The 49,364-nt window shown below is 67.5% G+C and carries 52 protein-coding genes; 23 read left to right on the forward strand and 29 right to left on the reverse strand.

Annotated features, from left to right (window positions below; genetic code table 11):
• Positions 1-167 precede the first annotated feature (167 nt).
• Positions 168-1,685 carry a neutral zinc metallopeptidase gene (locus A3ES_RS53605; protein WP_085955604.1) on the forward strand — a complete coding sequence of 506 codons (1,518 nt, stop codon included), beginning with the start codon at positions 168-170 and terminating at the stop codon, positions 1,683-1,685.
• Positions 1,686-1,742: 57 nt separating this feature from the next.
• On the opposite strand, the gene A3ES_RS0138535 is transcribed toward A3ES_RS53605, so the two are convergent.
• Entirely contained in the window at positions 1,743-3,428 is a 1,686-nt protein-coding gene (locus A3ES_RS0138535) for a DUF2207 domain-containing protein (RefSeq protein WP_020392184.1), read from the reverse strand.
• Between the two features lie 17 nt (positions 3,429-3,445).
• Here A3ES_RS0138535 and A3ES_RS0138540 point away from each other — a divergent pair, with 17 nt between their 5' ends.
• The 4 genes from A3ES_RS0138540 (at position 3,446) to A3ES_RS0138555 (ending at position 11,249) form a co-directional block, all read left to right on the forward strand.
• Positions 3,446-4,645 (forward strand): neutral zinc metallopeptidase, encoded by a 1,200-nt coding sequence (locus tag A3ES_RS0138540; protein ID WP_237745174.1) that lies wholly within the window; start codon positions 3,446-3,448, stop codon positions 4,643-4,645.
• Between the two features lie 347 nt (positions 4,646-4,992).
• Complete coding sequence (locus A3ES_RS0138545) at positions 4,993-5,667, forward strand: PIN domain-containing protein (RefSeq protein ID WP_020392186.1); 675 nt, start codon at positions 4,993-4,995, stop codon at positions 5,665-5,667.
• Between the two features lie 291 nt (positions 5,668-5,958).
• Positions 5,959-9,876 carry a Pls/PosA family non-ribosomal peptide synthetase gene (locus A3ES_RS0138550; protein WP_020392187.1) on the forward strand — a complete coding sequence of 1,306 codons (3,918 nt, stop codon included), beginning with the start codon at positions 5,959-5,961 and terminating at the stop codon, positions 9,874-9,876.
• 47 nt (positions 9,877-9,923) lie between these two features.
• Positions 9,924-11,249: a M1 family metallopeptidase gene (locus A3ES_RS0138555; protein ID WP_169501843.1), complete on the forward strand. Its 1,326-nt coding sequence runs from the start codon at positions 9,924-9,926 to the stop codon at positions 11,247-11,249.
• Here the strand turns inward: A3ES_RS0138555 and A3ES_RS0138560 are convergent.
• Positions 11,246-12,112, reverse strand: a complete 867-nt coding sequence (locus tag A3ES_RS0138560; protein WP_020392189.1) for a LysR family transcriptional regulator — start codon at positions 12,110-12,112, stop codon at positions 11,246-11,248. The genes A3ES_RS0138555 and A3ES_RS0138560 overlap by 4 nt on opposite strands.
• A gap of 62 nt (positions 12,113-12,174) precedes the next feature.
• Between A3ES_RS0138560 and A3ES_RS49955 the strand changes: the two genes are divergently transcribed.
• On the forward strand, positions 12,175-13,203 hold the full coding sequence (locus A3ES_RS49955; RefSeq protein ID WP_020392190.1) for a nitrilase family protein: 1,029 nt from the start codon (positions 12,175-12,177) through the stop codon (positions 13,201-13,203).
• An 18-nt stretch (positions 13,204-13,221) separates the two neighbouring features.
• Here the strand turns inward: A3ES_RS49955 and ispF are convergent, their stop codons facing one another.
• The 3 genes from ispF to A3ES_RS0138580 are packed head-to-tail and all read right to left on the reverse strand — an operon-like array spanning position 13,222 to position 14,929.
• Positions 13,222-13,692: a 2-C-methyl-D-erythritol 2,4-cyclodiphosphate synthase gene (gene ispF / locus A3ES_RS0138570; RefSeq protein ID WP_026163595.1), complete on the reverse strand. Its 471-nt coding sequence runs from the start codon at positions 13,690-13,692 to the stop codon at positions 13,222-13,224.
• Positions 13,689-14,384 (reverse strand): 2-C-methyl-D-erythritol 4-phosphate cytidylyltransferase, encoded by a 696-nt coding sequence (gene ispD, locus A3ES_RS0138575; RefSeq protein ID WP_020392192.1) that lies wholly within the window; start codon positions 14,382-14,384, stop codon positions 13,689-13,691. Before ispD ends, ispF begins: the two co-directional genes overlap by 4 nt.
• 59 nt (positions 14,385-14,443) lie before the next feature.
• Positions 14,444-14,929, reverse strand: a complete 486-nt coding sequence (locus A3ES_RS0138580) for a CarD family transcriptional regulator (RefSeq protein WP_012918679.1) — start codon at positions 14,927-14,929, stop codon at positions 14,444-14,446.
• Between the two features lie 242 nt (positions 14,930-15,171).
• Between A3ES_RS0138580 and A3ES_RS0138585 the strand changes: the two genes are divergently transcribed.
• The gene (locus A3ES_RS0138585; RefSeq protein WP_020392193.1) at positions 15,172-15,720 is read left to right on the forward strand and encodes a copper chaperone PCu(A)C domain-containing protein; all 549 of its coding nucleotides are present in this window, start codon (positions 15,172-15,174) and stop codon (positions 15,718-15,720) included.
• Between the two features lie 71 nt (positions 15,721-15,791).
• Here A3ES_RS0138585 and A3ES_RS0138590 read toward each other — a convergent pair whose 3' ends face one another.
• Positions 15,792-16,799: an iron-siderophore ABC transporter substrate-binding protein gene (locus A3ES_RS0138590; protein ID WP_020392194.1), complete on the reverse strand. Its 1,008-nt coding sequence runs from the start codon at positions 16,797-16,799 to the stop codon at positions 15,792-15,794.
• A gap of 218 nt (positions 16,800-17,017) precedes the next feature.
• Between A3ES_RS0138590 and A3ES_RS0138595 the strand changes: the two genes are divergently transcribed.
• The 3 genes from A3ES_RS0138595 to A3ES_RS0138605 all read left to right on the forward strand — a co-directional run bounded on the left by A3ES_RS0138595 (position 17,018) and on the right by A3ES_RS0138605 (position 19,062).
• Positions 17,018-17,752 (forward strand): hypothetical protein, encoded by a 735-nt coding sequence (locus tag A3ES_RS0138595; RefSeq protein WP_020392195.1) that lies wholly within the window; start codon positions 17,018-17,020, stop codon positions 17,750-17,752.
• A gap of 191 nt (positions 17,753-17,943) precedes the next feature.
• Complete coding sequence (locus A3ES_RS0138600) at positions 17,944-18,474, forward strand: helix-turn-helix domain-containing protein (RefSeq protein ID WP_020392196.1); 531 nt, start codon at positions 17,944-17,946, stop codon at positions 18,472-18,474.
• Between the two features lie 12 nt (positions 18,475-18,486).
• Positions 18,487-19,062 (forward strand): PIN domain-containing protein, encoded by a 576-nt coding sequence (locus A3ES_RS0138605; protein ID WP_020392197.1) that lies wholly within the window; start codon positions 18,487-18,489, stop codon positions 19,060-19,062.
• A 222-nt stretch (positions 19,063-19,284) separates the two neighbouring features.
• Here the strand turns inward: A3ES_RS0138605 and A3ES_RS0138610 are convergent, their stop codons facing one another.
• A complete protein-coding gene (locus tag A3ES_RS0138610; protein ID WP_020392198.1) occupies positions 19,285-19,962 on the reverse strand; it encodes a response regulator transcription factor in 678 nt (225 codons plus the stop codon).
• 105 nt (positions 19,963-20,067) lie between these two features.
• Positions 20,068-21,345, reverse strand: a complete 1,278-nt coding sequence (locus A3ES_RS0138615; protein WP_020392199.1) for a sensor histidine kinase — start codon at positions 21,343-21,345, stop codon at positions 20,068-20,070.
• A 208-nt stretch (positions 21,346-21,553) separates the two neighbouring features.
• On the opposite strand from A3ES_RS0138615, the gene phoU reads away from it, so the two are divergent.
• Positions 21,554-22,270 carry a phosphate signaling complex protein PhoU gene (phoU, locus tag A3ES_RS0138620; RefSeq protein ID WP_020392200.1) on the forward strand — a complete coding sequence of 239 codons (717 nt, stop codon included), beginning with the start codon at positions 21,554-21,556 and terminating at the stop codon, positions 22,268-22,270.
• A 126-nt stretch (positions 22,271-22,396) separates the two neighbouring features.
• Here the strand turns inward: phoU and A3ES_RS0138625 are convergent, their stop codons facing one another.
• The 5 genes from A3ES_RS0138625 to A3ES_RS54625 are packed head-to-tail and all read right to left on the reverse strand — an operon-like array spanning position 22,397 to position 25,706.
• Complete coding sequence (locus A3ES_RS0138625) at positions 22,397-22,924, reverse strand: hypothetical protein (RefSeq protein WP_020392201.1); 528 nt, start codon at positions 22,922-22,924, stop codon at positions 22,397-22,399.
• A gap of 19 nt (positions 22,925-22,943) precedes the next feature.
• Positions 22,944-23,690: a phosphoglyceromutase gene (locus tag A3ES_RS0138630; protein ID WP_020392202.1), complete on the reverse strand. Its 747-nt coding sequence runs from the start codon at positions 23,688-23,690 to the stop codon at positions 22,944-22,946.
• 32 nt (positions 23,691-23,722) lie between these two features.
• Complete coding sequence (locus A3ES_RS0138635) at positions 23,723-24,211, reverse strand: type III secretion system chaperone family protein (protein ID WP_020392203.1); 489 nt, start codon at positions 24,209-24,211, stop codon at positions 23,723-23,725.
• Complete coding sequence (mshA, locus tag A3ES_RS0138640; RefSeq protein WP_020392204.1) at positions 24,208-25,500, reverse strand: D-inositol-3-phosphate glycosyltransferase; 1,293 nt, start codon at positions 25,498-25,500, stop codon at positions 24,208-24,210. Before mshA ends, A3ES_RS0138635 begins: the two co-directional genes overlap by 4 nt.
• A 47-nt stretch (positions 25,501-25,547) precedes the next feature.
• Positions 25,548-25,706, reverse strand: coding sequence for a hypothetical protein (locus A3ES_RS54625; protein ID WP_020392205.1), 159 nt, complete (start codon positions 25,704-25,706; stop codon positions 25,548-25,550).
• A gap of 56 nt (positions 25,707-25,762) precedes the next feature.
• Between A3ES_RS54625 and A3ES_RS0138650 the strand changes: the two genes are divergently transcribed.
• Complete coding sequence (locus A3ES_RS0138650) at positions 25,763-26,512, forward strand: SDR family NAD(P)-dependent oxidoreductase (RefSeq protein WP_026163596.1); 750 nt, start codon at positions 25,763-25,765, stop codon at positions 26,510-26,512.
• A 468-nt stretch (positions 26,513-26,980) separates the two neighbouring features.
• On the opposite strand, the gene A3ES_RS0138660 is transcribed toward A3ES_RS0138650, so the two are convergent.
• Positions 26,981-27,571: a type IV toxin-antitoxin system AbiEi family antitoxin domain-containing protein gene (locus A3ES_RS0138660; protein WP_020392208.1), complete on the reverse strand. Its 591-nt coding sequence runs from the start codon at positions 27,569-27,571 to the stop codon at positions 26,981-26,983.
• Between the two features lie 41 nt (positions 27,572-27,612).
• A complete protein-coding gene (locus tag A3ES_RS0138665; protein WP_020392209.1) occupies positions 27,613-28,278 on the reverse strand; it encodes a TetR/AcrR family transcriptional regulator in 666 nt (221 codons plus the stop codon).
• A gap of 269 nt (positions 28,279-28,547) precedes the next feature.
• Between A3ES_RS0138665 and typA the strand changes: the two genes are divergently transcribed.
• Together typA and A3ES_RS0138675 are read left to right on the forward strand one after the other, a co-directional pair.
• Positions 28,548-30,410 carry a translational GTPase TypA gene (gene typA, locus A3ES_RS0138670; protein WP_026163597.1) on the forward strand — a complete coding sequence of 621 codons (1,863 nt, stop codon included), beginning with the start codon at positions 28,548-28,550 and terminating at the stop codon, positions 30,408-30,410.
• A 126-nt stretch (positions 30,411-30,536) separates the two neighbouring features.
• The gene (locus A3ES_RS0138675; protein WP_020392211.1) at positions 30,537-31,124 is read left to right on the forward strand and encodes a L,D-transpeptidase; all 588 of its coding nucleotides are present in this window, start codon (positions 30,537-30,539) and stop codon (positions 31,122-31,124) included.
• Between the two features lie 58 nt (positions 31,125-31,182).
• On the opposite strand, the gene A3ES_RS0138680 is transcribed toward A3ES_RS0138675, so the two are convergent.
• On the reverse strand, positions 31,183-31,677 hold the full coding sequence (locus A3ES_RS0138680) for an O-acetyl-ADP-ribose deacetylase (RefSeq protein ID WP_020392212.1): 495 nt from the start codon (positions 31,675-31,677) through the stop codon (positions 31,183-31,185).
• A gap of 125 nt (positions 31,678-31,802) precedes the next feature.
• On the opposite strand from A3ES_RS0138680, the gene A3ES_RS0138685 reads away from it, so the two are divergent.
• Positions 31,803-32,612 carry a L,D-transpeptidase family protein gene (locus tag A3ES_RS0138685; RefSeq protein ID WP_020392213.1) on the forward strand — a complete coding sequence of 270 codons (810 nt, stop codon included), beginning with the start codon at positions 31,803-31,805 and terminating at the stop codon, positions 32,610-32,612.
• Positions 32,613-32,627: 15 nt separating this feature from the next.
• Here the strand turns inward: A3ES_RS0138685 and A3ES_RS0138690 are convergent, their stop codons facing one another.
• From A3ES_RS0138690 to A3ES_RS0138720, 7 genes are all read right to left on the reverse strand, one after another.
• Positions 32,628-32,978, reverse strand: a complete 351-nt coding sequence (locus tag A3ES_RS0138690; RefSeq protein ID WP_020392214.1) for a DUF2516 family protein — start codon at positions 32,976-32,978, stop codon at positions 32,628-32,630.
• Positions 32,979-33,068: 90 nt separating this feature from the next.
• Entirely contained in the window at positions 33,069-33,602 is a 534-nt protein-coding gene (locus A3ES_RS0138695; protein ID WP_020392215.1) for a hypothetical protein, read from the reverse strand.
• 38 nt (positions 33,603-33,640) lie between these two features.
• The gene (locus A3ES_RS0138700) at positions 33,641-34,108 is read right to left on the reverse strand and encodes a helix-turn-helix domain-containing protein (protein WP_026163598.1); all 468 of its coding nucleotides are present in this window, start codon (positions 34,106-34,108) and stop codon (positions 33,641-33,643) included.
• A 93-nt stretch (positions 34,109-34,201) separates the two neighbouring features.
• Positions 34,202-35,326 (reverse strand): methyltransferase domain-containing protein, encoded by a 1,125-nt coding sequence (locus A3ES_RS49960; RefSeq protein ID WP_020392217.1) that lies wholly within the window; start codon positions 35,324-35,326, stop codon positions 34,202-34,204.
• On the reverse strand, positions 35,323-36,285 hold the full coding sequence (tgmB, locus tag A3ES_RS0138710; RefSeq protein WP_020392218.1) for an ATP-grasp ribosomal peptide maturase: 963 nt from the start codon (positions 36,283-36,285) through the stop codon (positions 35,323-35,325). The genes A3ES_RS49960 and tgmB overlap by 4 nt, the downstream gene beginning before the upstream one ends.
• A 1-nt stretch (position 36,286) precedes the next feature.
• Entirely contained in the window at positions 36,287-36,508 is a 222-nt protein-coding gene (locus A3ES_RS0138715; protein WP_020392219.1) for a hypothetical protein, read from the reverse strand.
• A 93-nt stretch (positions 36,509-36,601) separates the two neighbouring features.
• Positions 36,602-36,934 carry a hypothetical protein gene (locus A3ES_RS0138720; protein ID WP_020392220.1) on the reverse strand — a complete coding sequence of 111 codons (333 nt, stop codon included), beginning with the start codon at positions 36,932-36,934 and terminating at the stop codon, positions 36,602-36,604.
• 165 nt (positions 36,935-37,099) lie between these two features.
• Between A3ES_RS0138720 and A3ES_RS0138725 the strand changes: the two genes are divergently transcribed.
• The 3 genes from A3ES_RS0138725 to A3ES_RS0138735 are packed head-to-tail and all read left to right on the forward strand — an operon-like array spanning position 37,100 to position 38,744.
• The gene (locus tag A3ES_RS0138725; RefSeq protein ID WP_020392221.1) at positions 37,100-37,321 is read left to right on the forward strand and encodes a hypothetical protein; all 222 of its coding nucleotides are present in this window, start codon (positions 37,100-37,102) and stop codon (positions 37,319-37,321) included.
• A complete protein-coding gene (locus A3ES_RS49965) occupies positions 37,318-37,872 on the forward strand; it encodes a DUF6879 family protein (protein ID WP_020392222.1) in 555 nt (184 codons plus the stop codon). The genes A3ES_RS0138725 and A3ES_RS49965 overlap by 4 nt, the downstream gene beginning before the upstream one ends.
• Positions 37,869-38,744, forward strand: coding sequence for a helix-turn-helix domain-containing protein (locus A3ES_RS0138735; protein ID WP_026163599.1), 876 nt, complete (start codon positions 37,869-37,871; stop codon positions 38,742-38,744). Before A3ES_RS49965 ends, A3ES_RS0138735 begins: the two co-directional genes overlap by 4 nt.
• 16 nt (positions 38,745-38,760) lie before the next feature.
• Here A3ES_RS0138735 and A3ES_RS0138740 read toward each other — a convergent pair whose 3' ends face one another.
• Entirely contained in the window at positions 38,761-39,762 is a 1,002-nt protein-coding gene (locus A3ES_RS0138740; RefSeq protein ID WP_020392224.1) for an asparaginase, read from the reverse strand.
• A 58-nt stretch (positions 39,763-39,820) separates the two neighbouring features.
• The gene (gene ygfZ / locus A3ES_RS0138745; RefSeq protein WP_020392225.1) at positions 39,821-40,816 is read right to left on the reverse strand and encodes a CAF17-like 4Fe-4S cluster assembly/insertion protein YgfZ; all 996 of its coding nucleotides are present in this window, start codon (positions 40,814-40,816) and stop codon (positions 39,821-39,823) included.
• 109 nt (positions 40,817-40,925) lie between these two features.
• Between ygfZ and A3ES_RS49970 the strand changes: the two genes are divergently transcribed.
• Together A3ES_RS49970 and A3ES_RS55760 are read left to right on the forward strand one after the other, a co-directional pair.
• Positions 40,926-41,516 (forward strand): LLM class flavin-dependent oxidoreductase, encoded by a 591-nt coding sequence (locus A3ES_RS49970; RefSeq protein WP_202806683.1) that lies wholly within the window; start codon positions 40,926-40,928, stop codon positions 41,514-41,516.
• Positions 41,513-41,749, forward strand: coding sequence for a hypothetical protein (locus A3ES_RS55760; RefSeq protein WP_202806684.1), 237 nt, complete (start codon positions 41,513-41,515; stop codon positions 41,747-41,749). The genes A3ES_RS49970 and A3ES_RS55760 overlap by 4 nt, the downstream gene beginning before the upstream one ends.
• A gap of 70 nt (positions 41,750-41,819) precedes the next feature.
• On the opposite strand, the gene A3ES_RS0138755 is transcribed toward A3ES_RS55760, so the two are convergent.
• Positions 41,820-43,196, reverse strand: a complete 1,377-nt coding sequence (locus A3ES_RS0138755) for a C4-dicarboxylate transporter DctA (protein WP_020392226.1) — start codon at positions 43,194-43,196, stop codon at positions 41,820-41,822.
• Positions 43,197-43,350: 154 nt separating this feature from the next.
• Here A3ES_RS0138755 and A3ES_RS0138760 point away from each other — a divergent pair, with 154 nt between their 5' ends.
• A complete protein-coding gene (locus A3ES_RS0138760; protein ID WP_237745175.1) occupies positions 43,351-44,610 on the forward strand; it encodes a sensor histidine kinase in 1,260 nt (419 codons plus the stop codon).
• Positions 44,603-45,280, forward strand: a complete 678-nt coding sequence (locus A3ES_RS0138765) for a response regulator (protein ID WP_020392228.1) — start codon at positions 44,603-44,605, stop codon at positions 45,278-45,280. Before A3ES_RS0138760 ends, A3ES_RS0138765 begins: the two co-directional genes overlap by 8 nt.
• Here A3ES_RS0138765 and A3ES_RS0138770 read toward each other — a convergent pair.
• Positions 45,277-45,771, reverse strand: a complete 495-nt coding sequence (locus A3ES_RS0138770) for a heme-binding beta-barrel domain-containing protein (RefSeq protein WP_020392229.1) — start codon at positions 45,769-45,771, stop codon at positions 45,277-45,279. The genes A3ES_RS0138765 and A3ES_RS0138770 overlap by 4 nt on opposite strands.
• A 166-nt stretch (positions 45,772-45,937) precedes the next feature.
• Here A3ES_RS0138770 and A3ES_RS0138780 point away from each other — a divergent pair, with 166 nt between their 5' ends.
• Positions 45,938-46,300, forward strand: a complete 363-nt coding sequence (locus tag A3ES_RS0138780) for a DsrE family protein (protein ID WP_020392231.1) — start codon at positions 45,938-45,940, stop codon at positions 46,298-46,300.
• A 135-nt stretch (positions 46,301-46,435) separates the two neighbouring features.
• Here the strand turns inward: A3ES_RS0138780 and A3ES_RS0138785 are convergent, their stop codons facing one another.
• Positions 46,436-48,094 (reverse strand): hypothetical protein, encoded by a 1,659-nt coding sequence (locus A3ES_RS0138785; protein ID WP_020392232.1) that lies wholly within the window; start codon positions 48,092-48,094, stop codon positions 46,436-46,438.
• Positions 48,094-48,657, reverse strand: a complete 564-nt coding sequence (locus tag A3ES_RS0138790) for a hypothetical protein (protein ID WP_026163600.1) — start codon at positions 48,655-48,657, stop codon at positions 48,094-48,096. The genes A3ES_RS0138785 and A3ES_RS0138790 overlap by 1 nt, the downstream gene beginning before the upstream one ends.
• Positions 48,658-49,364 lie beyond the last annotated feature (707 nt).

The following is a 49,364-nucleotide window of genomic DNA, read 5'->3' on the forward strand; positions in this document are numbered from 1 at the left end:
GGCGGAGGAGCGGCCTCGATGTTTTTCCATCGTGGCCGTTTCTCCGCCGCCGCGAGGTGCGTGCCTGGGCGCCGGTAGCGCAACGGAACCTCCGACACGGCGCACTAAGGGGCCGCGATCGGCGACGTTCACGGCTTCGGCCGGCAAGGTTTCGTGAGGGAGAATCGATGTCGGACAACTGGACTCCACCCCCTGGGCGGAACCCCGATGAGCCGGAGCGGGAGGGTGACCAGCCCACCGACCAGCCGGCCAATGGGCCTGCGCGCGGGGATGGCCAGTCGCCCCTGTGGTGGACCGAGTCCACCGAGAAGCAGAAGGAGTACCTGCAGCCTGCTCCTCCCGGCGAGCAGCCCCCGTTGGTCGGTCCACCCGGCCAACGCCCGGGCAACCTCACCTGGAACCTCCCGCCGTACTCCCAACCCGGCGCTACCCCCGCTGGACCTCCGCAGGCCGGACGTCCGCCGGCTGGTCATGCTCCGGCCGGCCCTCCGCCTGCTGGTCCTCCGCCAGCCGGTACTGCGCCCGCCGGTCCTGGGCCGAGTGCGGGCGGACGGCGGGGAGCCCGGCACGCGGGGCCGCCGCAGAGCGGGCGTGGGACACAGCAGCCCGGTGCTGCCGCTGGTGACAGCGGTGCTGGGTGGCAGCAGCCTGCGCCCACGCCGGCTGAGGGTGGGTTCCAGGGGTTGGGGCAACCAGTGCAGCAGCCTCAGACCTGGCAGTACCCGCCGATCCCCATTCCGCAGCCGCCAGGGCCTGGCCGGCGGCGGAAGCCTCGGCGTACGTCCAGGGCGTTGCTGATCGGGCTAGTGGTGCTTGCGGTGCTCGTGGTCGGCTCGGGCGTCACTCTTATCCTGCGGAACACCGGCGACGACAAGGTCCCGGCGTCAGCCGAGACGCCGACCACTGCGCCTTCGGTGACGCCCTCGGAGACCCCGTCGGCCACACCGACCACCCCGGCGCCGCCGACGGTCGACGAGATCGTTACCACCAGCAGGCTGTACACGGTCGGCGTCCTCAGCCCCACGCAGTGCCTGGAGCCGAAGGCTGTCCCGTCGACGTTCGCCGGCGCCAAGGCGTACTACGGCCTGATCGTGCCGTGCATGAACCGCACCTGGTGGCTGGCGATGAAGAAGGCGAGCCTGCCGTACCGCGCACCGAAGCTGGTCGTGTTCGCCGGCCCGATGAAGACCGTGTGCGGCGCCGAAAGCGGCAACCGCGCCTTCTACTGCGGCACCAACGAGACCATCTACATGCCGTACGCGCTCGGTGCTGCCTACTACAAGCGGAACCCGGTCACCGGCCGCGTGTGGATGATGAACACGCTCGCCCACGAGTACGGCCACCACGTGCAGAAGCTGTCCGGCATCTACGCCGCCTCGCTCTCCCGGCAGGTGAACGCCGCTTCCCCGGCAGATCAGCTGACGGAGAGCCGTCGGCGCGAGCTGCAGGCGTCCTGCTTCGGGTCGGCGTACCTGGGCGCGGCCGGGCCTTACATCCCGCTCCGCGGTCCGTTGCTGGCCACCTGGAAGGTACTGATCGCCAACACCGGCGACGAGTACTCCCGGCCGCGGGTGCATGACCGTGGCAACCGGGTGAACCACAACTACTGGTCGGTGCGCGGCTTCAACACCAAGAGCCCGAACGTGTGCAACACCTTCGTCGCCCAGACTGTCCTCACCAACTGAACACAACGAAGGCCCGGAACCCCTTGAATACAAGGGATTCCGGGCCTTTCGTTTTGCTCAGAACAACCGGCGGGCCGTCGACAGCGTGCCACCGAAGGCGGTGACGAAGTTCGACAGCGACTCACCAATGTCGGACAGGTGCCAGTTCTCCGGACCGGAGTACCAGCCGATTCCCGCATCCGGGTCGTCGTCGTCATCGGTTGCCGCGATCTCCAGCGCCCACTTCTCCGTCAGGCCCAGTACTGCGGCGTACGGCAGGCAGCGCGACGCGAACTCGAGCCGGTGACTCTGCGGCAGGTCCGCGGACGTCTCGTCGGCCAAGTACCGCTGGAGGCCGGCCACACGACCCAGTACTGCGGCACCGCGAGCTGTACGAGCCGGAGCAACCTGTCCGACCAGCGTCAGCACCAGCCCAGCCAGCATCACCGCGAAGCCGACCAGCCCGTACTTGGTCGCGATGGCGAGTACGACGGTCAGCACCACGCCAGCCCCCAGCAGCACAAGGCCGGCCGTGGTCCACCGGTTCCGCACCGCGTCGGGACGGCTCGCGAACCAGCCCTGCGTCACGACATCGGCGTACAGGTGCTCGCGTACCAGGTTGAGTCGCGACCGCAGTGCGGGTCCGAGCGTGGACACCTGGACCGTCTCCCCGTCGGCGAACACCGCGTCCAGCAAGGCCTTCTCGTACGGCAGTAGCTCCGAGCCGCCCGCGTTGAGCCGCCGCAGCTCCCAGTCCAGCTTGCCGAACTGCGACCCGCGCGGCAGCTCCACGATCGTCAGATAGTTGCGCACGGCAAGGTCCAGCAGCGTCGCGGTGATGTCGACGACGTCGGCCGTCTCGTCCACCACGGTGCCGACCTGCCCCGGCCGGATCCCGTCCGGCGCTGCGAACTGCGGGCCGTCGGCACTGTTCAGTACCGGCCGCTCCGGCGTGCCCGGCCCGGTCTTGACCGCGTCCCGGCCGCGGAAGAACCACAGCGCCGCGGCACCCAGTACGCCGAGGCCGAGCAGCAGCACGCTCAGGCCGATCGTGGATGCGTCGAGGGTGAAGGCGTTGCCCAGGCTCCAACGGGTCTTGAACTCCGCGTTGGGCTGGACCGACGCCTGGCCGCTCAGCCCGGTCAGGAAGGTCAGCCGGCCACCCGCCGGTACACCCATCTGCTCGATCTCGAGCGATGCGTTCTCGGCCAGCTGCGACGTCGTACAGGGCATGCTCGAGCCGACCCGGCCGGCGATGCAGGTCACCCAGGTCGCGAACGGCACGCTCAGCGACACGGACGCCTTCGGGATGCCGACGGAGTAGCCCTGGACGATCGGCCAGCTCACCTCGCGGCCCTCGGTCGAGTCGGAGACGACGTTGCCGACCTCGTAGCTGTAGACGATCTTGGCCTGGCCGGACACCTTGAGGCTGAGCCGGCGACCGTTCTCGATGCCCTTGTCCTCGAAGTTCTCGGCGGGCTGACCGTTCACCGTGGCCGACACGTTGCGGATGTCGTAGGTGCGGTCCTCGTCCGCGTCGGACCGGACCCGGGTGGTCAGGGTCCGCGCGAAGCTGTCGCCGCCGGCGGTCAGGTCGACCGTCTCCTTGACCTTGAGGACGCCGTCACCGGTCAGCGACGCCTCAGCGGCGTACGCGGTGATCTGGTCGTCCGCGGCCTGGGCGGGCAACGTGCCGAGGGCAACGAAGGGGACTGTCAGAGACACGAGCAGGGCGGCCGGCAACAGGCGGCGCTTCAGTGACATGGGTCGAGAGTAGTCTCGTGCCGGTTCGTCCAGCCAACTCCCGATCAGGAGTAGTGCCGGGCGAGCCGACCGACACCGAACTGAAGGGGCAACGACACGTGAGCACCCCGTACGGGTACGGCGGCCGTCCCCAGGACCGGCCCGCTCCGCCGCCCGGCGTACTGCCGCCACCGCAGCAGACTCAGTGGCAGCAGGGTCCACCGCCGGGACAGTTCCCTCCGCAGGGACAGCAGTACCCGCAGACGCAGTACCAGGGGCAGTGGCCCCAGCAGTACTACGGTCCTGGTGGTCCTCATCAGTTCAATGGGTTCCAGCCGCCGCCACGGCGGGGTGGCGCGCTCAAGCTGGTACTGCTCGGGTTCTCCGTCGTTGCGTTCCTCGGCATCGCGCTGAGCGTCGTCGCCGTACTGCTGACCGGCAACTCAGCCGACAGCACAGACCCGCAGGTGAGCGGGCCGTCCGTAGTACCGACTCCCACGACCAGCGCCCCCAAGGGCTCGGCCGAGGACTACCTGCTGAACGCCCCGATCTACCAGGCCGGCGGCCTGGGCGAACAGAACTGCCCGGCCGAGAAGCTCGGCGACGGCAGCCTGGCGGCGCAGAAGGTCTACTACGAGAAGCTCTTCAAGTGCCTGAACGACGCCTGGCGCCCGGCCTTCGAGAGGATCGGCAAGAAGGAACCCGACCCAGGCCTGGTCGTCTTCGACGCACCGGTCCGTACGCCGTGCGGCGACTTCGCGCCGCTGTCCGGCCGGGTGCTGGCGTTCTACTGCTTCGGCAACCACGTGATGTACACCGACGTGAAGCAGATGAACAAGGCCTTCGGACCCAAGCAGGACCTGGCGTATCTGATGACGATCGCGCACGAGTACGGCCATCACGTGCAGAGCGTGTCTGATCTGTTCTATGCGCGTTCTGCTTACGTGCAGGACCACCCGGACATGAGACTGGAAAGCTCGCGCCGCAATGAGCTGCAGGCTTCGTGTTTCGCGGGGGTCTTCAGTAGGTCGGTGCAGAAGTCTTATCCGTTCGCGGCCCGCTCGAAGGAGTTCGAGTTCCAGGCCAGCAACAGCTTCGGCGAGTCACCGGACACGCCGGAGAACGAACGAACCCACGGATTGGCGACCAGCCAGGGCTTCTGGATAGTCAACGGCCTGAACGTCGGCGAAACCAAGGCTTGCAACACCTACGCAGCAGCGCAGGACCAAGTGAAGTAGCCGCTACCGCGGAGAAGAACACCCCCGCAGGCTCATCACTTTCTCATCCGTCGCTCACTGCTCGCCCGCTCCCGCCCACCCAGATCGCACCCCTGCGTAGCGTGCTCGCGGTGGTGGCGGCAGGTGGGCAGATGAAGGTTGCCCACCATCCATGCGCCGCGCTCGTCAACGATGGCGTAGCGAACGTCCCGGGCCACAGCCTCGTCGGCGACGGATGCGCTCTAGCCGTTCGCAAGGGACATCATGTGACACCAAGTTGAGGATCGTCACCCGGTGTGTCAAGATGGCTCTCTAACTCCCCACCGTCCTCCGGGACTGGTGGGGCTTTTTCGTCCGCAGGGGGACTCATGGGCACAGAATTGCGGGCGTCGATCGTCATCGACTATCAAAACGTGCACCTCACCGGGCACAGTCTGTTCGAGTCGACGCGGCGCCTGCCAAAGCACGAGACCCTAGTGGACCCGCTGCTGTTTGCCAGTCAACTGCTCAACGCTCGCAATAGCTTGCAAAAGCCGGGGATGGCTCACGCCATCCTGCGTCACGTACTGGTGTACCGAGGTCAGCCTTCTGTTGAGCATGATCCAGAGGGGTACGCCCGCAACCAGGCGCAGAAGTCTCAGTGGGAACGCGACAGACGTATTCGGGTGACCCTGCGCCCGCTGAAGTACGACTACGAGCGTGATGCCACCGGCAGGCAGGCCACCGACCATGAGGGCAAGAAGATCGTGAAAGGGCCGCCCCGGGAGAAGGGGGTCGACGTTCTGTGCGCGTTGGCCACCGTGCGAGAGGCCAACGATCCGGCGACAGATCTGGTCATCCTCGCAACGTCGGACTCCGACCTGGCGCCGGCACTCGATGAGGTCCGCACATTGGGCACCGCCAAGATCGAAACGTTCTGCTGGTACGACGAGCCGGCCCGTCTGGGCTTCCAGCTACACCCAACCGACCGCTCGCGACGACTGTGGAACACCCGGTTGAACGAGTTGGCCTTTCGCGCCAGTTGGGACCGCACCAAGTACTGAGAGTAAGAACTGCCTTGTTGTCAGGACAGCCAGACTCGAAGTCTGCGTGACGCGCTCGGCCACGGTGAGAGTCCGTGAGCTGGGAGTTGCTGCGGGTTACTTCGTCACTCGTTCGGGAAATGCGCGATGGGTAGGTGCAGACGGTCGCCACGTGCTTTCCCGCCGAGCCAGACCAGCCGCCCGGCACCGCCGCGAGCACGCGACGTAGGAGCGAGCGTCCAAGTCGGCATGGGCGTCGGATGTTGGGCAGGAATTGGTACTGGAGTCGTCTGGGCGGCGTATCATCCGGCCGTGACTTTGCGACGGGGCGACAGCGCTCCGCCCGAGCGGACGTTGGTTGACATCCTGCAGGCGACGGCGGTGAGTTTTCCGGACGAGCCGGCTCTTGATGACGGCAGTGGCAGTTTGAGCTACCGCGATCTGCTCGGCCAGCTGACCAAGCTTGCCCGTCGGTTGACGGATCTCGGCATCGGGCCCGGTGACCGCGTCGGAGTACGGATCTCCTCAGGTCACAACGACCTGTACGTCGCGATCCTCGGCACCCTGCAGGCGGGTGCGGCCTATGTTCCGGTCGACGCCGACGACCCCGAGGAGCGCGCTGAGCTTGTCTTCGGCGAGGCCTCTGTCGCGGCGATCGTCACCGACGACCTCGAGATCACCTCGACCCGGCCGGCCCCGTCGCCCGATGACGCGGACGGATACTACGACTTCCCGTACTCAGCCCGCATGGATGGCGACGCCAGTACTGCGAACGCCGCGCGGGGTGACGGCCCGTCGCCTGATGACGACGCCTGGATCATCTTCACCTCCGGCTCAACCGGCGTACCCAAAGGCGTAGCCGTAACGCACCGTTCCGCGGCCGCCTTCGTCGACGCCGAGGCGCGCATGTTCCTGCAGAAGGAACCACTCGGCCCCGAGGACCGCGTACTGGCCGGCCTGTCCGTGGCGTTCGACGCGTCCTGCGAGGAGATGTGGCTCGCCTGGCGGTACGGCGCTTGCCTGGTACCCGCGCCGCGTTCGCTGGTCCGCAGTGGCATGGATCTCGGCCCGTGGCTGGTTGCCCAGGGCATCACCATCGTGTCGACCGTGCCGACACTCGCCGCGCTCTGGCCGTCGGACGCGCTGGACAACGTGCGGCTGCTGATCTTCGGTGGCGAGGCGTGTCCGCCGGAGCTGGCCGAGCGGTTGGCGGTGGACGGCCGCGAGGTCTGGAACACCTACGGCCCGACGGAGGCGACCGTGGTCGCTTGTGGCGCGCAGCTGACCGGCGAAGGGCCGGTACGCATCGGGCTGCCGCTGGACGGTTGGGACCTAGCCGTTGTCGATGCCGCAGGCAACGAAGTACCCGAGGGCGGAACCGGTGAGCTGATCATCGGCGGCGTCGGGCTGGCCCGGTATCTCGACCCGGCGAAGGACGCGGAGAAGTTCGCGCCAATGCCGTCGCTCGGCTGGGAACGCGCCTACCGCAGCGGCGACCTGGTACGCAACGAATCCGAGGGCCTGGTGTTCATGGGCCGCGCAGACGAGCAGATCAAGCTCGGCGGCCGGCGGATCGAGCTGGGCGAGGTCGACGCAGCACTACAGGCGCTGCCCGGCGTCACCGGCGCGGCAGCCGCAGTACGGACTAGTGGCGCCGGGAATCAGCTACTAGTCGGGTACGTCGTACCGGAAGACCCGGAAGCCTTCGACCGGCAAGCGGCGACTGAGCGGCTGCGTGAGGCGCTCCCGGCTGCATTGGTACCACTGCTGGCCGTCACGGACACACTGCCGACCAGGACCTCCGGCAAGGTCGACCGGAACGCGCTGCCCTGGCCGCTGCCCGGCATGGACACAGACGCGCCGCCCGCTGAGCTCGATGGAACAGCAGGCTGGCTAGCAGAGCGCTGGACCCAGGTACTGGGGGCAACAGTCACCGGCGCTGACAATGACTTCTTCCTGCACGGTGGCGGCAGCCTCGCAGCAGCACAGCTCGTCTCTGCACTCAGGGAGCGGTACGCCGAAGCCACTGTCAGCGACATCTACGAGTACCCGCGGCTAGGCGCTCTGGCTGACCGGCTGGACTCATTCACCACCACAACCGTGCCAGTGGAGATCCGCGAGGTCCGACCGACTCCGCCGGGTACACAGCTTCTCCAGACCGCTCTGACGTTGCTACTGCAGACAGTGGTCGGCGTTCGCTGGCTGGTGTGGCTGTTCACCCTCAACAACCTGCTAGCGCTGACGGACGGCCCGCACCCGTGGATGCGCACGGTGTCCTGGTGGTGGATCCTGGCCGGCTGGCTGATCCTGATCTCGCCTGCAGGCCGCATGGGCATCGCTGTCGTCGGTGCCCGGCTACTGCTGCGTGGACTCAAGCCAGGCATCTACCCACGCGGCGGCAACGTACATGTCCGGCTTTGGGCGGCAGAGAACCTTGCGGACGCCGCAGGCGCAGCCAACCTCGCCGGAGCGCCCTGGATCGCCTACTACGCAAGGGCTCTCGGCGCGAAGATCGGCCGCGGTGTCGACCTCCACACGCTCCCGCCCGTCACCGGCATGTTCACGATGGGCCGTGGCGCGTCGATCGAGCCAGAGGTCGACCTGTCCGGCTACTGGATCGACGGCGACCGGCTGCACGTCGGTACGGTCACTGTCGGCGCCGAGGCGGTCATCGGCTCCCGCAGTACTCTCCTGCCCGGTGCAGAGGTCGGCCGCAACGCAGAGATCGCCGCAGGCTCGGCAGTCTCCGGCAAGGTCCCGGCCAGTGAGCGCTGGTCCGGCTCCCCCGCGACACGGGTCGGCCGCGCCCGGCACCCGTGGCCGGACGAGCGCCCCGCCCGCGCCCCATGGTGGGTACTCGCGTACGGCGCCGCCTCCGCGCTGATGTCGCTGCTGCCACTAGGCGCGGCCATCACCGCGATCCTCGTACTACGCAACGCCGTCGCCGGCACCACCTCACTCGGTGACGCCGCATTGCAGGCGCTGTGGGCGATCCCGCTGATGACCCTGGTCGGATTCGTCACCCTCGCGCTGCTGACACTGGTCGGGGTGCGGCTGCTCGGCATCGGCATCAAGGCCGGCCACTACCCCGTGCGAAGCCGGATCGGCTGGCAGGTGTGGGCCACCGAGCGGCTGCTCGACTCGGCCCGGACACTGCTCTTCCCGCTCTACGCGAGCCTGCTGACGCCCTGGTGGCTGCGGGCCCTCGGCGCGAAGATCGGCCGCGATGTCGAGGCCTCGACCGTCCTGCTGCTGCCGAAGATGACCACTGTCGGTGAAGGCGCGTTCCTGGCCGACGACACCATGATCGCGTCGTACGAGCTGGGCGGCGGCTGGCTGCACGTGGCCGGCGCGAAGGTCGGCAAGCGCGCTTTCCTGGGCAACTCGGGCATGACCGCGCCCGGTCGCTCAGTACCGAAGAACGGCCTGGTCGCCGTCCTGTCGGCCGCACCGAAGAAATCCAAAGCCGGTACGTCGTGGCTCGGCAGCCCGCCGGTGAAGCTGCGCCGGCAGACCATCGAGGGCGACCGGAGCCGTACGTTCAACCCGCCGTTGCGGCTGAAGTTCGCCCGGGCCGCGGTCGAGCTGTGCCGCTTCGTCCCGATGATGTGCACGGTAATGATCGCGCTCGGCGTGCTGTTCGCCCTGCAGGCGCTGGACCTGTGGCTCGGGCCATGGCCGACGTTCCTGCTGTCCGGCGCGGTGATCCTGGCCGCGGGCGCGGTCGCCGGCGGCATGGCCACCGTCGCCAAGTGGCTGATCGTCGGCCGGACGCGCGCCCGGGAGTACCCGTTGTGGAGCTCGTTCGTCTGGCGCAACGAGGTCGTCGACAACTTCGTCGAGCTGGTCGCCGCGCCGTGGTTCGCCAATGCGGCGGCGGGGACGCCGGTGCTCGCGCTCTGGCTGCGTTCGCTGGGCGCGAAGATCGGCAAGGGCGTGTGGTGCGAGACCTATTGGCTGCCCGAAGCGGACCTGATCACGCTCGGCGACGGTGCCACGGTGAATCGCGGCTGTGTACTTCAGACTCATTTGTTTCATGACAGACTCCTGTCGATGAACACCGTCACCTTCGGCCCGGGCTCGACTCTCGGGCCGCACGGCATCGTCCTGCCTGCCTCCTCGATCGGAGCGGGTGCGACCATCGGCCCGGTATCACTGGTGATGCGCGGTGAGAGTGTTCCTGCCGGGTCCCGCTGGGCCGGCAACCCGATCGCGCCCTGGCAGGGTTGATGGTTGCCCGTAGCACCGGCGGCGGGGCGGGGAGAGCAGTGAAGAGCATGCCTGGCGAGGACACAGCCGGAGATCGCTATGTGCCGACTCACGGCAACAGCGGCTACAAGGTGGAGTCCTACGAGCTGGACCTCGACTACCGGGTCAGCAGCAACCGCCTGAGTGGCAAGGCGACCATCACGGCCGTCGCGACCCAGGCGCTGTCCCGGGTGAGTTTCGACCTGGCAACCCTGCGCGTGGCCAAGGTCCTCGTCAACGGCCGTCGCGCCAGCCGCTACGCGCACCGCAACGGCAAGCTGCACGTGTGGCCGTCACCGGCGATCGCCGACGGCGCCGAGTTCGTGGTCAACGTCCAGTACTCCGGCAACCCCGCTCCCATCGACAGCCCGTGGGGCGAGCTCGGCTGGGAAGAGTTGACCGAAGGCGTGATCGTCGCGAGCCAGCCGAGTGGCGCCGCGACCTGGTTCCCCTGCAACGACCACCCCAGCGACAAGGCGCACTACCGGATCACGATCACCACCGATTCGCCGTACCACGTAGTGGCCAACGGGCGGCTCGTGTCGCGCCGGACCAAGGCCAGCCGGACCAGCTGGGTCTTCGACCAGGCCGCACCGATGGCGACGTACCTGGCGACCGTACAGATCGGCCGGTACGACGTACTGGAGCTGGCCACCTCGCCAGTGACCATGCGTGCTGTCCTGCCGGCCTCGCAGATGCGGGACTTCCGCTCCGACTTCGGGCGGCAGCAGGACATGATGCGGCTGTTCGTCAAGCTGTTCGGCCCGTACCCGTTCGGCGGCTACACAGTGGTCGTGACGGACGACCCACTGGAGATCCCGCTGGAAGCCCAGGGCATCTCTGTGTTCGGCAGCAACCACGTGGACGGCCAGCGCGGCGCTGAGCGACTGGTGGCGCACGAGCTGGCCCACCAGTGGTTCGGCAACAGCCTGACGCCCTCCCGGTGGCAGGACATCTGGCTGAACGAGGGTTTCGCCTGCTACTCCGAGTGGCTGTGGTCAGAGGAGTCCGGCGGGCTCACGGCGTCCCAGCAGGTCTCCAAGGCCCACACCCGGCTACGCGGCCTCGACCAGGACCTACTGCTCTCCGACCCCGGTCCCGACCTGATGTTCGACGACCGGCTCTACAAGCGCGGCGCGATCACCTTGCACGTACTGCGCCTGCAACTGGGCGACGACGCGTTCTTCGAGCTACTACGCACGTGGACCCGCACCCACCGGCACGGCTCGGTCACCACGGAGGACTTCACCTCACTTGCGGCCGGCTTCAGCCCGGACGCGGACGCAGTACGGGCACTGTTCACTGCCTGGCTGGACGAGCCCGAGCTCCCAGCACTCCCCCGGCGTCGCCGCTAAAAAGCGACCTGGCTGGCGGCGGTGAGGAAGTGGGAGACGAGTGGGGAGGGAATCGCCGGATTCCACGCCGCTCCCGTCCACCAGGTCGCCGCGTCGTTGTGGAACTGGATGAAGCGCACCGCCTCCGAAGCGGTCGACACGGCAGTCGCCGGTACGACGGCCGGGCCGACCCCGGCGGCAACCAGCGCGAGCACGGTTTGCAGGTCGGCGGCCTCCTGAAGCACTAACGGCCGGCAACCGAGTTCGGCGTACAGGGCGGTGATCTGGGCGGTCAGCCCCGGGCCGCGCTCTGGTGCGAGGCGGACTAGCGGCCGGCCATCCAGCCAGGTCGCCAGACTTCTCGAGACGACCTCCCCGACCGGTACTGCGAGCGCCAGCCGGTCCTGCTGAAGCCGGAGGTGCTTGAGGCCGGGTGGCACAGGCAGCCGGACCAGGCCGACCTGGAGGCTGCCGGCCAGCAGGCGCTCGTACTGGACTGCCGACGACATGTCGTCAAGCGTCACCTCGACCCGCGGATAGCGGCTCCGGAACAACGCGACGGCCCGCGGTGCCAGCTCGATGCCGGACATTCCGAAGCCGATCGTCAACGCCCCCTCCACACCCAGAGCCACCTGGGCGGCCCGCCGCTCGAAGGCCTCGACCCTCTGCAGCACGTCCAGGGCGTCCGGCAACAGCAGCTCCCCAGCGGGCGTCAGCCGGGCTCCATGCCGGCCGCGATCGAAGAGCGTCGACGCCACCCGCCGCTCGAGCTGCTGAATCTGCTTCGTGAGAGCGGGCTGACTCGTCGCCAACTCGACGGCCGCCGCGCCGAAGTTCCCGCACCGCGCGACCGCCACGAACGCCCGCAGCAACCGAAGGTCCATAACTGAAGGATATGGAACTGCCATCAAATGGCTATTGGACGGCATGGTAAATCTCGACTTCCATGGCGGACGTGAGCATCTTGCGCAGCGCCGTCGTCCAGTTCGAAGCCGTCCCCGACCGACCGGACCGCAACCTCGAAACCATCACCAGGCTCGCCCGTCAGGCCGTTGCCGACGGCGCCCAACTCGTCGTCTTCCCCGAGATGTGCCTGCTCGGCTACTGGCATCTCCGCCGCCAGACCGCCGACCGCCTCCACTCCTTGGCCGAACCCGCCACCGGGCCTTCCATCAGCCAGATCCGCTCGTTGGCGATAGAACTCGGTGCGGGCCTCGGCGTCGGCTGGCTCGAGGCCGACGCCGGCGCCCTGTTCAACTCGTACGCCGTCTGCCTGCCCGACGGCAGCATCCACGTGCACCGCAAGCTGCACGCCTTCGAGCACGAGGCGATCTCCAGTGGCTCGCGCTACACCGTCTTCGACACGCCCTGGCAGGTCCGGGTCGGCGTACTGATCTGCTGGGACAACAACCTCGTCGAGAACGTCCGCGCGACTGCGTTGCTAGGAGCAACCGTCCTGGTGGCGCCGCATCAGACCGGTGGTACCGACTCGGTCAGCCCGCACGGGATGAAGCCGATCCCGCTGTCGGTGTGGGCCAACCGTTTCGACGATCCCGCCGCGGTCGAGAAGGCTTTCAACGGGCCGAACGGACGCGAGTGGCTGCTGAGGTGGTTGCCCGCCCGCGCACACGACAACGGGCTCTTCGTGCTCTTCAGCAACGGAGTCGGTGTGGACGACGACGAACTGCGGACCGGAAACACGATGGTGATCGACCCGTACGGCCGGATCATCGCCGAGACCCCGGCGCCGGCCGAGGCCGTAGTACTGGCCGACCTGGACCTGGATCTGGTGCCGCTGGCAACGGGTCGCCGGTGGTTACGCGGCCGGCGGCCGGAGCTCTACGGGATCCTCACCGAACCTCAAGGCAACGAGTTGAACCCCAGGGCTGCTCGCTTCTCGACGGAGGTCCAGCCCATCAAAGGGGCGACTGAAGACCGCGGCTCCGCGGGGCGGTCGCCGGGCGGGCTCGTTTGATGGGCTGGGGGTTCGGGGCTAGTAGACGAGGGCGGTGGCGATGGCGGCGATGCCTTCGCCGCGGCCGGTGAGGCCCAGGCCGTCGGTGGTGGTAGCGGAGACGGAGACCTCAGCGTCGCAGGCGGCGCTGAGTGCCTTCTCCGCTTCCTCGCGCCGGGCCGCGAAGCGGGGGCGGTTGCAGATCACCTGCACGGAGATGTTGCCGATCTCGAACCCGGCGGCACGAACCCGCCGAGCCGCCTCGCCGAGCAACGTAGCGCCAGAAGCGCCCGCCCACTGCGGTTCCGACGTACCGAAGTTGGAGCCGAGGTCCCCGAGTCGTGCCGCGGAAAGCAAAGCGTCGCAGGCAGCATGCGCCGCCACGTCGCCATCGGAGTGACCCGACGGCCCGGCGGACTCCTCGGGCCAGTGCAGTCCGGCCAGCCACATGGGCCGGCCTTCCTCGACGGGGTGGACGTCGACGCCCGTTCCTACACGCGGCACCTTCACGAACGACGCCTTTCAGCCAGGATCGATTCGGCCAGGATGAGGTCCCGTGGCCGCGTCACCTTGAAGGCGTCCTGCGACCCTTCGACAGTCTGCACCCGTACGCCGAGCCGCTCGCACAGCATCGCGTCATCGGTCGCGCCCGTCGTGTCGCCGCTATGGGCCCGACGCAACAAAGAAGGCTCGAACCCCTGCGGAGTCTGGACGGCGACAAGCGTCGAACGGTCGGGCGTGTCGAGCACCTGCCCAGCTGCGTCGACGCGTTTGATGGTGTCCGTGACGGGGACGACGGGGATCACCGCGGGCGCACCTGCGCGGACCGCGGCAACGACTCGCTCGATCACGTCGGCCGGTACGAACGGCCGGGCCGCGTCGTGCACGAGGATGCAGTCGATGCCCTCGGCAGGGACCAGCTCCAGGGCCAGCCGGACCGAGTCGGTGCGCTCGGCGCCGCCGGCAACTACCTGCAGCGCCACCGGACCGGAGTACGGCTCGAGGAGTTTGAAGACGTCGTCCTCACTGCCGGGTGGCACGGCGACCACAAAGCAGGCGAGGTCGGCGGCGGTCGCTACCCGCAGTCCACGAATGGCGTGGACCAGCAGCGATTCGCCACCGACCTCTCGCAATGCCTTTGGTGCCTCACCACCGAGCCTGAGCCCGAGACCGGCCGCCGGAATGATCGCCGCAGTACTCACGACGACATCATGCCGGACGGATCAGTCGCGCTGCCCCGACTCCACTGCTGACCAGTTGGTCAGGAGGCGAGGACCTCGTCGAGGATGGCTTCCGCCTTGTCCTCGTTGGTGTGTTCGGCCAGGGCCAGCTCGGAGACCAGAATCTGGCGAGCCTTCGCCAGCATCCGCTTCTCACCGGCGGAGAGACCGCGGTCACGCTCACGGCGCCACAGGTCGCGAACGACCTCTGCCACCTTCATCACGTCACCGGAGTGCAGCTTCTCCAGGTTCGCCTTGTAACGACGCGACCAGTTGGTCGGCTCCTCCGTGTGCGGCGCCCGCAGCACGTCGAAGACGCGCTCCAGACCGGCCTGATCCACGACGTCACGCACGCCGACAAGATCGAGGTTGCACGCGGGGACCCGGACGACCAGGTCGTTCTGAGCGACGATCCTCAAGACCAGATAGGTCTTGTCCTCACCTTTGATCTGACGGGTCTCGATGTCCTCGATGACGGCCGCACCATGGTTGGGGTAAACAACCGTCTCGCCGACTGTGAAAGTCATATGTCACGTGCCCCTTTCCGAGTCCTATCCTACCACGCAGTCGCTGGTCCGGTTCGGGCGTTTGCGCTGGTCAGAGGCCATTTCCCGCCTTGACAAACTTTGCCGACCGTGCCTCGCACGCGCGAGCAACAGGCCCGTCAGGGGTGGTCGCCGTCGAGTCCGCCCACCTCGCTCGCTACGCTGTGCTCCGCCGGAGGCCTCAGCCTGGCGGCGTCCATCTGGTTGCAGGAGAGGGAACACCAGTGCGCATCACGTTGTCCTCGCAGGTCGTACGGCGTACCGCCCTGGCCGGAGCCGCCGTCGCTCTGAGTGTCACGGTCGGGGCCTGTGGCGCCGGCTTCGACGCCCAGAGCACCAAGCCCTACCAGCCGGCTGAGGGCACCAACGCCCAGTCGGGCGGGATCGCCGTCCGGAACATGCTGGTACTGGCCTCCGCGGACGGCAAGGGCGAACTGCACGGCACCTTCGTGAACAACGGCCAGTCCGACGACAAGCTGGTCAGCATCGCCTCGGCGCCCGCCGACGGCCCGGCCGTGACCGGCACCAGCACCGAGCAGCCGCCCTCCGTCACGTTCGGTGGCCTCAAGGAGACCGACCTCAAGGTCGGCCAGGCGTTCACCATCCCGCCCGCGGCCGGTCAGCCGGTCACCGTCACCGGCGGCAAGCCCGGGCAGATGCTCAAGGTGACGATCACGTTCGGCAAGGCCGGCCCGCTCACCACCTCGATCCCGGTGCTGACCACCGACCACTACTCCCCGTCGCCCGCGCCGAACGTCGAATCGCACGGCTGACCGGTTATACGTAGTACGGGCGGTGCCGTCCCCTTCCGGGATGGCACCGCCCGTACTGCGTTCGCGTGGGCTCAGGACGCGGCTTCGGCGGCCTTGGCCAGGCCGGGGACGATCTTGTCCAGCACCCAGGGGACGCTCAGCACGCTGACCGCGCTCATGCCCGAGATGACCTGCTGGTCCGTCATCAGGTAGGTGCTCCCCCGCTTGAACGAACCGAGCGACGCGTAGACCGGGTCGGCGGCGAACTTCTCCGGCGTCATCCCGTCGATGTAGCCGACCACCACATCCGCGTCCAGCTCGTTGACCCGCTCCTTGCTGACGGTGAGGGCGAACTCCTTCTTGCTGTTGGTCTTCTCCAGCGCCTCGACCCCCGGCGCGTTGACGAAGCCCATCTCGTTCAGGATCTGCACCCGCGGGTCACCCGGCATGTAGACGTAGTTCTCGGCCCCGAAGGACTGGATCGACAGCGTCTTGCCCTTGAACTCAGGATGTTCCGCGGCGGCCTTCGCCGTCAGATCCTTGATCCCGGCAACCAGTTTGTCCGCCTCGGCCGACTTGCCCAGCGCCTTGCCGATCAAGGTCGTCTGGTCCTGCCAGGTGGTCTGCCACGGAGCACCCGGGTACGCGACGGTCGGCGCGATCTCCGACAACTTCGTGTACGTCGCCTTGTCGAACCCCTCGTACGGCGCCAAGATCACATCCGGCCGCAACGCGGCCACCTTCTCGAACGGAATGCTCTCACTGGCATCCAGCAGAGTCGTCTTGGCCGAATCGAACTTGTCAGCATCCCAAGCGGTCGTCCCAGCCGGCGTCGGCCCGTACGTCACCCGCGGCATCCCGACCGGCGTCTCCCCGAGCGCGTACACGACATCCTGAGCATTCCACCCGAGCGTGACGATCCGCTCCGGCTTCTTCTGGATCGTCGTCTCCCCGAAGGTGTTCTTCAACGTCACCGGAAACCCAGCCGAACCCCCCGTGACCGGCGCGGCATCCCCCGCATCATCACTGCCACAGGCAACCAACCCACTCGAGGCAACGAGAACGGCGACCACCACAACGGCAGTACGGGACCAGGACATGCTGTTTCTCCTTAGCTCCTGACAAATCAACTAAGGCGAGCCTAACCTAAACCCTTTCCCGGACTCCAAGTGCCACCGGCGACTCTGCGGCGGCACTGGTCTGCCCCTACCGGCTGAGCGGGGCGGCCACCGTTCGCTGGCCGTAGACTCGGCGCTCTCGGCTGGCCGCTTCACCAGCCCCAACGATGGCCGATGGCGTGCCGCAAAACGCCTCCCACATGAACGACCAGCCCCAAGCCACGGACGGCCTGTCTTTCTTAAGCCTCAGGTTCGAGGTCCTCAACGGCAGAGCCGACTGGCCGGTCCTCGGCATCCGCGTCAACGGCGAGAATCCCTTCGAGAAGGTCGCGAAGGACTGGCAGGGTTTCGATCCCGCCGACCTCCTCGGCGTGCCGTCGCCACTCATTCCTGACGGGCCCGGAAACCGCGTGGCCGTGTACCGATGCTCCTGCGGTCAAGCAGGCTGCGGCGTCATCACCCCGTTCATCGTCGCCTCACCGGACCACAAGCGGATCTCCTGGGTCGATTTCCGTGACTATGTCGGCGTCTTCGGCGGCCCCATCGAGCCCGAGGCCGCCGACCACGAAGGCAAACCATGGGCCCTCCCCGACCTCCACTTCGACCGCGACCAGTACATCGCCGAGATCCAGCGCGCCACGAGTGACCGCTCCTGGGAGACCCCGCCACGGCAGACGGCCCGCCTCGTCGAGGAACACCTGGCGGACCTCGCACTACCACCAACCCTGGCTCTGAAATGGGTCAGCCCCGCGTGGAAGCAGGAAGGCGTCGTGCTCTCATTCGAGAACGCCATTCGCGGGAGCAGCCGCCAGCAGTTGCTCCTCCTCACCAGCACCAAGACCGACCCGATCGAGGCCGCGAACGATATGGCAGAGCAACTGCTCTCGACCGACCACGGCGATTGGGTCCGCCTCTTCGGCTACCGCGTTCGCTAGCAGCCCTATAGCGCCGCCCGGCCGGGCGGTGAACTCTTAGGTGAGGCACAACCTCGGTGGGGAGCTGGGGTCACAGATCCATTGCGGCTGCGCGCGCGAGCCTTGCATAGCTTGTTTAAACGCTGCGCTGCATGCGACCATATTCGCACGTTACGAAAGCAGCTTCGTTTCGTTCGATAGTGGAGGTTGTCATGGGCGCCGAACTCCTTGAGTCGCAGACCTACCTGCCCGAAGAGCAGGAGCAGTTGGCGACGATCGCCAGCTTCCTTGACGCCCACCACAGTAAGACGAGTGAGCGACCGGAGCGGCGCTACTTCCTCGCAGGCGCCGATGAGCATGACCAGATCGAGGTCCCGGAGGCGCTGCACAGGGTGCTGGTCCAGGCCGTGGCGGCGTTGACGGCGGGTAAGGCCATCACGATTTCGCCGACCATGCCGAAGCTGACGACCCAACAGGCCGCAGATCTCCTCGGGGTCAGCCGGCCGACAGTGGTTCGGCTGATCGAAGCTGGCGAGTTGGCTGGTGAGCGAATCGGCACCCGCCGGAAGGTGCTGCTGAAGGACCTCTTGGACTACCGCGAGGCTCGTCGGCAACGGCAGTACCAGGCGATCGCCGACACGTCGGTCGATGTGAGTGAGGACGAGGACCCCGCTGCCGTGAATGAAAGCCTCAAGCGGATCCGCAAGCAACTCGCCGAGAGGCGCCGAGCCGCTGATCTCTGACAGTATCGGCGAGTGTTCGCCGCGCTCCTCGATACCTGCGTCCTATGGCCTAGCCGCCAACGGGATTTCCTGCTCAGCCTGGCCGTCGTAAATCTCTATCGCCCGCTATGGAGCAGCGCGATCCTCGATGAGCTGCAGCATCATGAGATCGAGAAGCTCATCGAGAGACACGGCGTCCCCCGGCGCCAGGCAGAGGCCCGTGCCGCGCACCTCGTCGAGCAGATGCGCACACATTTCGACGACGCCGAGGTGAGGAACTGGAAGCCCTATGACGGCACGTTCGGGCTCCCGGATCGCGATGACGAGCACGTCGTAGCGGCTGCGGTCGCGGGGCACGCAGGTGCCATCGTGACCGAGAACTTCAAGGACTTCCCGCAGGACAGGATCCCGCCGGGCATCGAGATCCTCGCCCCGAGCGAGTTCGCCGCGAACACCGTCGCTGTCGCGCCAGAACTAGGGCTGGAAGCAGTCGTCACCCTGACCCGTCGGCTCCGCAACCCAACGGTCTCGCTGGACGAGGTCCTCGCGACGCTCCGGGACCGCTACGGGATGGACGAAGCGGTCGACCTGATCGACGAGGTCCGGTAGGACGCAGCACTCCGGCCCAGCCGACCACGACCTTGCTCTCTCACCTGCAGCTCGCCCGGATCCGCCGGCCACCGCCGCATCCAACGGCCGCCCCTCACCGCACTTGGTGTGCTTCACCCCTTCTCCGGGGGTCAGCCCGCTGCTCTACCAGGGGGCTAACCCCCGGAGCAGGGGCTAAGCACACCGAAGTACGGAACGAGCGGCGGCGGGTGGTGTGAGGGGTCAGGACTCGAACTTGTAGCCCAGGCCTCGGACTGTTACCAAGTGGGAGGGGTTTGAGGGGTCCTTCTCCAGTTTGGAGCGGAGGCGTTTGACGTGGACGTCCAGGGTCTTGGTGTCGCCTACGTAGTCGGCGCCCCAGATGCGGTCGATCAGTTGGCCTCGGGTGAGGACGCGGCCGGTGTTGCGGAGCAGCATCTCCAGGAGTTCGAACTCCTTCAGGGGAAGCCGGATCTCGGTGCCGGACACCGTCACCACGTGGCGCTCGACATCCATCCGGACCGGCCCCGCCTCCAACGTGTCCGGGAGGAGTTCGACGTCCTGGCCGCGGCGCAGTACGGCGCGGATGCGGGCCAGGAGTTCGCGGGGGCTGTAAGGCTTGGTGACGTAGTCGTCGGCGCCCAGTTCGAGGCCGACCACCTTGTCCACCTCGGTGTCCTTGGCCGACACGATGATCACCGGGACGTTGCCCCGGCTGCGCAGCGCACGGCAGACCTCGGTACCGGACAGGCCCGGCAGCATCAGGTCCAGCAGGACGATGTCGGCGCCGGCCCGGTCGTACTCGTCCAGCGCGTCGGGTCCGGTCTCCGCTACGGCGACCTCGAACCCTTCCTTGCGCAGGACGTACGACAACGCGTCGCTGTAGCTCTCTTCGTCTTCGACGACCAGCACTCGGGTCACGAAGCTGCCTCCTTGGTTAGAACGGTCTGGATCGCAGGATGCTTCAGCGGCGACGGCGTCCAGGCGGGTGCATCGCAAGGCGGAGGAGGAGCCTCGATGCGGGTTTCATCGTGGCTCCTCCTCCAACGCCGCGAGGTGCCCGCCTGGGCGCCGTCGCTGCGAAGCATCCTGCGATCCAGACCGTTGGTCCGCTGACTGGGTCGGTGTCAGCGGTGGTTCGAGCTCCTCCTGGATGGTGGAGTCCGTGGGTTGCCCGGTCGCGGGATCGAGCCGCAGCGGGAGTCGGACGGTGAAGGTGGATCCCTGGCCCTCGACGCTCCAGACGCGCACGTCGCCACCGTGGATCGAGGCGATGTGCTTGACGATGGACAGGCCGAGGCCGGTACCACCCGTCTCGCGGCTGCGGGCCCGGTCGACCCGGTAGAACCGCTCGAAGATGCGTTCCAGGTCACTGCTCGGGATCCCCACGCCCTGGTCGCTGACGGTGATCTCCACCAGGTCCCCGATCGGCCGGGCGGCGACTGCCACCCGGGTCCCGTCGGGGCTGTAGTTGACGGCGTTCTCGACCAGGTTGCCGATCGCGATCGCCAGCTGGTCGACGCTGCCCATCACCTCGAGTGCGGGGTCGGTCTTCACCACCAGGCTGATGCCGCGGTCCTCGGCGTCGACCCGGCAGCGGTCCACCGCGGCCTCGATCACGCCGTTGATGTCGACCGGGCCGGGATTCTCCAGCGGGTCGTCGCCCTGCAGCCGGGACAGCTCGATGATCTCCTTGACCAGCCGGCTCAGCCGGGAGGCCTCGATCCGCATCCGGCCGGAGAAGCGCTGGACGGCGTCCGGGTCGTCGGAGGCCTCGGAGACCGCGTCGGCGAGCAGGATCAGCGCGCCGATCGGGGTCTTCAGCTCGTGGCTGACGTTCACGGTGAAGTCGCGGCGGATCGCGTCCAGCCGGCGTTCCCGGGTCCGGTCCTCGACCAGTACCAGCACCAGCTGGCTGCCGAGCGGGGCGACCCGGGCACTCACGTACTGCGTTGCGCCGAGCCGGCCGCGGACGATCTCCAGCTCCTGCTGGCGGATCTCGCCGTCGCGGCGGACCGCCCGGACCATGGTCAGCAGGTCGTCCACCACCAGCCGCTCACCACGGACGATGCCGAGCACGTGGGCCGGGGCGCTGGCCTGGAGCACCTGGTCCTCGGGGCCCATCACGACGGCGGACGAGCGCAGTACGGACAAGACGGTGGCGACGCCGCTGGGCACGATCGGGTCCGGGGAGACCGGTACTTTGGTCTGGGAACGCTCGCTCAGCACCATCGCCCCGAGCGAAAGCAGAGCCAGGGCCGCGCCGATGACGCCGCCCAGCACCGCAGCCAGCGTGGGGTCCACGAGACCGATGCTACGCGGGCAACCAGCAGGGAAAGACCGAATGAGCACCCGATGACCGGAACGCGACCTAACTGTTCATCGGGCGTTCACCACTCGTCGCCGACCGGCAACCTGGTTGGCATACGGTCCACGGTGGGCGGGTACTGAACCGTGCCCGCGGTACCCCGCCCGCCGCAGTACCGGACACCACAGATCGGATGCAGACACGATGCGCGACACCTATCACGAGCAGCTCGACGACATTCTCGCGGAGCTCGAACGGATGACCCGGACGGTGTCCACCGCCGTACGCCGCTCCACCACGGCCCTGCTCACCGCCGATATCCGGCAGGCCGAGGAAGTGATTGCCTCCGACATCCAGCTGGACGCGGCCGGCGAAGGCATCGAGGAGAAGGTCTTCGAGCTGATGGCCCGCCAGTCCCCGGTCGCCAACGAGCTGCGGATGCTGGTCGCCGCGCTGCGGATGGTCGCCGACCTGGAGCGGATGGGCGACCTGGCCGCGCACGTGTCGAAGATCGCCCGGCTGCGCTACCCGGCACCGGCGATCCCAGCCGAGCTGCAATCGGTGATCGAGGAGATGGGCGCCGTGGCCGGCCGGATGGTCGACGGCGCCGGTGACGTGATCAAGACCCGCGACGTCGAGGCGGCGGCCAAGCTGGAGTCGGTCGACGACGAGATGGACAAGCTGCGCAGCAACCAGTTCCGGCTGATGATGGACGACTCCTGGCCGCACGGCGTCGAGGTAGCGGTCGACATCGCCCTCCTCGGCCGGTACTACGAGCGAATCGCCGACCACGCGGTCTCGATGGCCCGCCGAGTCGTCTACCTGGTCACCGGCGAACTCCCGGTCGCCATCGGCGGCACAGCAGCCGGCTCAGGCGCGGGCGCCTCCACCCCTGGCCCCAACGGCAACGGCAGCCACTGACCCACTTCCAAAAGGCGCCCTCGGCAACCACTTGGTTGCCGAGGGCTCCTTTGTGTTGCCGCGGTGGGGCGCCCCAGATCCCGGCGGGCGCACCGGCACAGGCACCGGTCGGGGCGGCGCTCCCGGTCAGGGCACCTCCACTCCGGCCGGTTCGGTGATCGGGCGGTCGGTGACCAGGGCCGCGAGCACCAGCGGGGCGTCGCCGTCGCTGTGGCCGACGGTCGCTGCGACACAGCGACCGGTGGAGTCGACTGGGCCCCAGACGTTCAGGTCCCCGTACAGGTCCTCGGCGAAGAGCGCCTCGAAGAGCGCCTCGATGGGCGAGCCGCCTTGCCAGCGCAGGAACGGCCCGTCCAGCCGAACCGTCCGGTGCGGACCCCAGCGGGCCTCCAACGCCTTCGTCAAGGAGGCCAGCCGCGCGTCGCCGGCATCCGCTTCGTCGTTCCACTCGGCGCCGTACAAGCCGGTCAGCGGCTCGCCCTCCCACAGCGGCACGATCCGGAAGCCAGCGCCGACCGTGACAGTCCACTCCCCGGTGGCCGGATCCCCTTTGGCCTCCGTCGGGCCGTCAGCCGGCACCTGGGCCGCCAAAAGATCGTCCACCTCCGCCGCGGCACGATCCACATCGAAGGTCTCACCCGCCCGCGAGGTCACCTGACCACTCGATCCACGCTCAGCGGCCCTGGTTCTTGACTGCTTCGATGGCGGCTGCGGCGGCCTTGGGGTCGAGGTATTCGCCGCCGGGCTTGATGGGGGTGAAGTCCTCGTCGAGTTCGTAGTACAGCGGGATGCCGGTCGGGATGTTGAGGCCGACGATGGTCTGCTCGTCGAGGTTGTCGAGGTGCTTGACCAGGGCGCGCAGCGAGTTGCCGTGGGCGGTGACCAGGACGGTCTTGCCGGCCCGCAGGTCGGGCACGATCGCGTCGTACCAGTACGGCAGCATCCGCTCGACGACGTCCTTGAGGCACTCGCTGACCGGCAGAATGTCCGACGGCAGTCCGGCGTACCGCGGGTCGCCGGCCTGGTCGAACTCCGAGCCGCGCTCGATCGGCGGCGGCGGGGTGTCGTAGGAGCGGCGGAACAGCATGAACTGCTCCTCGCCGAGCTCCTCCAGCGTCTGCTTCTTGTCCTTGCCCTGCAGGCCGCCGTAGTGGCGCTCGTTCAGCCGCCAGGAGCGGCGGACGTCGATCCAGGACCGGCCGGCCTCCTCGAGGGCGATGGTCGCCGTCCGGATGGCGCGGTGCAGGAGCGACGTGTGCAGGACATCAGGCAGCAGGTCGCGCTCCAGCAGCAGCTGGCCGCCACGGTGCGCCTCCTCCACGCCCTGGGCGTTCAGGTCGACGTCGACCCAGCCGGTGAACAGGTTCTTGGCGTTCCAGTCGCTGTGGCCGTGGCGCAGCAGGATCAGGCGGTAAGTCATACCCCGCAGCCTAGTGCCCCGTGTCGGACGCACTAGCGAGGCTCCAGCCAGCCCATGAACGCGTCCAGATTCCGGGTGGATTCGCCGCGCGACAGGCGCCACTCGTATTCCTTGCGGATCGACGACGCGAAGCCCAGCTCGAGGATCGTGTTGAACGACGAATCGGCATACTCCAGAACTGCGCCCAGCAGCCGGTCCACCTCGCCGGGCGTGATGGCGTGCAGCGGAACCCGCCCGTCCAGGTGGATGTCGCCCAGATGGTCGACGGCGAAGGCGACGCCGTACATCTTGAGGTTCCGCTCCAGCAGCCAGCGGTAGACGGCCTCGTGGTTCTCGTCCGGCCGGCGCGCGACGAATGCATGCACCTGAACCGCCTGGCTACCGACCGTCAGCGACACCGTGGTCTTCAGCTTGCGCTCGCCCGGCAGGTCGGCGCTGAAGACCCCCGGTTCGGCCTCGGTGAAGTCGAGGTCGTTCTCGGTCAGCACCTGACGGATCACATCCGCCGCGGACACCCTCATCGACCAACCTCCTGGGCCAGCTCGGCCGCCATCGTCTGCTGCGCTGTCCGGTAGGCGGCCAGCGTCTTCTCCGCGGTCAGTTCCCAGCCGAAACCGCCAGCATGCTTGACCGCCGCGCGGCTCATCGTCTCGCGCAGCAACGGATCCGTCACGATCCGGCGCAGCGCGTCGGCGAAGTCACCGACATCGTGCCCCGGTACGAGCAACCCGGTCACCCCGTCCGAAACCGCCGTCGTCAGCCCGCCCACGGCGGCCGCGACGACCGGCGTACCGCAGGCCTGGGCTTCCAGCGCGACCAGGCCGAAGGATTCCGAGTACGACGGTACGCACACCACCGAGGCGGCCCGGTACCAGTCGGCCAACCCGGCACGAGCCATCGGCTTCACGAACCGGGTCACGTCGTAGACGCCTAGCTCCCGTGCGAGTTCCGCGTGCGACTCGGGGTGTTCCATCCCGTTGCCGGACGGCCCGCCGATGATCGCGACCACCAGCCGGTCCCGCAGCGACGGGTCCTGCGCGAGCATCCTGGCCGCGGCCCGGATCAAGAGGTCCGGCGCCTTCAACGGCTGGATCCGGCCGACGAACGCGAGCACGATCGCGTCCTCGCGGATCCCGAGCGCCTTCCGCGCCGCGAGCTGGTCGCCCGGGCCGAACACCTCCAGGTCGACCCCCGGGTTGACCACACCGACCTTCGCCGGCTGGGCGCCGTACAGGTCGATCAGCTCCCGTGCCTCGTCGTCGGTGTTGGCCAGCAGACGGTCCGCGGCCTCGACGACCTGCTCCTCGCCGAGCAACCGGGCCGGCGGCTCCGGTACGTCGTTCTCGGCCAGGCTGGCGTTCTTGACCTTCGCCATCGTGTGCATGGTGTGCACGAGCGGCACGGCCCAGCGGTCCCGGGCGAGCAGTCCGACCTGGCCGGACAACCAGTAGTGCGAGTGGATCACGTCGTAGTACCCGGGTTCGCGGATCGCCTCGGCGCGCAGTACGGCGCGGGCGAAGGTGCACAGCTGCGAGGGCAGCTCGTTTTTCGACAGACCCTCGAACGGCCCGGCGGCCACGTTGCGCACGTTCACGCCGGGCAGCAGCTCGACCTTGGCGGGCAGCGCGGACGCGGTCGCGCGGGTGAAGACGTCGACCTCGATCCCGAGCCCGGCCAGCCGTTTGGACAGCTCGACCACGTAGACGTTCATCCCGCCGGCGTCGCCCGTCCCAGGCTGGTCCAGCGGCGACGTATGCAGGCTGATCATCGCGACCCGCCGGAGAGGACGGACTGCCAAGGGTTGGGTCACCCGATCAGCGTAACTCCGCCGTCGCGCAGCGGAATCGGGACTTCTCCCTATCCGGCCGGCTCCGCCTGCGGAGGCTCGATGGGGAGGGCGAGAGTCTGGCCGGTTTCGAGGGCCGCGGCGAGGCTGTTGGTCAGCGCGTGCACGTCCGTGGTCTCTCGGCTCAGCTCCTCGATCAAGCCGGTGACCGCCTCGGTGCTGGCCAGCACGTTCTACTGTCCGGACTGGTTCCGTCGGTGGGCAAGCAGGCTGGGAGACTACAACCATGAGCGGAGCAGCTAGGCCGATTGCCGTCGTCACCGGAGCCAGCAGCGGGATCGGGGCCGCGTCGGCCCGTTATCTCGCCCGGGAAGGGTTTGAGGTGATCTGTGCCGCCCGCCGGCTGGACCGGATCGAGGCGCTGGCCAAGGAGATCGACGGGCGTCCGGTGCAATGCGACGTCACCTCGGCCGAGGACGTCGCCGCGCTCGCCGTCGCCGCTGGGGACCGGGTCGACCTGCTGCTCAACAATGCAGGCGGCGCCTTCGGCTTCGAGCCAGTCTCGGAAGCAGATCTGGACGCCTGGCGGCAGATGTTCGAGGTGAACGTGATCGGCGTCGCCGCCGTCACCAAGTCGTTGCTCCCGGCACTGATCGCCGCGGAGGGTCAGATCGTCGTGATGGGCTCGACGGCCGGCCAGGTCGCGTACGAGGGCGGCGGCGGGTACGTCGCGGCCAAGCACGCGGCGAAGGCGATCGTCGACACCCTGCGACTGGAACTGTTCGACCAGCCGGTCCGCGTCTGCGAGATCGCCCCCGGCATGGTGAAGAGCGAGGGTTTCGCCCTGACCCGCTTCGACGGCGACCAGGCCAAGGCCGACGCCGTGTACGCCGGAGTCGCCGAGCCACTCACCGCCGACGACGTCGCCGACATCGTCGCCTGGGTCGCCACCCGCCCCAAGCACGTGAACATCGACCGCCTGACCGTCCGCCCCCGAGCCCAAGCCGCCCAGCACAAGGTCCACCGCGCCCAGTAGCTCCTGGAGAGTGACAGCGTCCCGCCTCTGCGCGAGGCGGCGCTCAGCCGACTGATCGCTTGGCCAAGCGTGCTCCAAGCCGAATCAGTTGAGCTAGTACTACAACCTGAGCTCGTGATGTTCAGCGTGCGATCGTCGCGTTGGGCCGGACCGCCACCACTCACAAACCTCAACTGATCGCGCCCGGCCAGGCGTTCACAGGCGTGCTCCCAGGTGGAAACAGGAGGTTTATGAGTGGTGGCGGTCCGGGCCTGCCGCCCAACATCACGAACTCCGGCTGTCGCACTAGGCTGCGGTGATAGGCCTTCAAGACAAAGTTGTCGACGTACTCCGACCGGCCGAGTCGGGCCAGCCAGCGCTCGACCACGTACAAGGTAAGGAGTTCCTGGGTTCCCCGCTTCTCGCGGCGCGCCCGGTTCTGCAGATCGAGGTAGACGCGACCGGCCTGGCTTTGCCTGGTGGGGCGGCTCATCCGGCGCTTGCCACGTCGAGGGCGCGGCGGACGGGACCATAGACATCCAGTTTGCTCGCGAAGTCCAGCAGGAGCCCTGGCTTGGCCGCCCGCGACCGGAGATAGCGGTGGAGGACTGAAAACGCCAACGGCTCACCCAACCGCCCTCGCAGGCGCATCAGGTCGACCACCGTCCGGGTCGGACTGTAGATCCGTACCGATTCACCAGGTGCCGCCTCGATTTGGGACAGACCGAGATCGAAGGTCCGCGCTTCGAATCGGAACGAGGTTGTCGGCGGATAGTCGATCCGCGGTGAGGCCGACCCCTTGGGCACTGCGATCTGTACCGTCCCCGGCAACTCATCGGTCAGGTCGTACACAGCCGCTGCCGATACACAGCACACCACTGCCCGGGGTACTCGATGGGCGATGGCCAGCAGGTCCGGGTACGAAGCGGCCGGTGCGTCGGCACGGCGGAAGACGCCACGCGACAACTCCACGATCCGGCCGTCGTCACGCCAGGCGTACAGGTCACGGGAGTGGATCCCGAGCTCACGCGCCGTCGCCGTCGTGAAGGTGTCCGGCAGCTCCGGCGCCAATCCATCCATGGATCAAAGTACCGCACACTTTGATCATCCGTGAGTTACTTTTATCCAGCCCTGATGAGCCACTCACGGAGCTGCCTGGCACGTAGCCGGTCTACCGGAGGTGAATTGATCGGCAGCGGAGTTGAGGGGACCGGCAGGCCGTACGACGTGTGCAGGCGTTGGCGTACTGCTTCTACTGGGAAGGTTTCGGGGTAGATCGCGAGTTTGACCGTGATGCCTTCGAGGGTTGCTCTGAGCAACATTTCTTCGATAGCGGGGTCGGGGGCGCCGCGTTCGGCGAAGATCGTGCGGATCGCGTCCTCGATCTGGGCTACTCGGACCGACTTGGCTGATTCGACCTCGGCGAAGACCGGGTGGGTGGAGGGTTGCAGCATCAGGGAGATCGCCAGGCGCTGGATCGGGAGCGTTAAGACGGTGGCCATCAAGGTGCCGTCGATGATGCCGGCCAGGCGTTCGTCCGCGGTGCCGGTGAGGTCGAGGATCGCGCCGATGCCGTCCAGCCAGCGGTCCAGCAACTCCGCGGCCAGCCGCAGCTTGTTCGGGAAGTAGTAGGTCACCAGCCCGCGCGACACCTCGGCCCGCTGGGTGACGTCGGAGATCGACGCGGCCTCGTAGCCCTTCTCGGCGAAGACCTCGAGGGCAGCGCCGAGGATCCGCTCACGGGATCGTTCCCGCAGCGCCTCGTTCGTGCTGACCGACCGCGGCACGTTCTTCTCTCTTCGGCTGGGGCTCTGGAGGCCGAGCAACCCCCCACCTCGTGCTCGGCGCCCCAGGCCCACCCCCCGTTGCCAGGCCCCTCCCCAGGCGCCCAGTCATAGACTGTACGTACAGCGAACGAATGTCAAAGGGCCATCGGTTTCGTTGCGACAGCCCGTGACGGGTAGGATGTGATGGCTGCGCCCTGCGTCTCGAGTGGCACGTAGACCTCCCGTAGCCACCGCCTGACTTCAATCCGACTTGCTTGGAGCGCTTCCGCATGCCCCTCCGTAATGATCTGCGCAACGTGGCCATCGTGGCCCACGTCGACCACGGGAAGACCACCCTGGTCGACGCGATGCTGTGGCAGTCCGGTGCCTTCGGAGCCCACCAGCACGTCGACGAACGAGCGATGGACTCGGGTGACCTGGAGCGTGAGAAGGGCATCACGATCCTCGCCAAGAACACCGCCGTCCGGCACAAGATGGCCAACGGCGAGCAGATGACGCTGAACATCATCGACACCCCCGGCCACGCCGACTTCGGTGGTGAGGTCGAGCGCGGCCTGTCGATGGTGGACGCGATCGTCTTGCTGGTCGACGCTTCCGAGGGCCCGCTGCCGCAGACCCGGTTCGTACTGCGCAAGGCGCTGGCGCGCAACATGCCGGTGATCCTGGTGGTGAACAAGGTGGACCGCCCGGACGCGCGGATCGCCGAGGTCGTCGACGAGACCTATGAGCTGTTCCTGGACCTGCTCGACCACGACGCGGACCAGAGCGCCCTGGACTTCCCGGTCGTCTACGCCTCGGCCCGCGCCGGTCGCGCCTCGCTGACCCAGCCCGAAGACGGCGGCATGCCGGACTCCGACGACCTCGAGCCGCTGTTCGAGACGATCCTGGCGAACGTGCCGGCCCCGGAGTACACCGAGGGCGCGCCGCTGCAGGCGCACGTCACCAACCTGGACGCCTCGCCGTTCCTCGGCCGGCTCGCGCTGGTCCGGGTACACGAAGGCACCCTGAAGAAGGGTTCCCAGGTCGCGTGGTGCAAGCACGATGGCACCATCCAGAAGGTCAAGATCACCGAACTGCTGATCACCGAGGCGCTCGAGCGGGTGCCCGGCGACTCGGCCGGACCGGGCGACATCGTCGCGATCGCCGGGATCCCGGAGATCATGATCGGCGACACCCTGGCCGACCCGGACAACCCGAAGGCGCTGCCGTTCATCACCGTGGACGAGCCGGCCATCTCGATGACCATCGGTACGAACAGCTCGCCGCTGGCCGGCCGGGTCAAGGGCACCAAGGTGACCGCCCGCCTGGTCAAGGACCGGCTCGACCGCGAACTCGTCGGCAACGTGTCGATCAAGGTGCTGCCGACCGAGCGTCCCGACACCTGGGAGGTGCAGGGCCGTGGAGAGCTGGCGCTGGCCATCCTGGTCGAGCAGATGCGCCGCGAGGGTTACGAGCTGACCGTCGGCAAGCCGCAGGTGGTCACCCGCGAGATCAACGGCAAGCGGCACGAGCCGGTCGAGCGGCTGACGATCGACTGCCCCGAGGAGTACCTCGGTACCGTCACCCAGTTGCTCGCGGTCCGCAAGGGCCGGATGGAGCAGATGACCAACCACGGCACCGGCTGGGTCCGGATGGAGTTCCTGGTGCCGGCCCGTGGCCTGATCGGCTTCCGGACCGAGTTCCTCACCGACACCCGTGGTACCGGTATCGCGCACCACGTCTTCGAGGGGTACGAGCCCTGGTTCGGCGAGCTACGCACCCGCCCGTCGGGTTCGCTGGTCTCGGACCGCACCGGCGTCACCACGTCGTATGCGATGGTGAACCTGCAGGAGCGCGGCACGATGTTCTGCGAGCCGGGTACCGATGTCTACGAGGGCATGGTGGTCGGCGAGAACTCCCGCGCCGACGACATGGACGTGAACATCACTCGCGAGAAGAAGATGACCAACGTCCGGTCGAACGCGGACGAGTTCGAGAAGCTGGTGCCGGCCCGCAAGCTGTCGCTCGAGCAGTCGCTGGAATTCTGCCGCGAGGACGAGTGTGTCGAGGTCACCCCGGATGCCATCCGGATCCGTAAACTCGCGCTGACTCAGATCGAGCGCGCGAAGCTCGGCCGCAAGAACAAAGCCTGATTCAGTAGGGCAGCTCACCTGCTTGGCCGGTCCGACGGGGGAAATTTCCGGATCGTTACCAACCAGGTGGGCTGCTGCGACGTCTGACATTTTGGAAGCACTCAGTTGGGGGAAGGAAAAAAGGACATGGGCATTCTGCGTAAGCTCGGCGCCACCACGACGGCGGTCGCGATGCTGGGGGTGGGTGTTCTCACCGCCGCGACGGCGGCGGAGGCCGCTCCGGTCGCCAAGGCCGTGACGGCTCCGAAAGCTGCGCCCAAGACCGTTGTCACGCCGATGGCTGCCACCAAGAAGGCCAAGCCGAAGGCGAAGAAGACTGTCTTGGTGCCGGGTCGCCGGCACATCGCCAAGCAGTGCATGACCGGGCGCTACCTGTGCATCAACAAGAAGACCCGCAAGGTGATGTTCATCGTCAACGGCCGGCTGCTGGCCGAGGGTGACGCCCGCTTCGGCGGCTCGCGGACGCCGAGCCGGCAGGGCACCTTCAAGGTCTACCGCAAGTCGAAGAACCACCGCTCGTCGATCTACAAGACGCCGATGCCGTACGCGATGTTCTACAGCGGTGGCCAGGCCGTGCACTACTCCCCGGACTTCAAGGCCCGTGGTTACAACGGCTCCTCCCACGGCTGCACCAACATGCGCGACAAGAAGAAGGTCGCCTGGATCTTCAGCAAGGTGAAGATCGGCGACAAGGTTCTGGTCTACAACGCCTGATCCCTCTTTTGAAAGCGGCGGTCGGCTCCCCTCGGGGAACCGGCCGCCGCTTCGCGTTTCACCCCAGAGCCTTCGAGAAAGCCGTGTACAGCCGCGGCTCGACCAGACAGAAGGTCGCCAGCGTGACGGCGGTAGTGGCCTCCTGCAGCGTCCGTACGGCGATGTCAGCCGCCGACTGCTTGGGCCACCCATAGATCCCCGCAGACACCGCGGGAAGCGTCAGCCGCCGTACGCCGAGCTCGTCCGCCAGCCGCAACGCGTTGCGGTAGCAGGACTCGAGCAGCTCCGGATCCCGCTGCCCGGCGGTGTAGTTCGGCCCCACCACATGGATCACGTACTGCGCGGGCAGGTCCCCCGCCGTCGTCCAGCCGGCCTCGCCGGTCGGTACGCCGTTCGGGTAGCGCTCGATGCACTCGGCCAGGATCGACGGCCCACCTGCTCGGTGGATCGCGCCGTCGACGCCACCGCCTCCCCGCAGGGCATGGTGTGCGGCGTTGACGATCGCGTCCGTCGGCACGGTGGTGATGTCGGCCGTGGACAGCTCGATCTGCATGAGAAATAGCTTAGGCTTGGCCGGCGCAGGGGGTTATGCTCCGGCGCCGGCGTCCGCCCGATGCCAACCAAATGATCTGTGTGGGCGTCCCATCTGTAGGGGACGGATCGACTCGAGGGGTTCCGATGCGCTGGATTCGTAGTGCGCTGATTGTTCGCAATGTGCTGACCGCCGTGCTGGTTACTGCACTCGGCGGTTCCGCAATCACCGCGTCGGCAGCGCCGGAGCAACAGGTCAGTACGTCGGAGCTGAAGACGGTCCCGTTCGAGGTCAGTGGTGAGCTGGCGATCTATCCGAAAGCCTTGTGGAGCAACGGTTCCAACGGGGTCGCAGTACGGAAGGTCGAGGCTCGGCTGGTCCAGCTCAAACTGCTCGAGAAGCGGTGGCTGGACAACTCCTACGGCACGATGACTCGCTCCGCGGTGAAGAAGTTCCAGACCTCCCAGGGGATTCCGCCGCTCGGGTACGTCGACCAGTACACCTGGACGAAGCTGACCGCGGCGACCCGCGAGCCGACCCAGCTCGAGCTGTACCCGCCGGCGCCAGTCGTGGACGGCAAGAAGCTCGACCAGCGGTGTGCGACGGGTGTCGCCCTGTGTATCGACAAGACCAGCCGCAAGCTGCGCTACGTGGTGGACGGCGTGGTGAAGATGCAGATGGACGTCCGGTTCGGGGCCCAGAAGACGGCGACCCGCGAGGGCGGTTTCACGGTCGGCTGGAAGAGCCGCAACCACGTCTCGAAGCTGTACGACTCCGAGATGCCGTACGCGATGTTCTTCAGCGGCGGCCAGGCCGTGCACTACTCCTCGGACTTCGCCGCCCGCGGCTACAACGGCGCCTCACACGGCTGCGCGAACATCCGCGACCTGGCCAAGATCAAGGTCCTGTTCGACCTGGTGCACGTCGGCGACAAGGTGATCGTCTACCGGTCGTAGTACCGGCCGGCTAGGTCAGAGCGGGCGTGGGCCCCGGCGGCGGCGAATTCCCCAGCCGCCGCGACCCCGGCCGGAAGCCGCCCGCAGTGCGGGACGGGCGTCCACCAGGTAGACAGCGGCGGCGACGATGCCGATCAGGCCGAAGAAACTCAGCCAGCTCTGGAAGATCTGCGACAGCGTGAAGGTGGCCAGGATCAGCACCCAGCCGGGCTTCGTCAGTTTGTCGGCGGCGACGAAGACCGCTCTAGGCCGGAACGCGGCATCGACGAGGGCAACCAGTTTCAGACCGAGCAGCACCCACCAGATGACACCGATGGGATCACCGAACCCGGGAAACAGGTTCTGGAACGTGGCGAGTGCGAGCATGCGACGAGCCTAACGCAGGCACGGGTGGCCCACGATCCGTCGAACCTCAGATCGGGACCACCCGTACGGCACAGAGCCGGGGAACTACTGTCAGTCGCCGACCTTGGCGGCCGCGTCGGTGGCGGCCTTGGAGGCCGTCTTCGCGGTCTTGCGGGCGCTGGTCGCGGTCGCCTTCACGTTGCGCGACGCGGTGTCGGCGGTCTTCTTCGCGGTGGTCCGGGTGGCCTTGGCCTTGCTCACCGTGGTCTTGGCCTGGGTGACCAGGTCCTCGGTGGCCTTCTGGCTGCGGATCCGGGTGACCAGGTCCTTGCCGCGGCCGGCCAGGTCCTCGTAGGTCTCCTCGGCCTGGCCGAGCACGGTGGTCAGTCCGGCCTGCGCGACGGCGGGCAGCTCGCGGAGCTTGGCCGGGACGGTCTTGGCCTCGGCGGCGAGCACCTCGAGGCGCTTGCTCAGCTCGGCCTGACGCTTGGTCAGCTCGGTCTGCAGCGTCGACTGCACGGCCTTCTGGTCCAGCTGCGCGAAGCGGGTGGCGACGTCGTCGGTGGCGGCGCGGAACTTCTCCACGGCCAGGTCGCCGGCGCCGGCGATCACGTACAGGGGCGTGACGGGGGTACGGGTTGCCATCAGGCATCTCCTCGTGAGGTTTTTCAGCGGGGTCGTGACTACTGGGTGGTGCGTTTTCTTGCAGGGGTCTTCTTGGCCGCGGGCTTCTTCGCCTGCGCAGGCTCCGGTACGGGCTCTTCAGAGCCGTCGGGTGTGTTCTCACGGACGAACGAGGCGTACACGTCGAGCAGTACGCGCTTCTGCCGCTCGTTCAGCGCTGGGTCGAGCAGTACCGCGTCGACCACTCCCGGCGTACGCCGGGCGCCGTCCGGGCTCTCGTCCGGATCGAGGATGCCGGCCCGCACGTACAGGGTCTCCGCGGAGATCCGCAAAGCCTTCGCGAGCTGCTGCAGCACATCGGCCGACGGCTTGCGCAGGCCACGCTCGATCTGGCTGAGATACGGGTTCGACACACCGGCCAGATCGGACAGCTGCCGCAACGACAGCTGCGCATGCCGGCGCTGCTCGGCGAGATACTCCCCCACCGAACCAACAGCACCCGCTGCACGATCACCCAATCTGGCCATGCGTCCAGTGTGCTAGCAACCTGCTTGCAATTGCAAGCAGACACGACGTGAGGCCGCTCACGGACGGTGAAGCGAGCAGGGACGAAGGAAGGATCAGGTCGTCTGGCGAACCGTCGGCACCAGACGGTCCTTGAATGTCTTGAAGGAGACAGCAACTTGATGAGGTCCAGGGCGACCGGCGCCGACCCAGCCAAGGTAGGTGGCTTCAAGCGGACGCCACAGATCGGTCGGACCGCCGGCGGTTACCGTCTGGTCAGGGTGAAGTTCTGCCCAGGAGCCGTCCGTGTGGTGCGCGAGATAGAGGCTTTGACCATCTCTGGATTCGATCCCGAACGCGGCGACATCGGGCAACTGGAGTCCGACAGCGAAGCGAGCATCGTTGGACTCGAGATCCTCGGCTCGGATGGTTGTGGTGAGAAGTTGATTTTGTCGCGGTGCGGCGGCCGCTCTCAGCTCCACGAAGAGCGGGTCAGCCTGTGAGCGCATCGGCATGAAGGAGGCCGCGTCCGGCAAGATACAACCATCGACTTGTTGCTCTTGGTCGATGGTGAGGAGCGCGAGACCATACCCATGCAGGCTGGTTTCAAGAGTGACAAGGATCTTTCCGCCCGGCTTGGTCTGTTCGAGCCACGCCATCGGAATACGCCGTACGGCGCAGGTCGCGATGATTCGATCGTACGGCGCCCGGTCGGGATATCCAGCAGCCCCATCGGCGGTGGCGACGGTTGGGTGTAGGTCGAGAACAGCGAGGCGATCGCGCGCCGGGCCGGTCAGAGCACCGTCAACGTCGACAGTGGTGACATTGCAGTCACCGAGGTAGGTGCTGAGCAAAGCCGCGTTGTAACCCGTCCCAGTACCGATCTCCAGCACAGTGTGACGAGGGTGGAGATCAAGCAACTCAAGCATGGTGACCATGAGACTCGGTGCCGTCGAGGAGGAGGTCGGGATGCCACTGGTGTCGCCCGGCTCGCCGTTGAACTGCGTCGCCAGCGGTTGATCCGTATAGGCAATCTCCAGCCAGTCAGGGTCTTGCGAGGTCGTCTGGCGCACATCACCCGTCGTGGGATCCGGATGAAAGAATCGCGGCAGAAAGATATGCCGCGGGGTCGCCGCGAACGCCGCTCGCCACCGCGGCGACCGCAGCAACCCGGAGTCCACGAGTTCGTCCACCAGAGCATCCAGATGCCGCACGAACCGACTGTCGTTGTCGAGAGTCATCTGAGTCCTTCAATGAGGTGTTCGGCAATCGCTGCGCTGATCGGCAGATCGGTACGGTCCTGGATCCACCCCCACTGTCCGGCGGGGTTGCACTCGAACATCACCCACTCATCGTCCGGTGTGACTGCGAAGTCGAAAGCTCCAAAGGTCAGCCCGAACCGCCGCATCCAGGCGCAGACAGATCGGCGCACCTCGTCGGGCACGGCGGTCGTGTCGTAGGTGAGCGCGTCGTAGTCGGTCCGCCAATCAACGTAGGCGGCATCGCTGCCGGCATGAATGGTCGCAGCGAAGAACCGGCCACCGACAACGATCAGCCTGATCTCGTGGCGTTTCGGGATCCACTCCTGCAGGTAGTGAGCCGTGACCGTGATCGACTCGTCAAGATCGCCGACATCGATCAGGTGCGTCGGCACGGCGGTGCGATGCCCGTCTGCGTGTTCGAGTTGGGCTCCCGCGAGTGGCTTGCAGATCACCTGGTCGAAGGCAGCCACGAAAGCCTTCGCAGCCTCGAGATCGTTGGTGATCAGACTCCGCGGCACTCGCAGTCCACAGGCAGCCGCAGTAGGCAACTGGACGGGCTTGCGAGACGCGAGGTGATTGTTCTCCGGCGGATTCATCCACGCCGCTCCGACCGACTGAAGGACCCCAACCAGCCCTGCGACGGCCTCCTGCTGGGCCCACATGTCATACGGCGGCTCAACCGCGCTGGCGATCGCCGGCGGCCCCGGGTCACGCCACAGGATCGCACCGATGTCTTCGAGGTGTGCCGTTCGGTGACCGTCGGACAGCACACCCCGCCAGTAGCCATCGTGCTCGGCGGCCAACTGGATCCGCTGCGGAAAGTCAGCCAGGTCGAACCGCATCACCACAACCCCACGAGTGGCGAACTCCTCGACCAGCAGATCGGCCGCCGGATCGAGATCCTTGGCGACGATGAGGACGCGAGGCCCCCGATCCACGTCAGCCGACCAACGTGTACGGGTCGGCCGTGTCGTCGGGCCTGCTGTCCCAGTTCGTCCCGGTGCAACTCTGCGGCAACCGCTGCTGACACAACAAGGATCCGTCCGCCATCACATTGACCTGCCGCTCCCCGTCGTACCGGAACGACCCACTCTCCACTGTGATGTTGTACGGCCTGAACTGCACTCGCGCACCGAACGGAATCATGACGATCGTGGTCATCCAGCTACTCCCTTGTCGTGGTGGAACCAGTGAGTGGATGCGATGCGGGGTCAGCACCCACCCACCGGGCTTGTGAGATCGCAGAACTCTCCGTCAGTCGCTAGGACCACGCGACGGCGTGTGCGTGACCGCATAGACGCTGGCCCCGCCTCGCGCACTGACGGCCATCACACGGGCCGCCGACTCCGGACCGAAATGCGCGAAGCTCGGCACCACGACTCCGACCGCATCGTGCCTAGTGATCGCTTGCAGCAACGATTCGAAGCCGCCGTTTCCCACCTGCTCCCGATACGTCACGCCGAGCAGGTAGCCCTCACCCTGCGCCCAGGAAGCCAACTGACCGGTCAGCGCGGTCTCGAGACGTCTTGGCACTCCGTCGGCTTGAATGAACCCAAGAATCAGCGGCCGCACGGGGATCACGCCCATCTGACAACTCCCATCGATCCAAGTTCGAATGACTCATTTTGACTCAGTCGCTCTTCGAGAATGCGGTGCGTGACCATGAGCTGTCAAGTCACCACAGAGGGTTGACGGTTCGCGCTACTTGCTGCAGCCTTGGGGTCCGACTCATTTTGACTTAACGGAGGCGAGATGCGACTCACTCATAGAGCCGGCACCTGCAGCAACGGCCCGTGCCCCAACGTGTTCGACACCGATGACGGCTCCCTGGTGGCGATCCAGGGCGCAGAACTGCTCGACGCCGAGGCGTTGGCTCAGTTGAGTCAGATGCCTGCGCACGAGACCGTCGTGCTGGTGCCGCGTGAACTTCTGCTCGAGTACGCGCGAAAGGTGCAGGCCGGAGCCACGGCGTGAACTTCGTAGAGTTCGATGCCTACTTCGATCGGTTTGCGACAGATGTGTTCAGGCTCGAGAACCTGCAGAACTACGCGGTAGATGCAGAGGACGCCGGCCTCAAGGCGTTCCGCGAAGGGACGGCTCGTCCCGAACGTTCAGTACGCACAGAGCCGTGGCTGGCGCGAATTGCTGTGACAACGGTCGCTGGCAAGATCTGGCAACGGGTTCACGTCGTCGACCACCCCCTCACGGAGTACCTGCGGTATGAGATGGAGAGCTACGTCGAATCGCAGGCTGCCGGGGAGCGGATCAGGATCGCCGATCGGGCTGCTGCGGAATCTGCGCTGTCGGGACTCGGTGAGGACTTCTGGCTGTTCGACGGCGACTCACCGAAGGCGTACGCAGTACTGATGCACTATGACAACGCCGGTCATTTCGTAGGCTTCGATCACGCTGTTGAACCGGCCATACTGGACCGCTGCCGCCACGAACGGGACGTCGCCCTGCGGCACTCAATGGGGCTGAACACCTACCTAGCATCCGGAAAGGCGGTTGCCACCACGGAGTGAGCACTTCACCACGATCACCCAGAACTCCGCGGCAGCGTCTCGGGGCGGAACTCCGTCGGCTGCGCACGATGGCTGGTGTCAGCGGGAGGCAGCTCGCTGTACGTACCGGGATGAGCCAGTCCCGGGTCAGCCGCATCGAGCGTGGCGACGCACTCGCCTCGATTCCTGAGCTGACTCGATGGCTGGAGCAATCCGGCGCAACGAACCGTCTGGATGAGTTGACGACTGCCACCGCAGCGGCGCTGAACGAGACAGACGGCTGGCACGAGTTCATGCAGGCCGCGAGTTTCGGTGAGATGCAGCAGCAAACTCAGCAACGGGAGCTGGCCGTCAGGACTCAGCTGACCTTCCTGCCCACGATGGCGCCTGGTCTGCTGCAGACAGCCGAGTACGCGCGTCTCGTGTTCGCGGCGTCCGACCTAACCGGAGAGCAGGACTACGCGGCCGCAGTGCAAGGTCGGCTCGACCGGCAGCAGCTTCTGTACGACCGGGAGCACAGCTTCGAGTTCATCCTCACCGAACCAGCTCTGCGGTGGCGTCCTGGGTCGTCAGACGTACTGGTCGCCCAGCTGGACCGGATCGCCAGCCTCGCCACCTTGAGCAATGTGACCATCGGCGTCATCCCGATGGACGCAGAGACCGCCGTGATCCCCTGGCACGGCTTCACGCTGAACGAGGACGTCGACGACAGTGAGCCCTTTGTTCAGGTCGAGACCATCCATGCGTATCTGACTGTGTCCCGGCCGGAGGATGTGGAGTTGTATCGCCGTCAGTACGCCGTACTGCGTGAATCTGCCTTGATCGGGCGGGAGTTCTCCGACTTCCTCGCGGTACTGCGAGCTGAGGCCAGCCGTTCCAGTCGGGTCAACTGAGCTGTTCTTTCTCGGGTCAGCCGAAAGCGGCCTGGTGGGGTTGTACGGAGCCGACCTGGATTCCGCCGCCGTACAACGGGGACTGGGTCTGGCTGGTGATGACCTCGTGGTCGAAGCCCAGACGCTGGAGGGTTGCGGCCATCACGACCGCTCGGGCTCGGGGAGTGCCGTCCTCGATTTTCACTGCGATGCCTCGGCCGCCGGCGAGGCCTGCTGCGTAGACGCTTTCGGCGCCGGCCTTGCTGAAGAGGCCGGGGATGGCGCGGATCAGGGCGGACTCGTCTCGCCTGCTCCCGCTGGCGTAGTCGGGGAAGGAGCGGAAGGCGTCTGCGATCCGGCCTTCCAAGGTGTCCGGCGCGGCCGAGGCGAAGAGGCCGAAGGAGCGGGCCAGGCCCGCCAGGCTGATGGCGAGGATGGGGGCGCCGCAGCCGTCGACGGCGACGTACGAGACCTTCTCGCCTGCCGAGTCCTCGACCGCGGTCCGGATCACCTTCTGCAGTGGGTGTTCGGGCGAGCGGTAGTCGTTGCTGCCCCAGACGCCGTCCGGGCTCTTGGCGCGCGCGTCGTCGTGCAGCGGCCAGCCGTTGGCCACGCAGGTCGCGATCATCGCCGCGTGCTTGCCGGAACAGTTCATCGTGATCGGGTCGATGCCGTGGCCGGCCCGCACCCACTCGTCTCGCGCCTGCTCGTCGATCGGGTACTGCGCCGGCGTCCGCAGGGCCGACTCGTCCAGGCCGACGCCCGCCAGGATCCGGCGTACGCCGTCCAGGTGGAAGGCCTCGCCGGAATGCGAAGCGCCGGCGAGCGCGAGCAGGTCGCCGTCCAGCTCGAGACCGTGGCGGAGCATGCCGAGCGCCTGCATCGGCTTGTTCGACGAGCGCGGGAACATCGGCTGGTCGGTCACGCCGGCGGACCACTCGACGGAGCCGTCGGGAGCGGTCACCACGACAGAGCCACGGTGGTGGCCCTCGACAAATCCGCTGCGCACCACATCGGCAAGAATCACAGGTTCGGTCACGGCTGAACTGTACGGCTCAGGCGTCAGGTGCAAAAGTCCAGGTTGGACATGATCCGGCTCACAGCCGGGCGCGGACGTGCAGACCGACCTCGGGGTCGACGAGCAACTCCTGCGTGGCGGTCACCGTCGGCTGGTCCTCCGCGACGACCTCCAGCACGGCCTCCGGGTCGACGTTGCGCTTGATCAGCGCGAGCGCGATCGGCCCGTACTCGTGGTGCCGGGCGGCCGAGCCGATGAACCCGACCTGCTTCTCCCCCACCCGTACTGCGTACCCGTGGGCGGGCAAGTGGTCGACCGAGCCGTCCAGGTGCAGCCGGACGAGCCGGCGCGGCGGGCGGCCGAGGTTGTGCACCCGCGCGACCGTCTCCTGACCGCGGTAGCAGCCCTTGTCGAGATGGACGCCGACACCGAGCCAGCCGAGCTCGTTGGGGATCGCGCGCTCGTCCATGTCCAACCCGAGCCGCGGCGCGCCCGCTTCGATCCGCAGGGCCTCGTAAGCCCAGACTCCTGCAGCCGGTCCTTCAAGCGCAGCAAGCTCAGCTCTGGGAAGGAAGACTTCGTGGCCGCCGAGGGAGTCCGCGCCACTACGGGTTAGAGGACCTTCGGCAGGAGCCGCGCCTGGGCGCCACACGATGGCGTAGTCGGCTGTCACGTCGGTGATCTCCACGCGGGACATGAAGACCATCTTCTGGAGCCACTCGATCAGCGCTGCGGCAGCGCCCGGCTCGGTGTGCAGCCAGAAGGTCTCGCCGTCATCAATGCCGTACATCGCGTGCTCGACATGGCCGGTCGGCGACAACAGCAGGGCCGTGGTCGACGTGCCCGGCCGCAGCCCCTCGAAGTACTGGCTAGTCAGTGCGTGCAGCCAGGTGAGCCTGTCCGGTCCGCTGATGGTGACGACGTCGCGGTGGGACAGATCGACGAACCCCTTGCCGGCGACCAGCGACCGCTGCTCGCGCAGGTCGGAGCCGTAGTGAGCCGCGACCCCGGCGTCCAGGCCGTTGGCCTCGACCGCGCCTGGCAGGTCAAGCAGTGGGCTGCGCGTCAGTGACATGTCACCAGACTACGTCGCCCGGCGTACGCCGACTGCCTCCCGCTGTGGGATGTGGACAACACCCCCGCGAAGCGAGCCTGGAAGCACCAAATTCGAGGGGAGCAGGACGATGACAAGCAGAGCATTCCGGTTCGGTGTGGTGGGCAGTCCGGACCGCAGCGCCGAGGAGTGGCAGCAGACCGTACGCCGGGCCGCCGACCTCGGGTACAAGTCAGTGCTGATGCCGGATGGGCTCCAGTTGCTGTCGCCCTTTCCAACACTCGCAGTGGCCGCCATGACGGCTGACATCCGCGTCGGCACGTTCGTCGCAGCTGCACCTCTGCGTACGCCGCGTTCTGCTGCCTGGGACGCGCACACGCTGTCGGTGCTGACCGGCGGGCGATTCGACTTCGGTATCGGCACCGGACGCCCGCAGGTGGAGCAGCAGGCCACTGAGCTGGGCATGCCGTTCGGGTCGGCCAAGGAACGGCGCGACCAGGTCCGGGAGACGTTGGACCAGCTGGAGAAGCTCGACGATGACCAGCACACGCCGATCATGCTGGCGGCCGGTGGGCCCCGCATGCTCGCGCTGGCGGCTGCACGGGCCGACATCGTCTCGCTGGCCACGCCTGCGACGGCGCCACGGGAGGGGTCCGCCGGCTTGCTCAGGAGCTGCGCGAGCTGGCCGGCCCGCGAGCAGACGACATCGAGCTGGCGATGAACCTGTTCGCGGCCGGTACGACGGAGCTGCCGCCCTGGACGAAGCAGGCGACCGGCATGAGCGTTGAGGAGTTCGAGGCGAGTGGCACGCTCATGCTGCTCCGCGGGACGCCGCAGGAGATGGCGGATGAGCTGCAGCGTCGCCGAGACGAGTTCGGCGCGTCGTACATCACCATCAACGCCACGTACCTGGACGACCTAGCTCCGGTGGTTGAGCTGCTGGACGGTCGATAGACAGCACGCTGCCCGCCAGGTCCCAGACGGTTGGGAGCTGGCGGGCAGCGTGGGAGGGGTGACAGATGGACTAGTGAGAAGGACTGCTGTCTACAGCCCTTTTAGTGGCTAACGGTACGTCGCCCGCATGGGTGTCGCCGGCCGCGAAGGCGGCTTCGTCGAACGGATCCTCACCGGCGAACACCTGCCGGGCCTGGTCCTTGTCGAACGCGCCGGTCCAGTGGCCGACCAGGACGGTCGCGACCGCGTTGCCGGCGAAGTTGGTCAGCGCCCGCGCCTCGGACATGAACCGGTCGATGCCGACGATCAGCCCGACGCCGTCGACCAGGTCCGGCCGGTGCGACTGCAGACCGCCGGCCAGCGTCGCCAGACCCGCGCCGGTGACTCCGGCGGCGCCCTTCGAGGCGACGATCATGAACACCAGCAGGGAGATCTGCTGACCGAGCGAGAACGGCTGGTCCATCGCCTCGGCGATGAACAGCGACGCCATCGTCAGGTAGATCGCGGTGCCGTCCAGGTTGAACGAGTAGCCGGTCGGGACGGTGATACCGACCACGGACTTGTCGACGCCGAGGTGCTCCATCTTCCCGATCAGTCGCGGCAGCGCGGTCTCCGAGGAGGACGTCGACACGATCAGCAGGAACTCGCGGCCCAGGTAGCGCAGTAGCTGGAAGATCGACATCCCGGTGACGACCTTGAGGATCGTGCCGAGGACGACCAGCACAAACAGCGCACAGGTGATGTAGAAGGCGAGCATGATCTTGCCCAGACTCACCAGCGCGTCCCAGCCGGTGGCGCCGACGACGGCCGCGATGGCGCCGAACGCACCGATCGGCGCGACCCACATGATCATCGACAGCACCTTGAAGGCGAGCCGCTGGATGTGCCCGATCCCGTTCAGGATCGGCTGACCCGTCCGGCCCATCGCCTGCAGGGCGAAGCCGATCAGCAGCGCGACGAACACGGTCTGCAGTACTTCGCCCGCGGTCAGGGCGGACACCAGCGTCTTGGGGATGATGCCGAGCAGGAAGTCGGTGGTGCTCTCGTGCCCGCCGGCGGCCTGCTTCTGGCCCGTCTCGCGCAGCTTGTCGGTCAGGTTCAGGCCGGAACCAGGCTGGACCAGGTTGCCGACGACCAGGCCGATCGCCAGCGCGACCGTCGACATCACCAGGAAGTAGCCCAGTGCCAGTCCGCCGACCTTGCCGACGCTGGCGGCCTGGCGGACCGACCCGATGCCGAGCACCAGGGTGCAGAAGATGATCGGGCTGATCATCATCTTGATCAGGTTCACGAACCCGGTGCCGAGCGGTTTCAGCTCGACGGCGAAGTTCGGGAAGACGAAACCGACACCGATGCCGAGCAGTACGGCGACGATGACGGCGATGTAGAGGAAGTGGGTCCGGTCGTTACGGACCGGCGTCGGGCGGGGTGCGGTCGGGCTCGCCATGAGGGGGACTCCTGATCGGCCGGCGGGCGGGTTCTGAGTAACTGTGACGTGACGCACAGGACAACTGCGCATTTCGTTCATATCGTTCGCGGCCAGGCCCCCGGACCCAGGCGCGCGGCATGCCACTGGTGGCACTGGTGTGCACAATGTCGGCATGATGACCGGCCGTCCGTGGGAGCTGCGCCGCCAGGTGCTCTGGCTGCAGACGGTCACGGTCGCGGTGATGATCGCGATGATCTGGATCGTGCTGCTGGCCCAGACCTGGACCCAGGCCAACCGGGACGCCGCCGCGGCTGGAGTCGCGCCACCGCGCTGGAGCGAGCTCATCGAGCTAGAGCTGCGCTCCATGCTCGGCGTGGCCAGCCTGGTGCTCGGCGTCGCGATAGCCGGCAACGCTCTGGTCGCCTGGCGGGTCCGGCGGGCGACTCGCGGGATGGGGACCCAGTCGCTCGCGTGGATGCTCGACTTCTACGAAGGCGTACTGCGTGCCGCCCGCGAAGGCCTGCTGCTGATCGACTCCGACGGCCGCGTCCAGCTGGTCAACGACGAAGCACGCCGGCTGCTCGGCCTGCACAACGTCCCGCCCGGTTCGACGGTCGAGGAGCTGCACCTGCCGGCCACCTTGTCGGGCTTGTTGCGCGCCGGGCGGACGGCGTACGACGAGCTGCATCTCGGGGCTCATGGTGTTGTCGTGGTCAACCAGCAGCCCGCCCGGTCAGGGCGGATCGTCACGCTGCGGGACCACACCCAGCTGCAGGCGCTGCTCGGCGAACTGGACGCGGTCCGCAGCCTGGCCGAGTCGCTGCAGGCGCAGAATCACGAGGCGTCGAACCGGCTGCACACAGTCGTCAGCCTGATCGAGATCGGCCGGCCGGAGCGCGCGCGGGAGTTCGCCGTCTCCGAACTGCAGCTCGCGCAGGCGATGACCGATCGGGTGGTCGGGACCGTCGGCGACCCCGTCCTCGCGTCGCTGCTGCTCGCGAAACTCGCCCAGGCGCAGGAGCGCGGAGTACTGCTCACGCTCGAGCTGGGCTCCGAGGCATTGCACACGCGGCTGCCGGCCCAGGACATCGTCACCGTGGTCGGCAATCTGCTCGACAATGCGGTCGAGGCCGCGCGTGGCGGTACTGCGCCGCGACGGGTCGAGCTGAAAGCGTCGGCGAGTGCGGAGTTCATCGATCTCGCGGTGACCAACACGGGTGCCGAGCTGGGAGCCGCCGAGTTGGCCCGGATGTTCGAGCGCGGCTGGACGACGAAGGCCGAGCCGGGTCATGGGCTCGGGTTGGTGCTGGTTCGCAGTACGGTCGAGCGCTGGGAAGGGACGTTGATGGTCGACCCCGATTCCGAGCTGGACGACGTACCGGCCTTGACCGTGCGGGTGCGGTTGCCGCGGGAGGTGGGCACTCATGGCTGACCTGCGGGTGCTCGTGGTCGAGGACGATCCGGTCGCTGCCGAGGCTCACCGGGTGTACGTCGATCGGTTGCCCGGCTTCGTCTGCGTCGGCCTGGCCGGTACTGCGGCCCGCGCGCTGCACGTGCTAAGTCAGGAACAGGTCGATCTCGTCCTGCTGGACATGAACCTGCCCGACGGGCATGGTCTTGACGTCGTACGCCGAATGCGTGCTGCGGGCAACCAAACGGATGTGGTCGCGGTGACGGCTGCGCGCGAGGTGGCCGCGGTCCAGGCGGCTGCGCGGATCGGCGTCGTGCAGTACGTGTTGAAGCCGTTTGCCTTTGAAACGTTGAGGGATCGGCTCACCGCCTACGCGCGGCAACGGCGAGCGGCCGAGTCCGGCCAGGTCGTCGCGGATCAGGACGAGGTTGATCGCTTGTTGCATCCAGCAACTATTTCTTCGGTACCCAAGGGTTTGGCCGGGCCGGTGCTGGATCGGGTGGTGACGCTGCTCGGCGATCGCGAAGGCTGGACCGCGGAGGAGGTCGCGGCATCCTTGGGTACGTCGCGGATCACGGCCCGGCGCTATCTGGAACACCTGGCCGACCAGGGCCAGGCCCTACGCACCCAGCGCTATGACGGCCGCAGTGGACGGCCGAAGGTCGAGTACTCCTGGGTGTCCGAGAGCTAAGCGCGGATCAGGGTCGCCCAGAGGTGCGGCTGGAGCGGGAGGCCTTCGGCGGCCATGTCGTAGGCCCACATCAGTTCGCCCTTGACCAGGCCGTACAGGCGGTGGCCCGCGTTGACCTCCTTGGCCGTAGCGGTCCGGGCGACCACATCCGTGCGCATCTCGATCTTGGCGCTGTCGATCTCGCCGTACCAGACCTCGGCAAAGCCCGTCGGGTGCGCAAGCACGACCTCGAGCTTGTTGTCCGGCTTCGGCCGCCAGAACCCGGTCTCCATCGCCAGCGGGCGCTCCCGCTTGCCGTCCTCGCCGACCACGTAGGTCTGGCTGACGTAGTGCAGGTAGGGCTTGCCGTTGTGGCTGAAGTCGATCTGCTGCCCGAACTCGAACTTCTCGATCGTCGGGTACTCACCGTGCCCGCGACCCTCCCACCGGCCGAGTAGCCAGGCCAGCGGCATCAGGTCGGGGTGCAGGTCCTGCGGGATCTCGAACGCCATCTGTCCGCCTCAGCTCGCGCTACGGCCGCGGTACAGCCGGTAGACGACGAACGCCGAGAACCAGCCCATGAACACGGTGACGAGCACCAGCAGGGTCGTGAAGATGACGTGTAGCACATTGGTCAGTCTAGGGGATCGCCGCGGCAGTCTGGGCTACGGTGGCGTGATGTCCCGCACGCTGGTTATCAAGCTGACCGCAGGCGCCGATGAACCCGAGCGCGCCAACCAGGCCGTCACAGTGGCCGCTACTGCCGTCGCCTCGGGCGCGCAGGTGTCGCTCTGGCTGACCGGGGAGGCGGTGTGGTTCGCCGTACCGGGGCGGGCCGAGGCCTTCGAGCTGCCGCATGCGGCGCCGCTGGCCGACCTGCTGGCCGCAGTACTGGCTGGTGGGCAGCTGACGGTGTGCACGCAGTGCGCCAAGCGGCGGGAGCTCACCGAGGCTGATCTGCTGCCCGGCACCCGGATCGCCGGGGCGCCGGCTTTCACTGAGGAGATCCTCGCCGACGGCGTACAGGCCGTCGTCTACTGACCCCCTCGGTTGCTCGCGTCTACTGACCGCCGATCCGCGGCGTACGGGCGTCTGCTGATCACCTGTACGCCGGTGCGCGGCGTACTCGGGCCTGCTGACCGCCGGTACGCCGGTACACGGGTCTGCTGTGCGTGGCTACTCGCCGATGCCGGGGCCGCCTCTGCCGTCGCGGCCGGCGTCGCGGCGATGCGCTGCCTCGGCGCCGGGGTTGCGGCCCGCCTGACCTGCTTCGGAGGTCTGTCCCGCCCGCTGCTGGGTCGCGCCGGTCGCTGAGGCCGGGCCGGTCTGCATGTTCTGCAGCTTCGCGATCTCGTCCTGGGACATCGGGTTCTGGCCGTTCTGCTCCACCTGACCATTCTGGGTGACCTGGCCGTTCTGCTGGGCGTAGCGGGCCTCCTGCAGGGTGGTCTCGACGGCATCCGGCCGGCGCTCTTCGTCCTGCTGCTCCTCGACGGAAGCCGCAACCTGGTCGCCACCAGTCTTGAACCCTGGCTGATCCCCAGCCTCACCCTGCTCAAGCTGCTCTTCCCGCCGCTCTTCGACCACGGGATCGTGGACACCCTGTTCCTGCCCGTCCCGCTCCCCGATCACGGCAGGCGAAGCACCATCCTCATCGAGGATCCGGTCCTGCCCGTCCTGATCCTGATCCAGCCCCGCCTGCTGCGCGTCTTCACCAATCACGGCCGGTGCCGCACCGTCCTCGTCAAGAACGCGGTCCTCCTGCGCCGTCTCAGGCTCTGCCAACCGCGCGTCCCGCTCCTGGTCGGTCTCACCGATCACCTCAGGAGCAGCGCCATCCTCATCAAGGACCCGGTCCTCCTGCGCAACCTCAGGCTCCGCCAACCGCGCATCGCGCTCCTGGTCGGTCTCACCAATCACCTCAGGCGCAGTACCGTCCTCGTCAAGAACGCGGTCCTCCTGCGCCGTCTCAGGCTCCGCCAACCGAGCATCACGCTCCTGGTCGGTCTCACCAATCACCTCAGGCGCAGCGCCATCCTCATCAAGGACCCGGTCCTCCTGCGCAACCTCGGGCTCTGCAAGGCGAGCATCGCGCTCCTGCTCGGTCTCGCCGATCACCTCAGGCGCAGTACCGTCCTCATCGAGCAGTTGCTCGTCGCGCTCCTGGTCTTCGGCAAGCGCCTGCTCCTCTTGCCGGTCGTTCAGCTCGTCGGCGACTTCATCGGCGACAACCGCAGTGGCACCGGCGGCAGCAACAGCCGGAGCGACGTCACCCCCGCGAGCTTCCTCCGTCCGCCGCTCTTCCTCGGCCCGCTCCTGCTTCCGGCGTTCTTCCGCCGCGTCGCGCGCCTCCTGCTCCGCCTGGCGCCGCTCGACGGCGTCGACCTCACCGTTGCCGTTGGGATCGATGCGCTCCTCGACGATCTCGTCGGTCTGCAACTCCCGGTCCCGGTCGTCATCGAGCCCGTTGCCGTCGCGGTCCCGATCGCGCCGCTCCTGCTCCTGGCGCTCCCGTTCGAGCCCTTCCGGCGTCAGGTTCGGGTCGTTGTCCAGCCGATCACGGTTCTCCTGGATCCGCTCCGCCTCGGCCTCGTACAGCCGCGAACGCTGCTCCTCGGACAACCCGTCAATGGCATCGGCGAACTCCGGATTGTGATTGCGCTCGTCCACCAGATCCGCGACCAGCGCGCGGAGTTCCTCGGCCCGCACCGCATCCCGGCCCGGTCCCTGCATCCGCCGCCGCTGCGCGTCCTTGCGCCTTTTGTTCAGCTTCGAGGTGATCGCCCGAACCACCTGGTAGACGTCCCGGAGGATGTCCTCCTCGATCGTCGCCATCAGGCCACCTCGCTCGCGTAGACGGAGTACCCGAAGCCGGCGCTGGTCGTGGCCGGGTCGGCTTCAGGTTGGGTCGCGTACAGGTGCAGCTCAGCGCCGGGTCGTAGCCAGACTGCCAGATGACGACGCCTGCCGCGCCACTCCAGCGGGATCCGGGGATCGTCGCCGGGGCCGACGAAGACGGGTTGCCCCCAGTGCCTGCGGGCCAGTTCGAGCTGATCCGGCCAGTGGTCGTCGAGACCATCCTCGGCTTCCGCGACCTCCTCCGGAGCGATCTCGTACGCCGACCACCCACTGCGCGGGCTGTCCGGCAGTACGGCGTCAGGCAGCACCAGCATCACGGTCTGGCGCGGGGTGACGAGGCCCCAGGTATAGCGGTTCGGGTCGATGTTGCCGGGAGCCCAGGGACGCCAGCCAGTCGCGGCGGTAACCCGCGACACCAGCGCGCGGATCGCGTCCAACCCCGTCTCGGGCGGACCCCAGACGCGCTTCCAGTCGGACACCTCCGCGAGGTCGGCCATAGCGCGCTCGTCATCATCCAACGACCGCTGCTGCGTCCTCACCTGTCCCACTCCTCTCACTCGAACCTCCCCAGCCTAGGGCACATCTGGCCCACCCCGACGTGCCATCCCCAGCCCTCCGCCGCCCTTCGAAGAGCGTCCGCCCTGTCCTCATGCCCCCGGTCGCACCCCCGCTCAGACGCAACCCCCGACCTCACGGATCCGTCGCTGCATCCCCCGCAGCCTGGCGACCTTGAGCACCCATCAGCCACTCCAAGGGCCCCCTCCTGCCCACCCCGCTCCCAAAGTCGCCGCCGCCGGCCCACCCCAATCAACTTTGAGCACCGGGAAGCCACCTACCCGCCAGTAGAACGCCCAGCGGGTGCACAAGGTGGGATTGGGGACGGGCAGACGTGCCGCATTCCCGGTACGGCGTACTGGGGCGGCCAGGCGAAGCGCGTGCTGGTACGACGTACCGGGTCGAGCGTTGGCGGGGTCGAGCGCCGGTACGACGTACGGAGTCGGGCAAGCGGGCGGGCACCGGTTCGACGTACGGAGTCGGGCAAGCGGGCGGGCACCGGCACGTCACACGTTGTTGGGAGCTGGTCGTGTAGATGCCGGCACGACATACCGGAGCGGGCGAGCCGGCCGGCGCCGGCACGCAGGGAGTCGGTTAGGCGAGCCCGTGCCGGTACGCACGGAGTCGGTCAGGCGAGCCCGTGCCGGTACGCACGGAGTCGGTCAGGCGAGCCCGTGCCGGTACGCACGGA

The sequence above is a fragment of the Kribbella catacumbae DSM 19601 genome, from assembly GCF_000372465.1.
Taxonomy (GTDB): Bacteria; Actinomycetota; Actinomycetes; order Propionibacteriales; family Kribbellaceae; genus Kribbella; species Kribbella catacumbae.

Coding starts and splice junctions, on each gene's coding strand:
- A3ES_RS53605 (WP_085955604.1), top strand. CDS start 168: ATGTCGGACAACTGGACTCCACCCCCTGGGCGGAACCCCGATGAGCCG.
- A3ES_RS0138535 (WP_020392184.1), bottom strand. CDS start 3,428: ATGTCACTGAAGCGCCGCCTGTTGCCGGCCGCCCTGCTCGTGTCTCTG.
- A3ES_RS0138545 (WP_020392186.1), top strand. CDS start 4,993: ATGGGCACAGAATTGCGGGCGTCGATCGTCATCGACTATCAAAACGTG.
- A3ES_RS0138555 (WP_169501843.1), top strand. CDS start 9,924: ATGCCTGGCGAGGACACAGCCGGAGATCGCTATGTGCCGACTCACGGC.
- A3ES_RS0138560 (WP_020392189.1), bottom strand. CDS start 12,112: ATGGACCTTCGGTTGCTGCGGGCGTTCGTGGCGGTCGCGCGGTGCGGG.
- A3ES_RS49955 (WP_020392190.1), top strand. CDS start 12,175: ATGGCGGACGTGAGCATCTTGCGCAGCGCCGTCGTCCAGTTCGAAGCC.
- A3ES_RS0138580 (WP_012918679.1), bottom strand. CDS start 14,929: ATGACTTTCACAGTCGGCGAGACGGTTGTTTACCCCAACCATGGTGCG.
- A3ES_RS0138590 (WP_020392194.1), bottom strand. CDS start 16,799: ATGTCCTGGTCCCGTACTGCCGTTGTGGTGGTCGCCGTTCTCGTTGCC.
- A3ES_RS0138595 (WP_020392195.1), top strand. CDS start 17,018: ATGAACGACCAGCCCCAAGCCACGGACGGCCTGTCTTTCTTAAGCCTC.
- A3ES_RS0138600 (WP_020392196.1), top strand. CDS start 17,944: ATGGGCGCCGAACTCCTTGAGTCGCAGACCTACCTGCCCGAAGAGCAG.
- phoU (WP_020392200.1), top strand. CDS start 21,554: ATGCGCGACACCTATCACGAGCAGCTCGACGACATTCTCGCGGAGCTC.
- A3ES_RS0138630 (WP_020392202.1), bottom strand. CDS start 23,690: ATGACTTACCGCCTGATCCTGCTGCGCCACGGCCACAGCGACTGGAAC.
- A3ES_RS0138635 (WP_020392203.1), bottom strand. CDS start 24,211: ATGAGGGTGTCCGCGGCGGATGTGATCCGTCAGGTGCTGACCGAGAAC.
- A3ES_RS0138650 (WP_026163596.1), top strand. CDS start 25,763: ATGAGCGGAGCAGCTAGGCCGATTGCCGTCGTCACCGGAGCCAGCAGC.
- A3ES_RS0138660 (WP_020392208.1), bottom strand. CDS start 27,571: ATGGATGGATTGGCGCCGGAGCTGCCGGACACCTTCACGACGGCGACG.
- typA (WP_026163597.1), top strand. CDS start 28,548: ATGCCCCTCCGTAATGATCTGCGCAACGTGGCCATCGTGGCCCACGTC.
- A3ES_RS0138675 (WP_020392211.1), top strand. CDS start 30,537: ATGGGCATTCTGCGTAAGCTCGGCGCCACCACGACGGCGGTCGCGATG.
- A3ES_RS0138680 (WP_020392212.1), bottom strand. CDS start 31,677: ATGCAGATCGAGCTGTCCACGGCCGACATCACCACCGTGCCGACGGAC.
- A3ES_RS0138685 (WP_020392213.1), top strand. CDS start 31,803: ATGCGCTGGATTCGTAGTGCGCTGATTGTTCGCAATGTGCTGACCGCC.
- A3ES_RS0138690 (WP_020392214.1), bottom strand. CDS start 32,978: ATGCTCGCACTCGCCACGTTCCAGAACCTGTTTCCCGGGTTCGGTGAT.
- A3ES_RS0138695 (WP_020392215.1), bottom strand. CDS start 33,602: ATGGCAACCCGTACCCCCGTCACGCCCCTGTACGTGATCGCCGGCGCC.
- A3ES_RS0138700 (WP_026163598.1), bottom strand. CDS start 34,108: ATGGCCAGATTGGGTGATCGTGCAGCGGGTGCTGTTGGTTCGGTGGGG.
- A3ES_RS49960 (WP_020392217.1), bottom strand. CDS start 35,326: ATGACTCTCGACAACGACAGTCGGTTCGTGCGGCATCTGGATGCTCTG.
- A3ES_RS0138715 (WP_020392219.1), bottom strand. CDS start 36,508: ATGACCACGATCGTCATGATTCCGTTCGGTGCGCGAGTGCAGTTCAGG.
- A3ES_RS0138720 (WP_020392220.1), bottom strand. CDS start 36,934: ATGGGCGTGATCCCCGTGCGGCCGCTGATTCTTGGGTTCATTCAAGCC.
- A3ES_RS0138725 (WP_020392221.1), top strand. CDS start 37,100: ATGCGACTCACTCATAGAGCCGGCACCTGCAGCAACGGCCCGTGCCCC.
- ygfZ (WP_020392225.1), bottom strand. CDS start 40,816: ATGTCACTGACGCGCAGCCCACTGCTTGACCTGCCAGGCGCGGTCGAG.
- A3ES_RS49970 (WP_202806683.1), top strand. CDS start 40,926: ATGACAAGCAGAGCATTCCGGTTCGGTGTGGTGGGCAGTCCGGACCGC.
- A3ES_RS55760 (WP_202806684.1), top strand. CDS start 41,513: ATGAACCTGTTCGCGGCCGGTACGACGGAGCTGCCGCCCTGGACGAAG.
- A3ES_RS0138755 (WP_020392226.1), bottom strand. CDS start 43,196: ATGGCGAGCCCGACCGCACCCCGCCCGACGCCGGTCCGTAACGACCGG.
- A3ES_RS0138760 (WP_237745175.1), top strand. CDS start 43,351: ATGATGACCGGCCGTCCGTGGGAGCTGCGCCGCCAGGTGCTCTGGCTG.
- A3ES_RS0138765 (WP_020392228.1), top strand. CDS start 44,603: ATGGCTGACCTGCGGGTGCTCGTGGTCGAGGACGATCCGGTCGCTGCC.
- A3ES_RS0138770 (WP_020392229.1), bottom strand. CDS start 45,771: ATGGCGTTCGAGATCCCGCAGGACCTGCACCCCGACCTGATGCCGCTG.
- A3ES_RS0138780 (WP_020392231.1), top strand. CDS start 45,938: ATGTCCCGCACGCTGGTTATCAAGCTGACCGCAGGCGCCGATGAACCC.
- A3ES_RS0138785 (WP_020392232.1), bottom strand. CDS start 48,094: ATGGCGACGATCGAGGAGGACATCCTCCGGGACGTCTACCAGGTGGTT.